Source organism: Bradyrhizobium sp. GW821-FHT13H05, from assembly GCF_058804065.1.
The window spans coordinates 516,000-573,670 of the sequence record NZ_JBXAPO010000002.1 but is presented as its reverse complement, the minus strand read 5'-3'; the positions used below and the strand labels follow the sequence as shown (position 1 = coordinate 573,670).

Genomic DNA, 57,671 nt, shown 5'->3' with positions numbered 1-57,671 from the left:
GGCATTCTCGGCAGCGCGTTGCAGATGACCCATTCGCTGTTCAAGGAGCACCGCGTCGAGGCGCCGGGTGCGTATTTTCTCCGCCTGAGCGTCGGAGCGATCACCGCGCTGGTGATCTTCATCGTCGCCAAGGCCGGCGTGCCCGTGATCGCAGATGCCTCGCAGCTCGGCGGCGATGCGCCGATCAACCCGTACTTCGTGTCCTTCCTCGCAATCATTTCGGGGCTGATGTCCGAGAACGCCATCGTCAGTGTCGAGCGGCAGGGTGAACGCTTCTTCGCGCAGGATGGAGGACCGACCGATCAACCGCGATGGGCCCGCTACGATCTGCACCAGGCCTTTCAGGCCGCCGGCCGCGAGCCGGACGCGGTCAGGCGGCTTCTGGATGCGGACAGCAGCCAGTTCGAGGATTGGCTATCGGGGAAGCAACAAATGTCCTCCAGCGCGCAGACCATGCTGGCTGGTGTGCTGGGCCTGCGGCTGCGCGATCTTTTCACCGACATCGCACCGGACGACGCGATCGCCACGGCGGCTCAACCCGGGAATCCGCCCGAAACCGCTGCACCGGACAAAGTGGCTGCGAGCGCCACGCCGACGTAAGGCCGAAGGCCGATGCAGCAGGCCTTTGAAATGGCAGGCCTTTGAAGACCATTTGCAAAACGCCCGCGCAGCGATTATACGCGTAACGCTCTCAAGGTGCTGGCCTTTTGAGTTTACCCAACGACCTGATGGGGCGTAGCCAAGCGGTAAGGCAGCGGATTTTGATTCCGCCATTCGGAGGTTCGATCCCTCCCGCCCCAGCCAGCGCGGCCTCTCACAATCCGTCATCGGCCTCATCCGACCGGGAGATATGGAACCGGGGGGCTACGCCGAAGTCATTGACGAATACTACTTAAGGTCGCACAATCGCGTTTTAATTTTTGTTTCAGGGTGCATCAGTGAGATTTCAAATGCGCCGAGTTTATATTATTTCCGATCTGCATTTGGGCGGCACGTATCCACTGCCGCCGGCCCCAGGGAAGCGCGGCTTTCGCTTGTGCACGCGCGCCGATCAGATCGTTCGCTTCGTCGAGGGCCTGGCGCAGGAGATTGCCGAGAAGGGGCCGAGCGAACTCGTCCTGAACGGCGATACGGTCGACTTTCTCGCCGAGCTCGATGGCGAGCAAGCCGACAGTTGGGCGCCCTTCACTGCCGATCCTGTCCAGGCCGTGAGCAAGTTCAAAGCCATCGTCGCGAGGGATCCGGGCGTGTTCGTGGCGCTCGGCCGGTTCCTGGATGCGGGAGGCCGGCTGACCATTCTGCTCGGCAACCACGATATCGAGCTGAGCCTTCCTCCCGTGCGCGCCGAACTGCGCAAGGCGCTGGGCGTCAAGTCGGGGCACGACTTCGAATTCGTCCATGACGGCGAAGCCTACGTGATTGGCGACGCGCTGATCGAACACGGCAATCGATACGATGCGTGGAATCAGGTCGACCTCGACGCCTTGCGCCGGGTCCGGTCCCTGATGTCTCGCCGGCAGGACGTGCCGAAGCAATACCAGTTCGTCCCGCCTCCCGGCAGCCAGATGGTCACGTCGGTCATCAACAAGGTCAAGCGCGACTACGCGTTCGTGGACCTGCTCAAGCCGGAAGACTCCGCGGTGGTGCCGATCCTGCTTGCTCTCGAGCCGGGCTATCGAAAGCGCTTTGGCGAGCTGGCGCGCTTTTGGTACTGGACGCGGAGTCATGGGCTCGAGGGTCCAATTCTTCCCAAGTTCGGCGGAGACATCAAAGCGGATGTCGTCGCGAGCAAGAAGCCGTTCGGCCAGGACATCCGCGCCAGTGCGGCTCCTGGCACGGGGTCGGCGCAGTCGATCCTTGCCGGACTGGATAACGACGCCGCGCTCAAGGCTGCGATAGGCGACTCGCTCGGCGGCGCGGGCGCGGACTTCCTCCGTCAGCTCGACGATGATCCCAGAGGCGCGCAACCGGGAATGGGAACGGATGTCAGCGCAAGTGAAAACCTCAACACGGCGCTGGGGCTGTTCAACCTCGCCTTTGGTTCGAGTGCCGCCGAGAAACGCATGCGGGCGCTGCTGACCGCCATCCGGGGGCTGCAGAAAGAAGACAGCTTCGATGAAACCAGGGAGACGGCGAAGGAATATCTGGACGGCGCGAGCGAGCTCGTGAAGGGCGGCTTTCGCTATGTGGTGTTCGGCCATACCCACCAGGCCAAGCGTGTCAGCCTGGGCGATGGTCGCTGGTATTTCAATTCGGGCACATGGGCGGACGTGCTGCGCTTCCCGAACGAGATTCTGACTCTGCCGGAGGCTGACGCGATCAGCCAACTGGATCGCTTCGTTCAGAAGTTGAAGGCCGGCGACTTCTCGGAATGGACGCTGTTCCGGCCCACTTATGTTCAGCTCGACATCGACGACAACGGCAACGTTGCGGAAGCGAAATTGTGCGCGGCGCCGATAACATAGACGATGAGGGCCGCGGCCTTTTTCAATGTGCCGGACGATCGTGACGATATGTATTTGTGACGATGTGTATTGCGGGAAGGCGGAATGGACGAAAACACGCGTGCGGTGATCGCCGAAGTTACCGCGACGAGCCCGACGGGGCTGGTCCGTGGAACGGCTTTTCTCGTAGCGCATGACCTTGTGGCGACGGCTCTGCACAACGTCGCCGATCGTAACCTGGAAGTTCCGGTGTTCTTCAAGGACATCAATCTGGAGTTCCGGCGAAACCCGAAGGTCCCCGGCCACAAGACCGTGGCTACGCCGGTCAAGTGGGATCGGATCGCCGACTGCATGCTGCTCCGTTGCGAGGTGCCGCCGCCCCCCGAGGCACATACGCCGCTGGCGCTGCGCGAGCTCCACCGCTCCGGCGGCGAGTGGGAGACCTATGGCTACGCAAACATGCAGCCGGCGGATGGGCTGACCGTCAGCGGCGACGTGACCAATCATGCCGGCGAACTGTTCGGCGGACCGGCGATCCAGCTCTACAGCAAACAGCTGGCTGGCGGGATCGGCGGCGACGCCCGAGGATTGTCCGGCGGCCCGGTGCTGATGCGGGACGTCGTCGTCGGCCTGATGCGTTTTGCGTTGGGCGACGAAGATCACACCATTGGCGGTGTGGTCTATGCCTGTCCGGTCAAGTTCTTCGCCGCTCTCGATCCGGTGCTGTCGGTTCAGCAGATGCCGACGGTGCAGACGATTCTCAATGACGATCAGATCAAGGAGCTCATTCCCATTTACGTGAAGGAATTCTCTGTTGCGGATAACGCGCTCGGAACGATCGTCAAATATTCACTGGGTCTCGAGCTCGACCAGGTGACCAATCCGGGTCAGCAGTTCGAGACCATCGTTACATATCTTTTGACATGGGCCAATCAGCAGGGATCCGGCCCGATGGAAGCGCTTCTGAACGCGACTTTGAGGGCTCGGCCGGCGAACAACGAACTTCGGGAACTCTGCAAGAGGCACGCTCCGGACGTGCTGAACCCCGCCGATATCGGCGGCATGATTTTCAAGGCCGCGCGAGCGCTCGACGTGCTGTCGGCGCTGGTCCGGACGAACGCTCCCGCCAGCGTCATCGCAAACAGCTATCGTGGCGACGTGCTGATCATCCTGCAGCAGGTCCACGTCGTCGCGCAATACAAGGCGCTTCATAACATCCTGCACAATTTGCAGTTCAAGCTGGAAGCGATCGAGCTGGCGCTCAGCTCGCCCGCGGCCGATCCGAAGGCCAATGCGGCGCTGGAGCGCTTCGCGGAAGAAATCCACGATTATGCCCAGGATGCCGAAGAGAAGATCCGCGGACTTGATACCGAGCAAGTGGAGATGGGCTGGATCAACGCGCTCAAGGCACGCAGCGACGAGATGCACGAAGTCGCGGATCCGTCCGCCAGCATGAACGATCGCGGCCAGGTCTATACGACGCTGCGATCGGCGGTTACGACGGCAGCTCCGCAGATCAACCGCTCCCTGGCGGAAGCGGCCGGAAAGCTGGGTCTCCTCGCGTTGATGAGCATGATCGATGAGGTGGTCAGCATGACGGATCCGACTCCGGCGGAGGCGCAGGACCTCGCGAGCGGTGCCGCGGCGGTCGGTACGGTTCGTGTCTGCGTTGCGGGCCTGATCAAGGAGCATTTCGCCTGGCAGGCCGTCAGCACCGAGGTCGAAGGCGCGATGAATTCAATCCGGCATCAGCCGCAGGGAAAAATCTTTCAGTGGCCGCTGTTCGAAAAGCGGCTGCGCGCGCTGTGCGGCATGTATCCGGAGGCGCTCTGGTCGAAGCGGTTGCTGGAGCGTCTCGACAAGTGGATCGCGGCAACGCCCAGCGCGCGGCCGGACCCGGCCGAACGAGAGCAGGGCAAGATCGCGCTGCTTGCCTTTTCAGGTTCTTGCGACGACCGGTTCTATCGACTCGACGAGTCGGTCAAGATGATGTCGGAGAAGATCGTGCAACTGGCTCCGGCGCTCAACCGCCTGCTTGGAGCATTGCAGCCATGACGGCCGCCAACCAGAACCACGAGCCGTATCCCTCGATGGACGCGCTGCGGCACGCCCATGAAAATCTGTTCGACAATCTGCCGATCAACGAGCGCACCGGTTCGCTGACCGAAGCGGGTTCGATGCAGATCGAGGAGTTCATTTCTCGTGCGATCGCGACAGGTGCCGTGCTCGATACATTGGTCGACCGAAGGGAAGCCCAGGGGTTGATCGACTACTGGGTCGCCAGCGCCTTCACCAAGCTGCAACCGGCCAGTTTTGCGCAAGAGTCCGAATCCAGGAGCGCGGATTCGTCGGTCGTCACCTCGCAGCGGGATCCGGCATACCAGGATCGCCCCGACAATCAGCTCGAACCGTTCGATCCAACCGTGATCGACGCCACGGCCAAACGGGGGGATGATTTCATCCGGGGGCTCTCGACGAAGCAGACGGACCTCGTCCGGCGCGTCTTGCTCGGCGTCCTCAACTTTCCGGAACACGATGAGGAGATCAGTTCGAAGCCGACGCGCCGCGAAGAGCTGACTAAATTCGGCAAGGCGGGCCGGGTCGACGGGCTGCTCGATGGCCTAAAGCAGGCCGGCATTCTCGTCGGACGGCCGACGAAGGAGGGCGAGGAGCTCTCGCTGTCCTATCTGGCCCTGTCGCGCCGGTGGGACTGGCTGGCCAAGGAAATCGACAAGCGCCAGAACCTCAGCGATCTGGCCTTGAGCTGGATCGGCAGCAACCGTTCAAAGGGCGCGTTGCTCGACTGGCGTCTCATCCGCCGGTTCCGCGAATACGGCAACCTCAAGCAGTGGGAAACCGATTTCATCAATGCAAGCAGCCGGTGGAACATTATCAAACTGAGTGTGGCGGTGACGGCTGCGATCGTCGTCGGCGTGGTTGCTCTGGCCAGTTCGTCCGCTTACGAGAAACTCTACGTCCCGATAAAATCTTCGTCGGTCGTTCACGAAATGGAAGACGACAAAGTCCCGGATGACAGGAAAGTCGACGACATACGATGGTTGGCGACCTATCATCAGAAACTGGAGGTGCAAGGTCTCAGGCTCGCCGGGCAGGCAAGCAAGGATCTGCACGGGATCGCAGCGGCCGGCGCTCAATTCAAGGGTTCGAAACTCAGAAATGTGGTCTTCGATGGAGCCACGCTCTCTTCGGCCCTGTTCAGCAACGCCGTCCTCGAGAATGTCAGCTTCAGGAACGCCTATCTTTATCAGGCGGTTTTTGACGGCGTCTATTTGTGCAAACAGGCGGACTTCTCCGGCGCCGACATCACGGGCGCGTCATTCAAGCGGATGAAGTTTTCGGACGACAATGTTCCAAACTTTGCCGATGCGCCTTGGTGGCAGGCCCGTGGATGGGGCTTTGATGAAATCGCGCTTCTCGAGCAAAAATATCCGCGGAAGAACATCAGGCAAAACGAGAGGCTCAAAGCCCTGTTGGCCAAGAATACTTTCAATAGAAACATGCTCGAGAAGATGGGCCTCACCGAGGAAGATAAAGCGGAGCAGCTGGCTGCGCTCAACAATACGAGAGCGTGGACTCTGGCGACCTACGGAGAGATCGGCGATGGAGATGCCGAAACCGCAGCCACGGCCGCAATGGACTATTATACGAAGACCAAAGACAAACCTTATCTGGAGTGGGCCGCCGCCGGTACCGCGGATACGCTCGCCTACATTCTCATGCAGAAGCCGGCGAAAGATGACGCGGAACAGAAGGGCAATTTCGAAAAGGCGGTCGTCCTGCTGAAATTCGCGGCTGACAAACTCGATAATGCCGAAGTGATTTTCCGATATGCGCTGGCTTTGCACGTCCTGGGGCAGGATGATGAGGCGTCGGCGCAACTGGAAAAGGCCATTCCAGAGAAACAATACGAGCCGACCCATGAGTTGCTTCTTCTCAACAACTACTTCACGGGCAACTTCAAAAAAGAAGTCATGAATTCGACGGCAAAGATCAAGCGCACAACGACCGATCTGCCGGCGCACTGCGCGACGCTCAACCGCGCTACGAGATGAGACTTCGATGATCGACCCGCGGATAGCTTGGCCGATGTCGGGCGCCGCGGGCCGCCGGCCGGCGACATCATGGCGATGCGACCAATTGACCCAAAAGCGATGTAAATGGCTCCTCTTGCAGGCAAATTGGCGCTCCCGGAGGGGAGCAGGGGACAGCCGGGTTTGCCCGCGCGGCGTATCTGGTGTACAATGCTACTTTAAGACGTAGTTCAGGAGGAATTTGAGATGACCCGGATTTTAGTCCTACGGATTGCACTGGTGGCGATGCTCGGATTCGGTATCGGAGCAGCCTTCGTGGCTATGCCTGCCGCCGCAAGTTGCAGTTCTTGCCGCTGATGATTGTTGCTGACCAAGTCCTCGCGTGCTGACGATGATCGAGCATGTGGCGGGACACGCGCCTGCGGGGGCGCGGATTGTTGCCGAGCGCTGTTCGGCCTGAATGCCGGAAGCCGGGGCGCCCTGAAGATTTAGCAATCCTGGCGCCGCCTTCGCCACACGCAATCCCGGCTGCTCCCGATCCCTCGTATTGATCCGGTCCCATCCCCACGACGTCCGGTCGCGGTTGTACGCGCGGCTGTTCGAGACCGGTCGACGATCGGCGACATGCTGTGCAGCGCTGGCGTGTGCATGGAGCCGCGCCTGGGTCCACACGAGGAGATTTTCGTTGAGGACCCGTGTGACCCATGGCAAAGCACTGATCAAATCGCATTCAACCGTGGCCGGGATGGTAGCAGCTTCAAAGAGAGCGCGTGGCGGCAGCGGTCGCGTCAAGCTCGAGGAGGTCGCCCGCAAGGCCAATGTCTCGACCGCGACGGTCTCGCGCGCGTTCAACGAGCCCGACAAGGTGTCCGAAGAGGTCAGGCAGCGGGTCAAGGACGCCGCGCGCGCCCTGAACTGGATTCCGAATGCGGCCGGCCGGGCGCTGGCCTCGCGCAGGACGCATATCGCCGGGGCCATCATCCCGACGCTCGACAACGAGATCTTTGCCCACCAGATCAGCGGCATGCAGAGCGTGTTCAGCGAACACGGCTTCACGCTGTTCCTGGGCTGCTCGAACTATGATCCGGGCGAAGGCCTGAGGCAGGCCGATGCCATGCTTGCGCGCGGCGTGGAAGCGCTGGCCGTGGTCGGTGAAAATCATCCGCCCGAGCTGTTCGACGCGCTCAATGCGCGGGGCATTCCCTATGTCGTGACGTACGCCTACAGCAAGCTGTCGCCGCACCCGTGCATCGGCTTCGACAACCGCGCCGCCTTTCATCGCATGACGGATCACCTGCTGTCCCTCGGTCACCGCCGGTTCGCGGCGATCTTTCAGCCCGACACCAACAACGACCGCGTGAAGGAACGGCTTCGCGGCGTCCGCGATGCGCTCGCGGCGGCCGGCCTGGAGATCGCAGCGCGGGATCTGATGATGGGTCCGTCGACGCTGGAGTTCGGCGCGGAGAGTTTTGCGACATTGATGACGCGCGCGGTCGGGAGCCGGCCGACCGCGATCGTCTGCGGCAACGACAATCTGGCGCTCGGCGCGCTGATGGCTGCACGGCAACGCGGCCTGGAGGCGCCCGGGGATTTTTCGATTACCGGCTTCGACGATCTTGCGATGTCATCGCGCTTCTCTCCCGGGCTCACGACGATGAAGGTCGACAATCAGCAGATCGGCATTTTGGCGGCCAACGAGCTGCTTGCCGTGATCGCGGGCCGCCAGGCGCAGGTGCAATCCCGGGAAATCCTGCCCGTTCTGAAGATCCGCCAGAGTGCGGGCGAGGCGCAAGGCCGTTGAAGCCCGAGCGGCGGCGGCAACAATCGTCACTTCGATAAACACGAAAAATGCCCGGACGAGGGACGCTTGACAGCTATTATGTAAGCGCTTACATGAGCCCGTTTTAAAAGCCATGAAAGCAACCGGCGGGCTCCTCGCCGGGATGGGACGGAGAGGAAACGACGATGCGGAATAGCCTTTTGCGGTGGGTCCGAAACTGCTCGATGGCGGTTTCTCTGCTCTTGCCGGTGATGGGAACGATGAGCCCCGCGGCGGCCGAGGAGAAGCTCGTGGTCTGGTGGAACAAGGGCTATTACAAGGCCGAGGAAGACGCGTTGCTCGCCGTCATCAAGAAGTTCGAGGCCAAGACCGGGGTCAAGGTCGAGCTGTCGCAATATGCGACGCAGGACATGATGCCGAAGCTGGTAGCGGCGCTCGATGCGAGCAGTCCGCCCGACGTCACCTATGCGGACACCTACCATTTCCAGGGCGCCGGCAAATGGGCGTCCGAAGGCAAGCTGGTGGATCTCGGCTCCATCCTCGAGCCGATCAAGGGCGAGTTCACGCCGGCTTCGCTCGAAACGGTCAGGCTGTACAACGACAAGACCAAGGCGAAGGCCTACTACGCCTTCCCGTTGAAGCAGGCGACGCTGCATCTGCACTATTGGAAGGACATGCTCGAGGAGGGAGGTCTCAAGGAGACCGACATCCCGAAGGACTGGAAAGGCTTCTGGTCGTTCTGGTGCGACAAGGCGCAGCCGGCCGTGCGCAAGGCATCCGGCAAGCGCATCTATGGCATCGGCCACCCCATGGGCGTCGACGCCACCGACAGCTTTATCTCGTTCCTGGTGTTCATGGACGCCTACAATGTCGTGCTCGTTGACGACAACGGCAAGCTCCTGGTCGACGATCCCAAGGTGAAGGCGGGCCTCGTCGCCGCCATGAAGGACTATATCGAGTTCGCCGCGAAGGGTTGCACGCCGCAATCGGCGACGAGCTGGAAGGATCCGGACAACAACGTTGCCTTCCACAACAAGACGACGATCATGACGCACAATTCGACGATTTCGGTGCCCGGCAAATGGCTTGATGACGCCAACAACGAGACGCTCACCGCCGAGCAGCGGGACGAAGCGAAGAAGAACTATTATGACCGCATCCGCACCATGGTCTGGCCCGACAAGCCGGATGGCACGCCGGTCCACACCCGCGCGTCCGTGGTGATCGGACTGATCTTCGAGCAGGCCAAGAACAAGGAGCGGGCCAAGGAGTTCGTCTCGTTCCTGTTGCGCGACGAAAACCTCCAGCCCTATGTCGAAGGCGCGCTCGGCCGCTGGTTCCCGGTCAAGGTCGCCGGCCAGAAGTCCGCCTTCTGGGACGGCGATGTGCATCGCCGCGCCGAGCGCGACCAGTTCTTCGCCGGCGTCGGCGGCTACGAGATGAGCAAGAACTACAAGTTCACCACGCTCTACAACGAGAACGTCTGGATCAAGGCCGTGAACGCCATCGTCACCAACAAGGTGCCGGTCGAAAAGGCCGTCGACGACATGATCGCCCGCATCAAGGAAGTGGCTGGCGACTGATCGCCAGGTTCGAACAGTTGCGCTCACGCGTTGCAAGGCGCGTGAGCGACGGGCTCCTGCCTGTCACCGATTTCAACGTCCTTGGAGCTGATTTGTGACTGCAACCATCAAAGGCATCATTCCGGTGATGTTGACGCCGTTCACCGAAGCGAACGCGATCGACTATGCGGGCCTCGAAAACCTGGTCGAATGGTACATTGCCAATGGTGCCGACGCGCTGTTCGCCGTGGCCCAGTCGAGCGAGATGCAGTTCCTGAGCCTCGAGGAGCGCATCGCGCTGGCACGTTTCGTCGTCCAGAAGGCGGCGGGACGGGTACCCGTCATCGCGTCGGGCCATGTCAGTGAATCGCACGAGGATCAGGTGACCGAGCTGACCTCCATCGCCGCGACCGGCGTGGACGGACTGGTCCTGGTGACGAACCGGTTCGATCCGAAGCGGCAGGGCGGCACCGTCTTCATGGACCATCTGCGCCATCTGCTCGATGCGCTGCCCGCCGATCTTCCGCTCGGCCTCTACGAATGTCCCGCACCGTTCCGCCGGCTCATGTCCGACGACGAGCTGGCGTTCTGTGCCGGGAGCGGACGTTTCGCGATCCTCAAGGACGTCTCCTGCGACCTCGAGACCGTGAAGCGCCGCGTGGCGTTGACGAAAAGCTCGTCGCTCGCCATCGTCAACGCCAATGCGGCGATTGCCTTTGACGCCATGAAGGCCGGATCCGCCGGCTTCACCGGCGTGTTCACGAACTTCCACCCTGATCTCTACAAATGGCTATTGACCGACAGCTCGCGGCATCCCGCACTGGCCGACGATCTCTCCGTCTACCTCGCGCTCGCCGCGATGGCCGAGCCGATGGGCTATCCCAAGCTGGCGAAGCTGTACCATCAGAGGCTTGGCACGTTCTCATGCATCGGCAGCCGCGCCGTCGACTTCGACATCCGCGAACGGTTCTGGGCGCTCGACGCATTGCTCGACAAGATCATGCAGGGGCAGGCGGCCTTCCGCGCCAGGATTGCGGCCACGCGCTGATGGGCCGGCCACGCGCAGCCGCGCGCGTGATCGTGATGGCAACAAGATCGAAACCGTGACCTGCACGGCGCGTGACAGCTTCGGTCTTTGATCGCGCCGATCCGATGTCGGGCACGATGCACTGATGACGATGTGCTGGGCTCGTTTCCGCGGTCAGACCGATCTGGTGGCCGCGGAAGAGCTGGCGCAATTCCGGTGGGAACAAGCGTGATGGCCAGGCGTCGGCGGGGCGCCGCGTCCTTGACAGCACCGCGATGATGCCGCAGCGTGCCGCGCATCACGCCGCGCCCCGCAATCCGGTCTATCACAGTACCGCCTCATCGAAACATGGCGAGAGCACCGTGGTGTCGGGTGGATCCGCGCTGCTGAACGCGTGCGTTCGCACGGCAAATCCCATATGCATGGCGACGGACCGCCGAATCGGGGCGGGCTCGGCTCGCGTGCCATCGATGATTGTTGACGATTTGAGACTGATAAACGTGCGGCATTCCACAAAAAAGCGGCTGGCCAAAAAGTCGGGAGACAAGCTCCCGCGGAGCAAGAACGCGCCCGTCAGGACGTCGCTTAAGAAGACGTCACTGAAGAATATTTCGCCAAAGCAGAGCTCGCGCAAAAACCCGCTGCGCAAGAGCTCGCCAAGGAAGAGCAAGGCGTCGCAGCGCACGACTGTCTCGTCGTCGTCGCCCCTTGGCATGATGGCGCTGCATCTGCTTGCGCAATACAAGCTGTCCGGCCGCAGCGGCCTGGTGTTCCTCGCCGAGAGCGAGAACAGGGCGGAGCGGCTCGGCAGCATCATTCATGGCCTTGAGCCATCCTGCGAGGTCCTGGTGTTTCCGCGCCTGAACACCTTGCCGTTCGATCAGCTGGAACCGTCTCACGAGATCGCAGGCCGCCGCGCGTCCGTCTTGCGGCGTCTGGCGAAATCCAAAAAGCCGATCTTCCTGATCTCGACCGCGGAAGCCGTGATGGAGCGCCTGCCTGTGCCGGCGAGCCTGCTCCGCCTCAACACCAGCCTGAAGGTCGGCGGCACCTTCTCGGAAGCCGAGCTTCGCGGGCGGCTGGAGTCCCTGGGGTATGATCTGGAGGACGAGCCGGATTATCCGGGCGGCGCCCTGTTCCACGGGCAGACCTTCGAGATATTCCCCGCAGGCGCGCTCGGCCCGTTCCGGATCGAGCATTCGGGGCGCACCATCAGCCGGATCGTGGCCTTCGACCCGCAAGAGCACAAGGTCATTTTCGAGACCAGGGAGCTTCTGGTCGACCCCATGTCGGAGCGGCTCGCCATCGCCAGCCGCGGCAAGCGTGCGACGCTGTTCGACTATTGCGGACGCGCCAAATGGATCGCGGATGCGGGCGTTCCGTTGCACGCCGACGCCTGGCTGAGCACGATCGAGGACGCCGGGGCGCGCGCGGACAGGGAGCGCGAATATCTGGCAACGCGCGACTGGAAGCAGGCGACCAGGGGCATGAAGGTGCTGCCGCCGACGGCGCCATTCCAGCCGACGCCCGAATTCTCGAAGCTGACATCGTCGCGCAAGGCTCTGCGTGCCTTCGTCGAGGAGACGTGGCGCGCCGGCTCACGCCTGATCTTCGTCGCCGCGCAGGAGGAGGATCTGCGCGCGATGGAGCGGATGAGCGGCGTGAAGGCGGAGCGCTGCGCGGACTGGAAGGAGGCGGCCGACGCCCGCGGCGAAGCAGCGCTGCTCGCCGACCTCGACGCCGGCTTCGTCATCCCCGGACGCAAGCCCGTCGTCGTCCTGACCGCGTCCGACGTGCTCGGCAGCAGGGCCCATCATGCGCAGCCGATGGCGCGCAGCTTGAGCGCGGCCTTCGATCATGCCGACGTGCCGGAGCAGGGCACGGTGGTCGTTCACCTCCAGCGCGGCCTCGCCGTGCTCGATGGCTTGCAGACCGTGAACACCGGCGGCGGCGCGATGCGCGAGATGGTCAGGCTGGTGTTCGCAGGCAACAACGCCGCGCTGGTGCCGCCGCCTGATCTTGCTGTGATGTGGCCCTATTCGACCGAGCTCGGCAAGCTGGCGCTCGACAAGGCGGATGGCAGCACATGGTGGGCGCGCCGCACCGGGGCGGAGCGGGAGATCCAGCTCGCCGGCAAGGTGCTTGCCAAGCACATCAGCCAGCGCCGGCGGAAGCGGGCTGCGAAGCTGGTGCCGCCGGGGTCGGCCTACGAGAAATTTGTCGCGCGCTTTCCCTATTTCACGACGGTCGACCAGGCCAAGGCGATCAATGACGTCCTCGACGATCTCGCATCCGGCCACCCGATGGACCGGGTGATCTGCGGCGATGTCGGGTTCGGCAAGACCGAGGTAGCGCTGCGCGCGGCCGCCGCCGTGGTGCTGTCCGGAAAGCAGGTCGCGATTGCGGTGCCGACGACGGTGCTGGCACGGCAGCATGTCGCAACCTTCCGCAAGCGTTTTGCCCCGTTCGACATCGAGGTCGGCAACATGTCGCGTGCGACGTCGGCTGCGGAGATGCGCCAGACCAAGGAGGCCTTGCGCAGCGGCCGGATGCAGATCGTGGTCGGTACGCAAGCGCTGGCCTCGAAGGACGTGAAGTTCGATGATCTCGGCCTCGTCATCGTCGACGAGGAACAGCATTTTGGTGCGGCCGAGAAAGCCAAGCTCTCCGGATTGGCCAAGAGCGTCCATACGCTGTGGATGAGCGCCACGCCGATCCCGCGCACGCTTGCCGCAGGTCTTGCCGGTTTCCGCGACCTCAGCATCATCGCCTCGCCGCCGGTGCACCGGCTGCCGGTCGCAACCAAGATCGCGCCCTTGTCGGATGCCGCGATCGCCTCGGCGCTGCTGCGGGAGCAGAGGCGTCACGGCCAGAGTTTTCTGATCTGTCCGCGTATCCAGGATCTGGAGCCGATGCTGGCGCGCGTGCAGGCAGTCGCACCTGATCTGCGCATCGTCTGTCTCCACGGCAAATTGCCGGCCGACGAGATCGACGACCGCATGATGAGCTTCGTCGAGGGCGAGGCCGACGTTCTGCTCGCGACCAACATCGTGGAGAGCGGTCTCGACATCCCGCGCGCGAACACGATCGTGGTCTGCTGGCCGGAGAGATTTGGCCTTGCCCAGCTGCACCAGCTGCGCGGACGGGTTGGCCGCAGCGGCATCCGCGCTTTCGCCTATCTGCTGACCGAGACGGGCTCCGAGCAGTCCGAGAAGCGGCTCGCGGTCCTCGAGGAGTTCAGCCGGCCGGGCGCGGGCTTTGCCATCAGCGAGCGCGACCTTGACTTACGAGGCGCGGGCGATCTGTTCTCGGAGCAGCAATCCGGCCATGTCCAGGTGTTCGGGCCGGTGCTCTACAGCCATCTTCTGAAGATGGCGTCCGAGAAGGTCGATGACGGACGGGTCGAGATGTGGGTGCCCGACCTCAATCTGCCGGTCGCGGACATGCTTCCCGAAACCTATGTGCAGTCCGAGCCCGTCCGGCTGGAGCTCTACGCCCGTGCCGCACGGTGCCGGAGCGAGGACGAGCTCGACGATCTCGAGGAGGAAACCTCCCGCCGGTTCGGGCAATTGCCACCGGGCGCCCGTGACTTCTTCTCTGCGGCGAGGCTCAGGCTCGATTGCAGGCGAAGGGGCATCGTCCGCCTCGACGTCGGGCAAGGCGCGGTGGCCGCGACATTCCTGCCGGGCCGTTTGCGGAAATCCCGCGGGCGATCATTGCAACGCGACGGCGACCGCGTCGTCTATCACAGCCAGATGCGCAAAGCCCCGTTCGACCGGGTCGAGGAATTGTTCGAGGTTCTGGACGAGGCGTGATGGCGGCGGCCGGAGAGCCGGCCGCGCCTTTCTAGTTCGCATTCAGCGCCGTCTTGGCGACCTCGGCCATCCAGGTCGATGCCACGGGCAGGATCGCGTCGTTGAAATCGTAGCGCGGACCGTGCAGCTCGGCGCCGTCGCGCAATTCGCCGTTGCCGATCCAGACGAAGGCACCCGGCCGCCGTGCGAGATAATGGGCAAAATCCTCGCCCGCCATGCTGGGCGCGAGATCGCGGCGCACCGCGGCCTGCACGTTCTCCGCAGCGATGCGCGCAAGGCCCGCTTCAGCCGGTGAGTTCACCACGACGCCGACACCCATGACGATCTCGGGCGTGACCTTGACACCAAAACTCGTCGCCACACCGGCGCAGATCTCGCCGATCCGCGCGAGCAGGATGTCCTTCACCGCCTCGCGATGGTACCGCAGGGTACCGCCGATCGTGACGCGTCCCGCGATCTGGTTGCGCGCCGTGCCGCCTTCGAGCGTGCACAGCGAGAGCACGGCAGTATCGAGCGGATCGACGCTGCGCGACACGATCGATTGCATGGCCACGATGAGGTGGCCTGCCGCCATCACCGGATCGCGCGTCAGGTGCGGCATGCCGGCGTGACCCGCATGGCCCTCGATGGTGATGATGACGCGTCCGCCGGAGGCCATGACGACGCCGTCATGGACCGCGATGGTGCCGGCCTGCAGGCCCGGCCAGTTGTGGAAGCCGAACACCCGGTCCATCGGAAAGCGCTCGAACAGCCCGGCGGCGACCATGGCGCGCGAGCCGCCAAAGCCTTCTTCGGCCGGCTGGAAGATGAAATCGACCGTGCCGCTCCAGCTGGTATCGGCGGCGAGCAGCGCCGCGGCCCCCAGCAGCGAGGCGGTATGCCCGTCATGGCCGCAGGCATGCATCACGCCGGGAGTGGTCGAAGCGTAGGGCAGGCCGGTGTCCTCGGTGATCGGCAGCGCGTCCATGTCGGCGCGCAGGCCGACGCGGCCCTGGGCAGCCCCTCGCGTCAGCGTCGCGACGACGCCGTGGCCGCCGATCTCAGGCACGAAGGGAATGCCAAGCTCGGTGAGCTTGTCCTGCACGAAGGCGGCGGTCGCCTTCTCCTGGAGGGACAGTTCGGGGTGGGCATGCAAATGCCGGCGCCACGCGGTCAGTTTCTGGTGCAGCTCGGGGGTCAAGGCAGGGGATCTCTCGCAAGGTGTCTGCCGGCACCTTAGCGGATTATCCGCGCCCTGCATCCCGCGCCTTGGAATGCCTCGCGTGCAGCAACGCGCGTTGCCTAGGGCGAAAGCTTCGCCAGCCCCTTCCAGTCAAAGCCGATGCCATGGCCCGGCCGCGACGGTGCCAGCGCCTTGCCGTCCTCGAGCAGCAGCGGGTGCTCGATATACTTGTCCAGCCCGAAACCGTGGGCTTCCAGATACGACCGGTTCGGACAGGCCGCGAGCAGATGCACGGTGACGTCGTGCGCGCCATGGCTGGTGACGGGCAGGTTGAAGGCCTCCGCCAGCCGCGCGATCTTCATGAAGGCGGTGACGCCGCCGCAATTGGTGACGTCAGGCTCGGGATAGGACACCGCGCCGGCGACGATGTAGTTCTTGAATTCCCACAGCGAGCGCAAATTCTCACCCGCCGCGATCGGCACGCCGCCGGCCTGCATGATGCGAGCGTGACCCGCAACGTCGTCGGGGATAACAGGCTCTTCCAGCCAGGTGAGGTCGTAGGGCACGAAAGCGCGTGCGGCGCGGATGGCTTCCTCGACCGTCCACTTCATGTTGGCGTCCGCCATCAGCGGAAAGCCGTCGCCGAGATGTTTGCGCATCGCCGCAACGCGCGCGACGTCGGATTTGAGATCGGGCCGGCCGACCTTCATCTTGATGGCGCGAAAGCCCTTTGCGAGATTGCCGTCGGTCTGCGCGAGCAGCGCCTCGACGGAGAGATCGAGGTCGATGCCGCCGGCGTAACACGGTACGTGCGCATCGAAGCCGCCGAGCAGGCGGAACAGCGGCAGCTTGGCGCGCCGCGCCTTGAGGTCCCACAGCGCGATGTCGAGCGCGGACAGCGCCAGCACCGCAGGTCCCCCGCGGCCGCCATAATGCAGGCCCCACCAGACGTGATGCCACACCGCTTCGGTGTCGTCGGCCTCGTGCCCCTCGACCAGCGGCGGGATCTCGCGCTTGAGGATGTCGGCGACGGCTCCGCCATTGCGCCCCACGGTGTAAGTGTAGCCGACGCCTTCGGCGCCATCGGCATCGCGCACCCGGCAGGTGATAAGTTCGAACGCCGCGATCTCGCCATGCGTGGAGTCCGACAGCGTGACGGGCAGGGAGATCCGGTAGAGTCCGGACTCGATTGTCGCGATGCGTGCCATGTCGCCTCCCTGTTTTCTTTTTGTTTCGTAGGGTGGATTAGCGCAGCGTAACCCACCACTTCTGTCGCCCTGAAGATGAAAGAGGTGGGTTACGCCGAGCAGATGCGCTTTGCGCATCTGCAGGGCTAACCCACCCTGCAGGCTTCGCTCACCGCATCGTCGCGAGCTGCACGGCCAGCGCGCAGGCGCGATCATATTCGTCGAGATTGATCCACTCGTCGATCGTGTGCGCCTCGTTCTGGCCGGCGCCGAACGTCACCGTGGGAACGCCGTGGCGGACCATCCAGTTGGCATCGAGCCCGCCATTGGCAGTGCGGACGTTCGGGGTGCCGCCGACCGCCGACACGGCCTCGACCGCGCGCTTGATGACGGGCTGGCTGTCCTTCATGCGGAACGGATAATAGTCGGTCTCGGCCTTGAACTTGACCTTGCCGGACTTGCCTTGCGCGTTCGTCACCTTCTTGGCCGCCTTCTCGAACGCGGCCTTGTAGGCTTTGGTGATCTCCTTGAAGAATTTTCCGTCATGGCTGCGGCATTCGCCGCGCACATGGACGTAGTCGGTGACGACATTGGTGGCATCGCCCGCGGGGCGGCCCTCGCCGCCGGTGACGGGGCCGACATTGCTGGTGCCCATCCGCGCGCTCGCGCCCTTGCCCTTCACCACCTTGCCGAACCAGCCGCCGGCCTTCACGTCCGCCAGCGCCAGCGCCATGATCATGGTCGAGGAGATGCCACGCTCGGGCGCGACGCCCGCATGCGAGGCGCGGCCAAAGATCTCGACGGTCCAGCGATCCGCGCCGACCGCACCGATGACGACGTTGGAGGCCGAGCCGCCGTCATAGTTGAACGCCATCACCGGCGAGCCGAGCTCGTCCAGCTTGACGTGGCGCGCGCCATAGAGCCCGCTCTCCTCGCGCACGCAAAACAGCAGCGTGATCGGCGGATGATCGAGCTTCTGCTTTTCGAGCTCGGCCGCCAGCGTCACCAGCACGCCGCAGCCGCAGCGATTGTCGCCGCCGAGCGCGGTCCTGGCCTCGTTGACGATCTTGCGGCCGGATTTCTTCGGCTTGGCGCCGGCGCAGAGCGGCACGGTGTCCATGTGGGTCATGAACATGATCCGCGGCTGGTTATGCAGCGCGCCGCGGCCGGGCAGGTCGACGATGAGGTTGCCGGTCTCGGTCGGCACCGGAATGCGCGTGTTGGCATCGTCGAGCCGGATCGCCTTCGCCGGCACGCCGACCTCTTTCAGCGTGGCGGTAAGCTCACGCCCGATCGCCGCCTCCTGTCCGGTGACGCCCTCGATGGCGAGGAAGCGCATGAGGCGATCGGTAGCGGCTTTGGTGTCGACAGGCATGAGGTCTTTCCTTTGGATGCTGACCGCCTAGCATCCTTTGGAGCAGCCTGTTTCGCAAGTCGGCTCAACGCATGAACGAGGGCGGTGCGTTGCTGCCCGTGCATGGTGCCAGAACCGTCCTCATTGCCGTCCAAGGCTGGCGGGAGCATCCAAATATCTGGTGAGTGGAGCCAAGTACCCATCAGTTTGTTGACGACATGATGGGTTTCGCGAACAGCTGAACCGACCTGCGATGATACGGTCTTCAAGCGAGCGGAACGCGTTTCAGTTGGCTGAGCTCATTTTGCACCGTGGCATAACACTCGCAAGCTATGGCCTTCAGCCTTGCGGCATCCGCGATCAGGATATGACCGCGGTTGAAGTGTATCGCGCCCCTTCTCTGAAGCTCCGCGGCCACGTACGAGACAGCATTTCGTCTCACGCCAAGCATTTGTCCGAGAAACTCTTGGGTAAAATCCAGCTCGTCGATTCCGCTGGCGTCTCTGGCGCGCAGCAGCCACCGCGCGAGCCGGGCCATGGCGGGATGGGACGCAATGCATCCGGCAGACTGCTGTGCCTGCACGAATATTGCCTGCTCATGTCTCATGAGGATTTCACGCAACGAGGTGCTTTGGTCCGCGGCCTCCTTCAACCGTCGTACCGGCAGCGCGGAGCAGGCGCCGGGTAATTGTACGACAGCGGTGGTCAGCGCCGTCGGGCCAACGAGCGCGGCTGACGCGCCAAACACGCTATCCTTGCCGATCATCGCGACCTCGGTGGCTTCTCCGCCGGTCAGTCGAACGATCAGCGAAATGATTCCGCTATGGGGAAAATAGGCGTCGACCAGCTCGTCTCCGGCGGCCACAAGCTCGGCTGATCGAACGAGCTGGATGGTTCTGAGATGGCCGCCGACCAGATCAAAATTGGCCTGGCTCAAACGGGCCAGCAATCGATTTGGCGAACGTTGCTGCAAATCCATCGCGACCTCCGGCCTTAAGGCGGGAGCGCAACTCGTCTCTCTGTTGTCGATGCCCTGTATTTTCGGTCAACAATGTACGCAACATGGGTGCCGGTCCTCGGGGTCGCAAGCCCCGATGTCGCACGGCTGCTTTCGATACAGCGTCCTATGCACCCTTACGTGCAGACAGACATGTTCCTGGCCCTAAGCAGGGCGGTTGGTTGTGCTGGCGGTTCCATGCACGGTCTAGTGCAGACGCAAAATTGCCTTTGTCTCAGTCTGGTCAAAGTGATTCGTGGTGCAAAGGCCTCAGTAATGCCCGCCGGATACTAACGACAGGGAAATATCGATGTCACGCATTCTCGTGGTGGACGACGACTGGCTGGTGTGTTCGGCGATCAAGGCCGTGCTTGAAACAGCAGGCCATAAGGTCGTGATCGCCGATGGCGCCGCGGCGGGACTGAAGGCGCTCGAGGACGTCAGCTTCAGTCTGATGATTGTCGATATTTTCATGCCGCACATGCGCGGTCTTGAATCCATAAGCCTATTTCACAAGAGCGCCCCGCGCCTCCCGCTCGTCGCGATATCCGGCTACAAATTTGCCGAGCCGCGAACGCAGGCGCCGGATTTCCTGAATATGGCCCTCAAGCTCGGCGCATCTCACTGCCTGAAGAAACCTTTCACCACCAGCGCGCTGCTGTACATTGTCGGCGAGTGCCTGAAGACGAATACCGTGCCTGAACTCTTGGCTCCGGCAATCTGAGATGCGCAAAGCCCGTCATGCGCGCCAGAACGGAGATGTCGGGAGCATCATTGCTCTGATCGCCGGAGCCGGCTGTTGCCCCGCTCGCATCGTCAGGAGCGAAAGGACACAAATGCAGTCCGAAGGAATTCATGCGCATTCTCGTTATTGACGACGAGTTGGCTGTTCGTGCCACCATTTCGATGGCTCTGCGCTTCAAGGGATTTGAGGCGGTTGCAGTTGAAAGTCTGGCTGCGGGTCTTCGCGAACTTAACAGTTCGAACTTCGATCTGACGATTGTCGACCTGTTCTTGCAGGGCGTCATGACCGGCGTCACTGCAATACGCGCGTTGCGCGAATGCGCGCCGATCATGTCAATCATCGCGATATCGGGAGTGACGGCGCTGGAGTGCGACATGCATCCCGAACTGAACGATGTAAAATTTCTGGCGAAACCGTTCCGTCCGGACGAATTGACGCATGCAATTGATGAAGTTGTTCGCGCCCGCCCGAGTGTTGCCTCGGAGCGTGGTCCATCGGAAGAAAGTCGCGATCAGCTTTTCGCCGCAGCAGTCGAGTCTTCGGATGATGCGATCATTACCAAGAGTCTTGATGGGATCATCACCGGATGGAATCATGCTGCACAGATCTTGTTCGGGTTTGCCCCGCTGGAAGCCATTGGCCAGAGCATCGACATCATCGTGCCGGAGGAGTTGCGCCCGGAAGTTCGAGCCATACTGGAAAAGATCAGGAACGGCGATAAAGTCAGTCATCACGATACGGTCCGGATAACAAAGGACGGGCGACGGATCGGCGTCTCTCTCAGCGTTTCGGCCGTGAAATCCCGTTCAGGCGCCATCATCGGAGCCGCCAAGGTCGCCCGCGACAACACGGCGAAATTGCGCGAACACAAGGCCCTGCTTGAGAGTGAGCAGTTGGCGCAAGCCATCATCGAATCATCACTCGATGCGTTCGTCCAGTTCGACCAGACCGGCACGATCCTGCGCTGGAGTCCGAACGCCGAGGCCATGTTGGGCTGGTCTCGGGGCGAAGCGGTCGGTCGCACTCTGCGCGATCTGATCATCCCGGAGCAACGGCGAGCTGCGAGCCTGCAAGGATTGACGACGTTTCTTCAGGATTTCGAAAAGGGGCTGCCTGGCTGGCGCTACGAGGCTCAATCGTTGCGGCGTGACGGTACCGAAATCCTGACGGAGTTTTCGTTGACCGCGCTTCGTCGTGATCAGGACTACATCATCAATGGGTTCTTGAGAGATATCACCGAAAGCCGCGCCGCGCAGGCGCAACTCACACAGGCCCAGAAGATGGATTCGGTCGGCCAGTTGACCGGCGGTATCGCCCACGACTTCAACAATATGCTGACGATCATCACCGGGACCATCGAAATATTGGCCACGGGGGTCGCAGATCGTCCCGAGCTTGCGGGGATCGCGCAACTGATTAGCGATGCCGCGGACCGCGGAGCGGAGCTGACCTCGCGGCTGCTGGCTTTTTCCCGTCAGCAGCCGCTGCAACCGCGTGCGGTGGACGTCAACGAGCTGGTGGCGGAAGTTGCGAGGCTTTTGCACCCGACTTTGGGCGAGGATATCGACATCAGCGTAACCTCGACGGTGGAGGCGTGCGCGGCGCTGGTCGATCCAAACCAACTCAGTGCTGCCATTGTGAATCTTGCCATCAATGGCCGCGATGCCATGCCGCACGGCGGCAAACTTGAGATCCAGACCAGCTGCATCGAATTTGACCCTGGCGATGTCAAGTCGGACGACGACGTACCACCGGGCAGTTACGTGCTGATCGCCGTGAGCGATACCGGCACCGGTATTCCGGCGGCGCTCCTGAGCAGGGTGTTCGAGCCGTTTTTCACGACGAAGGAAGCCGGAGCGGGAACGGGCTTGGGATTGAGCATGGTTTACGGCTTCGTGAAGCAATCCGGTGGCCAAATCCGGATCTATAGCGAGGAAGGCAGCGGCACCACATTCAAGATTTTTCTGCCGAGGGCAAACCGGACGGCGGATCGAACCTCGGAGCGGCTGCATGAGTCATTCGAGGGCGGCACCGAAACGATCCTCGTCGTGGAGGACAATGTCGCCGTCCGGACGTCGGTGATCTCCCAACTTCAACTGCTCGGTTACGACACCCTGGTCGCTGCCAATGCGACGGAGGCCCTGGCAATCGTGGACGGGGGCGCGGCCTTCGATCTCTTGTTCACGGACGTGATCATGCCCGGGCCAATGAACGGAACCCAATTGGCTCTGGAGGTCGCCGGGCGCCGGCCGATGGTCAAGGTGCTGTTCACATCGGGCTATCCGCAAAACGCGTTGAGCCATCAGGGCCGGATTGACCCGGGCGTGTTGCTGCTCTCCAAGCCCTATCGGCGGGCAGACCTGGCCCGAATGCTTCGTTTGGCGATGGAGAGCAAAACCGGATTGGGCGCCGTTGGATGAACTGGTCGGATCGGTCTTGCAACTGCCCCTTCAATGCGGGTCTCCGTACAGACACCGGTGTCGTTCGGAGTCCACGATGATCGATCGGTGTGAGAGAGCGCAGTGGCCGTGCCTGATGGAGGGTGCAGTGGATGATTACGTTCACCGGGAAAACATTGCACTGTTCCGGAAGAAGCTCGCGGAGCCGCACAACGATCAGGAGCGGGAGGTACTCTTGAAGCTGCTGGCCGAGGAGGAGGCGAAATTGTTGCGATCGCGACCCAAGCGATGAATCGCCGGGGCGTCGAATTCACGCTCGTGCAGATTGAGCCGCGCGTTTGGCAATGGCGGTTCCAGATCGGTGCGACGGTCTCGACCGGCAAAACCCAAACGAGTCTCATGGGCCTGGCTGCCCGCAGAGTTGAAGACCGGATTGATCGCGAGCTCAGAAAGCCCCACAACTCCACGCATTCATAGGCGGTGACGGCTGACGCGGTTTCATCGGCGGTACGGCTTCGGTCGCAGGAACCCATCGTCGCCAGGGAGCGTTGGTCTGTCATGATTCAGGCGCGACATACGCGTTGATGGATTTCGCTTCGCTCTACCCATCCTGTGAACTTGGTGTCGTATAAGTCAAAAAGATCAGCACGCCGACGATGAGCGCCGTCGCCATGAACAGCAGCACCGCCGGCAGGCCCGCAAAGGCCGCTACCGCGCCGGTGACGGATTGCATCAAGGCCGTGCCGAGAAAGAAGGCCAGATTCACCGCCGCGAGCGCCTTGCCCGCGACCTGCGCGTCGACGAGCTGCCTGGACATGCCGAACAGCAGCGGCTGCGCCGAGGTGAAGAGGCCGATCAGCACGAACAGTGCCAGATCATAGTTCGGCGGCATGACCGATACGCCGAACAGCCATGCGACGGCGAGGTGCGGCGCGCCCAGTGCCATCAGCGTGATCAGCAGCGCGGCGAAGGCGTGCGTGCTCGCCACCAGTGCGCGGCGGCGGCCGAGCCTGCGATCGATCATGCCGACCAGCAGGGGACCTGCGATCATCGCCAGCGTGAATGCGCCGAGCTGGTTGCCGGCCTCGACCCGTGTCAGTCCCTTGACCTGCATCAGCCACGGCCCGCCCCACAGGCCACGCAGCACCAGCGAGCTTGCCAGCGACACCAGCGCCAGCGCGATCAAGCCGCGCAAGGGACGCGACAGGCCGAGCCTGAGCACCTCGATCATCTGCGACACGGGGGAGGATTCGTCCTTGTGCTCGGCCGGCTGGTTCGGCACCAGCACGAACACCGCGAGCGCCACCACGATGCCGCCGACCGCGGAGATCCAGAACCCGGCGCGCCAGCCGTAAGTGTCGATCACGTAGGCAAGCGGGCTCGACGACAACAGCATGCCGATATTGCCGATCGAAAGGATCGCGCCCGACCACAGCCCAAACCGCGCCGCCGACAATTGCTTGGCCGCCAGCGTCATCGGACACATCAGCATGCCGGAGGTTGCGACGCCGAGCATGAACTGGCCGAACGCAAAACTCTCGGGTCCCGTTGCAAAGCCCGATGCCACCGCGCCGAACACGGTTCCCGCCAGCAGAGCGAGCGACACCGGTCGCACGCCAAACCGGTCCATCGCAGCGCCCACCGGAATCTGCGACGCCGCGAAGGCAAAATGATAGATCGAGGTCAGGCTCGCCAGCGCCTGCGGCTCGATGTGGAAGTCCGCCGCCATCAGGTCGAGGCTGATCGCGGGGATCGTGCGCAGCAAGGTCGAGAGCATGTGCCCGCAGGCCAATGCGACCAGCGCAAGGATCAGCGCGGGGGTGGCATCGCCCGCGTCGTCAGTGGTGGCGGTGGTCATGAGCGTCCCGTCCCGGCAAGCATTTTGGCCGGGTTACACGATTGGGGGAAGGATGCCAATGGCGGGAGGGCGGATCCGGTGCTCGATGGTCGCGTTGTCAGGAGCTTCGTTGCTCGCGCCCGCCGGTCGATGGCGAGCGCTGCTTAGTTCCTGCACTCCGAATTTTGGAAGCACAGATTCGATTGCTCGAGTTTGGAAAAGTCCTCCGTTGCGATGAATACGAGAAGCCCGAGCAGAACCATTGCTGCGATGTTCGAACGCATGCTGGCGTCGTTCTCGACCGCGTGGCGATCTCGTTCGAACTTCGAGAGGTCAAGCATCCGCAGGATGTTGTCGGAGCGCGCATCATCGACCGGATCTCCCTCGTCTCCTGATCGCGTTCGAAACGGTATGACATTTCCCCGGTGGTTCGGTTGATCGGCCTTCATCTCGCGCCTCGTCCCATCAAGCAGCGCTGTTGGATTTTGATGATAAGGCCCGACTTGTGATGAGCGTTCGTTAAATTCCTGATCGCCGGCGCAATTCAGCGTGAAGCCGCGGCGATCCTTAACGCCTGTCCATATCGTTTCCGTCTGTTTCTCCGCTTCGCGTTGATCGTTTTCGATCTGTCGGCTGCGTCTGCGCGATTGCGTTTCGCGACGCGCGAACATGACGAATTGTACAGAAAGTTGCACGCAATCGTTATTTTGACGCCGCGAACCTGTCCGCGATACTTCAACTCCAACCCGTGCGTTGACCTGCAAGCAGCAGAGTCACCTGAAGGCAGGCGCAAGCAACGAGATGGCGATGGACATGACGAGGCGACCGAGACTCAGCGTTGCGCTGTTTGGAATCCTTGCAACAGCCGCATTGGCCTGCGGCCTGTGGTATGAATTCCTCGGGAGCGTCAAGCCGGCCGCAGCGGCCGCGCAAAGCGCTTCCAATCAGGCTGCGGCGAAGATTCCCGTGACCTCGTTCGTGGTGAAGAAGGCCGACTTTCCCGTGCACACCTACGGTCTCGGAGCCGTCTCGCCGTTCAAGACGGTCACGGTCAGGAGCCGCGTCGACGGTCAGATCACCAAGGTGTTCTTCAAGCAGGGGCAGATGGTGAAGGAGGGCGATCCGCTTCTGGAGATCGATCAACGCCCGTTTACCGCGGCTCTGGAGCAGGCGGTGGCGAAGAAGGCGCAGGACGAGGCCAGCCTGAAGAACGCCCAGTTGAACCTGCAGCGTTTCCTGACGCTTGCGAAACAGCAATTCGAGACCCAGCAGAATCTCGATACCCAGCAGGCGCTGGTCGATCAACTCACCGCGCAGGTGAAGGGTGATCAGGCCGCCATCGACAATGCGCAGACCAATCTCGGCTACACCTCGATCAAGGCGCCGATCAGCGGACGAACGGGTTTCCGGCTGGTCGACCCCGGCAACATCGTGCACGCCGCGGATACCTCGGGGATCGTTACCATCGCCCAGCTGCAGCCGATCGCGGTGCAGTTCACCGAGCCGGAAGAGCAATTGCAGGCCATCGCCAGGGCCTTTGACGCCGGCGAGGTGCCCGTCGAGGCGCTGACCTCCGATGGAACCACGACGCTGTCGCAAGGCAGGCTCGCGATCATCGACAATTCGGTGAGCCAGGCCACCGGGACCATCAGCCTGAAGGCGCGCTTCGACAACAAGGACAATGCGCTGTGGCCGGGCCTGTCGGTCACCACGCGGATGCTGGTCGACACGCGCAAGCAGGTCATCGTCGTGCCGCAGGATGGCGTGCAGCACGGGCCGGCGGGATTGTTCGCCTATGTGATCGGCGACAATGGCAAGGTCAGCGCCCGGCCGATCAAGGTCAGCCAGAGCGGAGATGCAAATGCCGTGGTCTCCGAAGGCCTGAACGTCGGCGACAGGATCGTGGTGGCCGGGCAGTCGCGCCTGTTCGATGGCGCGCTGGTCGACGACAAGCCGCCGGGCACGCCGACGGCGGATGCGAGCGAAGGCGCTGCTCAAGGCAAAGCCGAACTCAAGACCGGATCGGCTGACTGACATGGCTGGCGGCATCTCGGCTCCCTTCATTCGTCTGCCCATCGCGACGTCGCTGCTGATGGTCGGCATCGTCTTCGTCGGGATCATCGCCTATCCGCAATTGCCGGTGGCGCCGCTGCCGGAGGTGGACTTCCCTACGATCCAGGTCTCTGCCAATCTTCCGGGTGCGGATCCTGAAACGATGGCGTCCTCGGTGGCGCAGCCGCTCGAATCGCAATTCGCGCTGATCCCCGGCGTCTCCGAGATGACGTCGCAGAGCCAGACCAGCTCGACCCAGATCGTTCTTCAGTTCGACCTGTCGCGCAACATCGACGGCGCCGGGTCCGACGTGCTCGCCGCCATCAACGCCGCGAGCGGGCAATTGCCCAAGAACATGCCGACCCCGCCGACCTACAGGAAGGTCAATCCGGCCGACTCGCCCATTCTCACGCTCGGCGCGACCTCGACGACGCTGCCGATGACGCAGGTGTCCGACGAGACCTACACCAAGCTCGCGCAGGCGATCAGCCATATCCGCGGCGTCGGCCAGGTCAGCGTCGGCGGGCAGCAGGCGCCGTCGATCCGCGTCCAGATCGATCCCGCCAAGCTCGTCGCCAAGGGCCTGTCGCTGGAGGACGTGCGGACCCCGCTCTCGGTGATCTCGGTCAACAATCCCAAGGGAACGCTCAACGGCGACACCCGCACCTACACCGTCTACGCCAACGACCAGTTCACCAAGGCCGAGGCCTGGAACGACATCGTCATCGCCTATCGGAACGGCAGTCCCGTCAAGGTCGGCGACATCGGCCATGCCGTCAGCGCGCCGCTGGACAATACCCAATACGGCTGGGTCGACGGCAAGCCCGGCGTGTTCCTGGTCATCTTCAAGCAGCCCGGCGCCAACGTCATCGACACCGTCGACAGCGTCATGAAGCAGCTGCCGCATCTGCAGGCGGGCATCTCGCCGGCAATCAAGGTCTCGGTGCTGTCGGACCGCACGCAGACGATCCGAGCGGCCGTGAAGGACGTGCAGTTCACGCTGCTGCTGACGATCGGCCTCGTCGTGATGGTGATCTTCGTCTTCCTGCGCAGCGTCTGGGCCACCATCATCCCGTCGATCACGGTGCCGCTCGCGCTGCTGGGCGCCTGCGCGCTGATGTGGATGGCCGGCTACAGTCTCGACAATCTGTCGCTGATGGCCCTCACCATCGCGGTCGGCTTCGTGGTCGACGACGCCATCGTGATGCTCGAGAACATCACCCGCTACATCGAGGAGGGCGAGACGCCGATGGCCGCCGCGGTCAAGGGCGCGAGCGAGATCGGGTTCACGATCATCTCGATCTCGGTTTCGCTGATCGCGGTGCTGATTCCGCTCTTGCTGATGAGCGGCATCATCGGCCGCCTGTTCCGGGAATTTTCGGTGACGCTGGCGATGACGATCGTCGTTTCGGCCTTCGTGTCGCTGACGTTGACGCCGATGATGGCCTCGCGCTTCCTCAAATCGCACGACGAGGAGCATCACGGCAGGCTCTATATGCTCAGCGAGCGGATGTTCCAGGGTCTCGTGGATGGCTACGCGCGCGGCCTCGACCTCGTGCTGCGCTTTCGCTTCGCCACCCTGATGGTGTTCTTTGCGACCATCGCACTGACGGTCTATCTGTTCGTGATCATCCCCAAAGGATTTTTTCCGCAGCAGGATACGGGACTGATCACCGGCATCGTCGAGACCTCGCAGGACGTGTCGATCGCCGACATGGCCAGGCACATGCAGGCGATCGGCGCGATCGTGCAGAAGGATCCTGCGATCGACCACATGGCGATGCGGATGGGCGGCAGCGGCAACACGCTCAATGACGGTACGATGTATATCACGCTGAAGCCGCGCGACGAGCGCACCGACTCGGCCGACCAGGTCATCCGCCGCCTGCAGGTCCAGACGGCAAAGGTTCAGGGCGCGCGTCTCTACCTCCAATCGGCGCAGGACGTCCGCGTCGGCGGCCGGGCGTCGCGGACGCAATTTCAGTTCACGCTGCAGTCGACCGACATGGACCAGCTCAACACCTGGGCCCCGAAGCTGCTCGCGAAGATGAAGCAGATGCCGGAACTGCGCGACGTCGCGTCCGACCAGCAGACGTCGGGCACCACGCTGACGCTGTCGATCGACCGCAACCAGGCCGCGCGTTTCGGGATCACGCCCGACGTGATCGACGCGACCTTGTATGACGCCTTCGGGCAGCGGGAGATCGCGACCTACTTCACCCAATTGTCCACCTACTATGTCGTCCTCGAGGTGCTGCCCTCGCTGCAGAAGAATCCGTCCACGCTGGAGCAGATCTACCTGCGTTCGCCGACGACGGGAGGCGAGGTGCCGCTGTCGGCGTTCATCAAGTGGACCACCGCGCCGGTGCGCCCGCTGGCCATCAATCACCAGGGCCAGTTCCCGGCGGTGACGATCTCCTTCAACCTCGCGCCCAACGTCGCGCTCGGCCAGGCGACGCAGGCGGTCGACGCGATGGAGCGGCAGATGAACGTGCCGGCCGCCATCACCTCCACGTTCGCGGGAACGGCGAAGGCGTTCCAGGAATCGCTCTCCTCCGTGCCCCTGCTGATCGTGGCGGCGCTGATCGTGGTCTATCTCATTCTCGGCGTGCTCTATGAGAGCTACATCCATCCCCTGACGATCCTGTCGACCTTGCCGTCGGCCGGTGTCGGCGCGCTGGCGACGCTTCTCATCTTCCACTTCGACTTCAGCCTGATCGGATTGATCGGCCTCGTCCTGCTGATCGGCATCGTCAAGAAAAACGGCATCATGCTGGTCGACTTTGCGATCGTGGCGGAGCGGGACCAGGGCCTGTCGCCAGTCGAGGCCATTCGCCGGGCCTGCCTGCTGCGCTTCCGTCCCATATTGATGACCACGATGGCGGCCGTGCTGGGCGGCGTGCCGCTGATGCTGGGCCACGGCACCGGCTCGGAGCTCCGTCAACCGCTCGGCTACGCCATGGTCGGCGGTCTCCTGGTCAGCCAGGTCCTGACGCTCTTCACCACGCCGGTCGTCTATCTTTATCTCGACCGCGTCTCGCAGTGGATCAGTCCGACGCGACACGTCGGACAAGATCATCAGGATGAGGACGTTGCCGGCGACGACGATCGGGACGTCGTCGAAAAGATCGCTCCGAAGAAGTCCAGGGTTCTTGCAGCGCAGTGACCGATTGACGTCGGCGCTGGCGGCGCATCGCTCCCCGCGACACAGGCCGTATTTCGAAAAAGCATGGAAATCTTTCCCGGCGGTGCCGCTGCTCGCCGTGAACAGGCGCGAACACCGGCGGCGCATCCGTAGTCCCGGATGTTTCCGATTGCATTTGCCGGCGCAAATTCTCAGACTATGGGTACGGAAAAGCCGCGGACGCGCCAGCGTCTGAAGACGGCTTCCGCTTCTGGGAGAAACATCATGATGGCTTATTCGTCTGCGTCGCGCAGCCTGTTGCTGGCGGGCGTTGTCTTCGGTGCGTTCACGTTTTCCGCCGCGGCGCAGCAGCCGGCCAGTCCGCCGGCCGCACCTGCCGCCCAACCGCTTCCTCCGGGGTCCCCCATGATCGGGCGGCCGGACAACGAGGCCGCCGCCAAGCTCGCGCCCGTCGCGCCGCCGCCGATTCCGGCGCAGGCCGATAAGCTGCCGCTGGCCAAGCTCAAGGTGCCCGCAGGGTTCAACATCGAGGTCTATGCATCCGGCATGGCGAACGCGCGCTCGCTCGCGCAGAGCGACAAGGGCACGGTGTTCGTCGGCAGCCGTCTCGTCGACAAGGTCTATGCCATCACCGACAAGGACGGCAAGAAGTCGGTCAAGGTGATCGCGTCCGGCCTGTACCGACCGAACGGCGTCGCCTTCAAGGACGGCACGCTCTACATCGCCGAGCTGTCGAAGATCTCCAGGATCGAGAAGATCGACGACGTCCTGGACAACCCGCCGAAGCCGACCGTCATCTATGACAAGCTGCCGAAGGACGAGGCGCACGGCTGGAAGTTCATCGCCATCGGCCCCGACAACAAGCTTTATGTTCCGGTCGGCCAGCCCGGCAACAACGTGCTGCACGATGCCGATCACGGCCAGATCCGACGCATGAATCTGGACGGCTCTGGCGCCGAGGTCTACGCGGTCGGCGTGCGCAACACGGTCGGCTTCGACTGGAGTCCTGAGACCAAGCAGCTCTACTTCACCGACAACGGCCGCGACTGGCTGTCCGAGACGGTGCCGGAAGACGAGCTCAACCGCGTCACCAAGGCCGGCGAGGATTTCGGCGCGCCGTTCTGCTACCAGGGCAACATCATCGACCAGGAGCTCGGCTGGGGCAAGGACTGCAAGAACTATACGGCCCCGGTCGGCCTGATGGGCCCGCACACCGCGGCGCTCGGCATGCGCTTCTACATCGGCAGCATGTTCCCGAAGCAATACAAGAACGCGATCTTCGTCGCGCGCCACGGCTCCTGGAACAAGTCGCAGAAGCAGGGCGGAGACGTCGTCCTCGTCAAGCTGAACAAGGACGGCACCGTGAAGTCGATGGAGCCGTTCCTGACCGGCTTCATCGAGGACAATAAATATGTCGGCCGCCCCGTCGACGTGATGCAGCTCAAGGACGGCTCGCTGCTGGTCTCCGACGACTGGAACGGCGCGGTCTACCGCATCACCTACGGCAAGCAGAAGGTCGCGGCGAAGTAGGTAACAATCGGTAGTAGCCGCCGTCATTGCGAGCGAAGCGAAGCAATCCAGGGTGCCTCCGCGGCAATAGTCTGGATTGCTTCGTCGCTTCGCTCCTCGCAATGACGGAGGATTTGGGAGCGGCCAATGAGAATAACAATCACCGCCGCTCTGGCGCTTGTTTCACTTACTTTCTCCGCCAGCGCCGAAACCCTCCAGGAGCGCGCCGCACCGTGCCTGGCCTGTCACGGCGAGCGCGGCACGTCGGAGACCGGGAACACGCCGTCGCTCGGCGGCCAGCAGGCGCCTTACGCGCTGATCCAGCTCTTCATGTTCCGCGAGAAGCTGCGCCTGTTCGAGCCGATGAACGAGATGGCAAAATCCCTGACGGACGACGATCTGCGCACCTTCTCCGATGTCATCGCCGCGCTGCCGAAGCCGTCACCGCCGGCCGACGCCGCCGATGCCTCGCGTATGGCGCGCGGCGAAGCGCTGGCACAGCAGAACCGCTGCAACACCTGCCACAACACCGATTACTCCGGAAAGGAGAACGTCCCGCGCATCGCGGGCCAGCGCGAGGATTATCTCGCCAAGACCCTTGCCGAATACAAGGACAATACTCGCCACGGCTATGACGCCACCATGGCCGACGTGATGCAGACGGTCGGGAAGGACCAGATCGGGGAGCTTGCGTATTATCTCGCGCATGTTCGCTGAGATCGGGGCGACGTACGGCAGCGGGCGGCTTGAAGTCACGATGATGCGCGCATCGAAGCCATGCTGCCGCGGCTGCTGTCTCCGCGTTGTCTATTGCTTCCCTGACGTTGCCGCGACAGATGCGGATTCCGGCGGGGTCTTGCTTTTGAGCTTCTGCACGATCGAGAGGAATGTGGGGGGCGCCCCGGTGGTCGCGTCGGCGACAAGCCCGTCGCCGGACCTGAAAGCGCGGTCCGCGATCTCGTAACCGAGCATGCGGTAGCTTTCGAACTGCGATTCCGAGAAGAACTGGTTCAGCGTCGTCTCGTGCGGGAAGGTCGTGTGGGCTATCGCATAGCTCAAGACGCTCATCGGTTCCGTGCCATGTAGGCCGGACTTGAAGTACAGGAGCAATCCGTCCTGCGACTGGCCGCCATCGGCCTCGCTATACAGAATATTGCCGATGGCCCAGTAGGGCTCTTCCTTTGCAGGGGTCGGGCGTTCCTTGAAACGGGCCTTCAAGCGGTCCAGGCCAGGCAGGTCGATCCGAACGCCGAGATCGATCCATATCTTGCGAAGTGCGTTGCCGAGGTCCTCGAAAGAGTAATCGGGGTCGCAACCGGCGTCGCTGACCACGATCACGCGGCAACGCCGGCGAACCATTTCGTAGAGGCCGAGATTTTCAAAGTGCCCACCGTCGGTCAGGTAGACCCAGCGCCGGGTTTCGCTCGTCAGGCCGAACATCTCCATGAAGAACGGTACCAGCGCATAAGGCGGCTTGACCTCCGCATAGTCGGGATTGTCGCCGCGCGGGTTGGCCAGCCACCAGCCAAGGCGCACGTTGAACAACGCCATCAGGAAGGCCACGCCCGGTGAGGAGTTGTAGCCCATGCTCGGGCTCACCGCCGCGCCCGAAATCGCCATGGCGGTCCCGAGCGTGAGGCCAAGCGGTGGTCCTCCGTAAGGCTCCGGCTGTTTGGCCCTTGCGTAGGTCGTCCGGAAAGCGCCATCCGAAAATGCCGCGCTGCCGCTGCCGCAATGGAGCGGCGAGAATGTGAAGGGCGCTGCCATCCGCTCTTGCCAGGCCAGGTTCTTGGACGACACGAGGTTGAGCGCCGCGCTGATGACGTGGAACGGTCTCCAATTGGCCCCTCGCGGTATAACGTTTGGTTCCCAGAGATCTTGCAAATACGGACTGTCGCGGCCGTCGAAGTCCGTAAAGGCGTTCTTCGTCTCGTCACGGTCTTCCTCACTACGCGACGCGCCGAGGAAAGCGCGCACCAGGCGGTTCCGGTAGATGCTGTGGAGTGAGTAGCGGTTGATGCTGAGGACACGCGAGGCTGCGAAGATCAGCAGCGCCAGCAACACGCCTGCCACGGCCACGTCTCTCCAGGGCATATGATCATCGGGGCCAGACAGAAACGCCATGTCCCAGCCGATGGACAGCAGCGCGACCACGGTTGCTGCGAAAATCGCAGCTGCGATTGCCGCGATCGTGTTGAGCCCGAGATATTGACGAAGGCCTGACACTTGTTGGGCGGCGGCCTTGGTCTTCGAGCTCGCCCCCAGGATCACCGAAAGCAGGCCTGAAATACCTCCGCCTGCCGCGAGCGAGGGGACGAGGGCGTGGCTCGCAATCAATTTTGCAGCCGCCGGTGCGCCAAGCACGAGCCCGAACCACAGCAGCCAGCCGATATACGCCAGTGTGAAGATTCCGCTCGACCGCGCCTGGAACTCGAGTCCCACGTCCACCTCGGACAGGAATTCGGCGAACGAGATATAGATCACGTCGGCGACGATCCGGGCCATCACGATCCAAGGAAGCCCGAGGACGCAGGCAAAGGCCGTTGTCGTGGCATTGGAGCCGGATCGGTTCAAATACCAAAGCAAAGCCAGTCCCGCGGCGCTCAGCAGTCCGAAGGCCGCACCGGCGAGGCTCCAGGCGCCGAGATCGATCCAGCGTTGCCAGGGCTTGACCGTGCGCGGCAAGCGGGCCGTCTTGCGGAAGACCCAGGCCCACCCGCGCGCGAACACGGAGGAGGCGAGATAAAACAAAGTTCCAAGCACGGCGCCGCGAATGACGACGTTGGCGTAGAATTGAGCTCCTTTGGCCTGTGCGTCGAGCTTGAAGCCAAGCTTGTCGGTCACGTAGGTGAGCATCTCCAGGCCATACGGGCTTTGCAGCACGAAAACCAGCAGTGCGGCTCCAACGAGGAAGGGCGCGAGATCGCAAATGAGAAACCAGGGCTGCGAGACGTTGATCCAGCCGCGGGCGGGGCGGTTCGCGAAGGAGAACGACAAGGAGACCAGGATGCATACGGTCGGTATGATCATCACACCCAGGAACCACGTCTTCTCGTTCGTGATGTTGAGCGCATCGAGGAGGGCAAAGTAGAAAGCCCTGGTGACCAGCACCGCGAGGATCATCGGGGGGACGAGGAGGATCCAGTTCAGGAACAGATTGCGCAGGACGCCGGCGACATCGCTCCACAGATCGGGCGAAAGCGACGAAAAGCTCGGAGAGAGAAAGTGCGAGTTGCGCCGGAGGTTGGAGATCGGCTCTGCTTCCTCGTGATCTCCGAGTTGACCGCGGCTCTCTCGCTGATTGAGCGCTGGAACCACCGTATCCGGCGTAGCGCTCTGGCTGGGCGCTCCCCCGACTGGTGGGATAATCAGTCTCTGGCGCTCCTTCTCGCGCTGGCGCTCCTGAAACAGCCAGGCTGACAGCCAACTGCCGATATAACCACCGCCCGACACCGTGGAAAGAAACTCGAACTGCTTCAGCGCCGGGCCGGGTTCCTCATCCCGGCGCTTCGACGTGACCTCTAGCGCAGCAGTCCTTTGCAGGATGCCGAGCGCAAACGCTGCGCTACGGATGCCTCCGCCTGACAAACACAGCGCCCATCGGTCGTCCGCGTTCAGGGCCTGATAGACGGTGAGGAGTTGCTCGGGGACCGCGTCGGTCGGCGGCGGGATTTTGGACGGCTGCTGCGGGGCTTGAGGCCGTGGCTCGGAGATGTGGTAGACCGCTTTCGGCGAGGCCGCGGGCGCCGGCTTTGTCTGCTCCGGCTGCTTCGGCGGCTCTGGTTGCTTGGGCGAACCGTTGCCGTCTCGCTCGAATTCCAGAGCTACGCCCGCGAGCGCGCGTCGTTCCTCCCAAAGGACCTGCGAAAGGTTTAGTGCCTCCATGATACCGCTCCGCCTGTTTCACCGAGACCGGCCCAAGCTAGCGGGATTGGCCAACGCGCGCGTGTGAAGCAGTTCACAGGCACGCGTAAATTGTCATGGCGGGTTCGATGCGACGCGAAGTCGATCGATTCCAGAGAGAGGCGGCAAGTTTCGACGGCTGATCACTTTACCTTGCTCAGCAGGTCTTGTGCCTCGTCGAGCAACGACCGTATCTGCTCCCGCTCGGCCGCGGCCGCTCGGGTGAACAGCCCGTGCTTACGTGCGTTCCAGTTTCCTCTCGGTGCGCCCGACCGCCGTGCCCCACCATGCATGCGACATCGCTCCTTCCCGCAGGTGGCCGGCGCGCGGCACGTGCCGCCGTCGCGGGTCGTGGCGCCGCAGCGTGGACTGGCCTGCATCGCGGAGGTATTGCGGATGTGAGCGCCGGTCACAGGCTCGCCTCTTGCCTCGCGCCGCTCGGGCCTGGCTCCGCAACAAGCATATTGGCATGCTGCGTGACGTTGCCGACGATTGCTCGTCCTCCGTCCTGCACGGAGAGGTTTTGCACCGTGATCGCGCGCTCGTCGCTATTGCGGTGGCGGCTCAGCGCCTCGACCTGGGCGGCGAAGGTGCGGGTGAGCCGGGTCAATGCGCGCGTGATGCCCTCCTGCTGGGGAAGGTTGTCGGTGCAGGCGAGGCGGCAAGCGCAGCGCATCGCCGCCACGTGAACCGAAGCCATCTGCGACAGCAGCATGGCCTCGATGGAATCCCTCGGCGCGATGCTCCTGATCATCGAGATCATGAAGGCGAGATTTTCTTCGTCGGGCTTCTGTCCGATCGCGCTCGCCTTGGCCAATTGTCGCAGCAAGCCGTGCAGCGCATCGCGGTCGACGGCGCCGAGCGCTTCGGCCAGCAACTGCTCGCCGGCTTGCGGGTCGGGATAGCTGATCGCAATGCGGCGCTTGTAGAGTTTGACTCGCGGGGGCGTGGCGGGGGCGCTGCGATCGTTTGTCGCAAGCTTTGATGTGACGTGGAGGCTCGGGGCTGTCGTCATGTGCTGTGTCCTTTGCTGGCGCAGGCGCGCGCGACCGTTCGCCGTTGCGCGCGGATGCGAATTTCGGAATGTCGATGAAGGGTTTGCACGCAGCAATGTCGGGGCGGCCCTGGTCAGGGCGGCGGTCACGCTTGCGATTGTTGCGATGATGCCATCATGCTCCTGTTTTGCCCGACGGGTCAAGCGGATTTCGAAAAATCCGTAAGCACTTGATTTTGCTCCAGCGCCCTACTGTGCATGGGGTTGTTTTCGCATTTCTTGTTGGGAAGCAGCGCACGCCTGCCGCGCGGCGGAATGCCGGGCGCGGCGAACGCGCAAACGCGATTGCGAAATCCGGCGTGGCCGCACATCATGCGGCCCGCATCCGCCGCATCAACAAACAGTCACAAGCGGCGCCGGTGAGGTCTGGGGAGAGAACGAATGCAACGAACGGCTCGCCTGCTGGCAGTCATCGCCGGATTGTGTGCCTGTGCGGCATCGACGCAGGCGCTCGCGCAAAAATACCCGACGCGGCCGGTCAAGGTCATGGTCGGGTTCAGCGCGGGCGGTCCGGTCGACGTCGTCGCGCGCATCATCGGCGATCGCTTGAGTAACAAGCTCGGGCAGCCCTTCGTGGTCGAGAATCGTGCCGGCGCCAACGGCATGATCGCCGCCGAAGGCGTCGCGCATGCGGACGCGGACGGCTACACCATGCTCGCCTGCAACTCCTCCACGATCACGCTGAACAAGACGCTGTTCAAGGACATCCGCTACGACCCGCAAGCCGACTTCGCGCCGCTGACGACCGTCGTCTCCGCGCCGCTCGTGCTCGTCGTCAATCCCGAGAACCCCAGGACCGCCGACATCAAGACCGTGGCCGATCTCGTCGCCGCCGCGAAGGCAAAACCGGGCGAGCTCGCCTACGGCTCCGGCGGCAACGGCAACCTCGCCCATCTCGCCATGGAGCTGCTCGGCCAGAAAGCCGGCATCAAGATGATCCACGTGCCGTATCGCGGCGGCGCGGCCTCCGAGGTCGGCATCCTCGCGCAGGAGGTGCTCGCGGTGTTTGATCCGCTCTCCGCCGTGCCGCTGGTGAAGGCCGGAAAGCTGCGCGCGCTCGCGGTGTCATCGGCCGAGCGGCTGCCGTCACTGCCTGACGTGCCGACGGTTGCGGAAGCCGGCTATCCCGGCTTCGACCTCTCATTCTGGGTCGGCTTCTTCATGCCGAAGGCGACACCAGCGCCGATCCTCGAGACGCTGCACCGGGAGATCGTCGCGGCGGCCAGGGATACGGCGGTCGAGGAGAAGCTCGGCTCGCAGGGCGTCGTCAGCGTGCTCAGCCCGGCCGAGTACGCCGCGAAGATCGCGAAGGAGACGAAGGAGCTTGCCGAGGTCGTGGCGGCCGCGAACATCAAGGCGGAGTAGGGCGCGCTAGAGCCACAAAATCTGCTTGCGATAGCCAAGATCGTTCAGCAGCGGCGCCGCCGGTCCCTGGTGGAACACGGCGCCGCGCTCCAGCGCGAAGACGCGGTCGGCGAGCGCCAGCACGAGGTCGAGATTGTGCTCGACGATCACGATCGACATGTGGCGGCGGAGCTGGTCGAACACTTTGAAAAGCTCCAGCGTCACGGCCGGCGCGAGGCCCTCGAACGGCTCGTCGAGCAATAGCAGGCGGACATTGCCCGACATGGCGCGGGCGACCGCGACCATCTGCTGCTCGCCGCCGGAGAGATAGTCGGCGGCGACGTTCATGCGCTCCTTCAGCCGCGGAAAATAGTGCAGGATCTGCTCCTCGTTCCACACCACACCGTCGCTGCCGTCGGTCTTGCGGGCGAGGCGCCCGAGCGCGAGGTTTTCGCGCACGGTCATGCCGGCGAACAGTCCGCGCCCTTGCGGCACATAGCCGACGCCGCGCCGCGCGATGTCGGGAGTGGGAAGGCGCGCGATGTCGGTGCCGCGATAGTCGATGCTGCCCGATGCCGCCGGCACGAGGCCGGCGATGGTCTTGAGCAGCGTCGACTTGCCGGCGCCGTTGCGGCCGAGCAGCGCGACGATTTCGCCCTCGCGCACGTCGAGCGCGGCGTCGTTGAGAATGTGGCTCTTGCCGTAGAACGTGTTGACGCCATCGAGACGCAGCACGGTCTCGCGCTCGCCGACGTCATCGATGCTGTGTCGATGTTCGACCGCGGGAATGCCCTTGCCGGTATAGATCTCCTGCACCCGCAGATCGGCGCGTACTGCCCCAGGGCAATCGGACATCAGCACCTCGCCCTGGTTCATCACGGTCACGACCTGGGAGAGGCCGAGCACGCGGTCGATGTCGTGCTCGACGATCAGCACGGGAATGTTGGCCGCGATGTTCTTGACGAGGTTGGACACGCGCTCACGTTCGGCCGCGGCAAGACCGGCAAGCGGCTCGTCGAGCAGCAGCACCTGCGGTTTTGAGCCAAGTGCGATGCCGAGATCGACCAGCCGCTGGCCGCCATAGGAGAGCTCGCCGCCCTCGATCTCCTCGATGCCCTCCAGTCCGAGGAACTTCGTCAGTGCGGCGGTCTCGGCATGAATCTCCGGGTACGCGTCGATGTCGTTCCAGATGTTGAATCGCATGTCCCGTCGCGCTTGCAGCGACAGCCGCAGGTTCTCGTAGATGGTGAGCCCGCGAAACAGATTGGTGATCTGGAACGAGCGGGCCAGCCCCCGGTGGCAGATGGCGTTCGCGGGCACGCCGGCGATGTCGCGGCCCCGGAGGCGGATCGTGCCCTGGTCAGGCGCGTAGAGACCGGAGACCAGGTTGAACAGCGTCGTCTTGCCGGCGCCGTTCGGCCCGATCAGCGCGTGGATCTCGCCGGCGGCGACCTTGATGCTGGCGTTCTCGACGGCGCGGATGCCGCCGAACTTTCGCGACACGCCGTTGACCTCCAGCACGGTGCCCTCAAGTGATTCCGGGCGCAGGAAGTCGGGCAGCGGCAGGCCGTCATAAATCTTGCGCCGGCTCATCGCGGCAGATTCTTCCGGTGCGGGACGGAAGCGGCGCATGACCAGAGCGCCGATGCCGACGAGGCCGCCCGGCGAATACATCACGAAGGCCACGAAGGTGAGGCCGAACCAGAACAGCCAGTCCGACGTCCAGATCGAGAACAGCTCGCGGAACAGGATAAAGAACAGCGCGCCGAGCGCGGGGCCGAGCAGGCTGCGCATGCCGCCGATCACGACCATGGCGAGCAGCTCGCCGGCGAACGGCACCGAGACGGCTTCCGCCGAGACCAGATAGTTCAGGAACGCGATCAGCGCACCGGCAAGGCCCGTGATCACGGCGGAGATCACGAACACCGCGAGCTTGTAGCGCTCGACCGGATAGCCCTGAAAGCTCGCGCGCAGCTGGTTCTCACGGATCGCAACCAGCACATGCCCGAACGGCGAGCGCACCAGGCGCATCAGCACATAGAGCACAGCGAGCCCGATGATTGCGACCACAACGTAATAGTTCAGCGCGCTGTCGAAGCTGATGGCTCCGATGCCGCCGCGCTTCAAGCCGCCAAGCCCGTCCTCGCCGCCGGTGACGCTCGTCCAGCGAAACGCGGTGGTGTAGACGAGCGCGGCCAGCGCCAGCGTCAGCAGCGAGAAATAGACGCCGCGCCGGCGCAGGATCAGCATGCCTGTTACGGCCGACGCGATCGCGACGACGACCATCGATCCCAGCAGCGGCAGCCAGATCTCACCGGGGAAGAAGCGGAGCTGGATCAGGCCGGCGGCATAGGCGCCGACGCCGAACCAGGCGCTGTGGCCGAACGAGACGAGGCCGGTATAGCCGATGCAGAGATTCAGCCCCATGGTTGCGATCGCAAGGCCGACGATCCAGGTACCGGTGTTGAGCGACAGGCCGAATGCCCTGAGCAGGAAGGGCAGGGCAACGACCGCGAGAGCCGCGATCAGCAATGGCTTCAGCCTGTCGATGGTGGAGGCGCTCCTCATTCGAACTTCTCGATGCGCTCGCCGAGCAGGCCGCGCGGGCGCACCAGCAGCACCAGGAACATCAGGATGTAGATCGAAGCCTCGCCTGCGGCAGGCTCGAAGTGAATGGCAATGCCGCGCACGACGCCGACGAGCAGGGCGGCAATGACGACGCCCCAGAAACTGCCGAGGCCGCCGATCACCACGACGACGAAGGCCACCGTCATGATGTCCGCGCCCATCGCCGGGTGCACCGTCGTGATCGGCGCGAAGAAGGCGCCGCCGAGCGCGGCCATGCCGACGCCGAGCATTACGATCGCAGTCATATAGGGCTGAAGCCGGATGCCGAGCGCTGCGACCATGTCCGGCCGCTGGATGCCGGCGCGCACCACGCGTCCGAACGCGGTCTTGTGCAGCAGCAGCCAGATGCCAAGCAGCACCGCGGCGACGACGGCCAGGATCAGCAGACGATAGCGCGAGAACAGGAAGTCGCCGACGATGACCGAGCCGCGGAAGCTTTGCGGGATTTCAGTCGAGACCGGCGCAGCGCCCCAGATCATGCGGATCGCCTGCTCTGCGACCATCGCAAGGCCGAAGGTGACGAGCAGGCTGAGGATGGGGTCGGCGCTGTAGAAGCGGCGCAGGATGAAACGTTCGAACAGGATGCCGAGCAGCGCAACCACGAACGGCGAGATCACCACGGCGGGGCCGAAGCCGAGGTGTTTCGTCAGCTCAACGCAGACATAGGCGCCGAGCGCATAGAAGGCGCCATGCGCGAGATTGACGATGCCGCCGACCGAGAAGATCAGCGACAGCCCGAGCGCGATGAGCAGATAATAGCCTCCGAGCACGAGGCCATTCACCACCTGTTCCAGCAAGAACTCGAACTGCATGTTGCGTCCGTCGTCTTTGAAGAAAAACGGCGCCGGCTGGGCCGGCGCCGTTGACGCCTAGCGGCTGTGCTGCGCGCTTCCCGCCTCAGGCCTTCATCTCGCAGGGATTCTGCTCTTTGGTCGGATAGATCGTCTCGAGCGGATCGTTCGCCGCCGGGACCGCCTCGCCGAGCACCAGCATGTCCCACTGGTCCTTCATCTGGTCCTTGGGCTTTACGGTGAAGGGATAGGCCTCCTGCACCAGCTGATGATCCCAGGCGCGGAAATAGGCCTTGCGTGCCTTGCCGATGTCGAACTGCGCCTGCTTCTCGAAAAAGGCGATCAGCTCGCCGCTGTCGGTCGACTTCGTGGTGTTGATCGCTTCCGCCAGCAGCTTCAGCGTGACGTAGTCGATCCAGGCGTGGTTCTCCGGCGGCTTGCCGTATTTCTTGCTGAAGGCCGCGACGAAGGCCTGTGACGCCGGATTGTCCAGCGTGTGATACCAGACCGTCGGCCAGGTGCCGCTGAGATTGCCCGCGCCCGCGGCCCAGGCATCGCCGGTGTTGAGGTTGAAGCCGACCAGCGGGTAGGGGAAGCCGAACTCGGCATATTGCTTGACGAGATTGGTGACCTGATTGCCGGCGAGGTTGCAGCAGACAACGTCGGGCTTGGCCTGCCGTACTTTCAGGAGATACGGGCTGAAGTCGGTGACATCAGTTGCGATCAGCTCGTCGCCGATCAAATTGGCGTCGTGGGCGCCGAAGAACACTTTTGCGGCTTTGAGCAGATCATGTCCGAAGATGTAGTCGGCGGTGAGCGTGAAGAACTTCTTGCCCTTCACCATGCCCTTCTGCGACAGCGCGGTACCGACCGCATTGACCATCACGGTATTGGGGATGTCGCAGTGGAAGGAGTATTTGTTGCAGCTCTTGCCGCGCAGCGCATCCGAGCGCGCGCCGGTCGAGAAGAACACCTTCTTGTTGCGCTCGGCGACCTGCATGATGGTGAGTGAGGAGGCCGAGGAGATCTCACCTAACAGCACCACCGCGCCGTCCTGCTCCAGCATGCGCTGCGCCTTGGTGGCGGCGGTCGCCGGGTTGATCGAGTCTTCCGAGAGCAGGTCGATTGGCTTGCCCAGGATGCCGCCGGACGCATTGATCTCGTCGGCCGCGAGCTTCACGCCCAACTGCGCGTAGCTGCCGATCACGCCGAGAAAGCCGGTGAGGGGCGTGAGATGCCCGATCCGGATCTTCTCGGCCTGCGCCCTCACGATTGCGGGAAACCCAAGTGCGGATGCGCCGACGAAGGCGGCGCCCGCCCGTAACAACGTCCGTCGCGGGTAGCGGATCATGTCTGTCTCCTCCCGGGTGCATCGCGTGCCTCCCTTCAAAACCGAGTATCCGGTATTGTGAGAGACGTTCTTCTAATGCTGGAGGATAATCCCGGACGGCATTGCCGGTGTCAACCGGCAAAATCGCCGCTCATGCGCGTCCTAGACTTTCTGCGCGAACGCCTTGTGCGCCCGGTCCTTGGCGCCGAACTCGACCGACAGCCGGTCGGCGGCGGCCTGCACGACCTGAGCGCCGGCGTGCAGCGCCTGGTTGGAGAGGCGCCAGATCGGGCCGGAAATGCCGAGCGCGCCGATCACCTGCCCGGTGAAATCGGTGACCGGCACGGCGACGCAGCGGACTTCCGGATTGAACTCGCCGTCATCGAAGGCGACGCCGGTGCGCTGAATCTCCGTGATCTCGCGCATCAGCGCCGCAGCATCGGTGATGGACTTTGGCGTCGACGGTTTCAGCTCGGCGCGATCGAGGAAGCGTTTGAGCTGCTCGGGGCGGAGCGAGGCCAGAATGATCTTGCCGAGCGCGGTGCAGTGAGCCGGGCGCACCACGCCGACGCGGTCGGTGAGCTGGAACGCGCCGGGGCCGCTGGTGCGGGCGATGACGATCACGGCATCGCCCATGCGTACGGCAAAATGGCTGCTTTCGCTGGTCTGGCGTGACAATTCCTCCAGCACGGGCGTTGCGACATTGACCATCTCGATCTCGTCGAGCGCGGATGCCGCGAGCGCGAACAGGGGGCGGCCGATGCGATAGCGCTTGTTGTCCTTCTCCTGGCGGAGGTAGCCGAGCGAGACCAAAGTCTTTGCCAGATGAAAGGTGGTCGAGTTGTGCAGGCCGACCAGCTTGCTCAGCTCCGCAAGCCCGATCCCTTCGCGATGGCGCGCGACCTCTTCGAGGATCGAGAAGGCGCGGCCAAGCGACTGCACGCCGCCGACACGCTGCTTGTCGTCGGCCTCGTCATCGCCATTTGCCTTGGGAGCAGGGACCAGCTTGGCGATCGCGGCCTTGCGCGGGCTTGCAGGCTTCTCGCCGGTCGTGGGCTTGGTACGCGATTTCAAGGACAAGGCCCCCTCTGGTGAATCGTCATGACTCCGTTCTTGCGAGACTAGCACGCAACAAGCGCGGCCGTCGGCGCGGAGCTCTGCGTTTCCTCAAGCAGGCAGCCTATCACAATATAAATTGACGTACAGCATTATGAGAAATAGGCTTGCCGAGGCCCTGTGATGACCGGCCGCGTTCCCCGCATCGGTACAGAAGAAATCGTCGGGCCGAGAGGGAGACGGGTTGATGTCGAAAAACATGCTCAATGGCGCACAGGTCATTGTCGATTATCTGATCCAGGAGAAGGTGCCGCAGGTGTTCGGGCTCTGCGGCCACGGCAACATCCAGTTCATCGACGCGCTGTACGAGCGGTCTTCCGAGATCAAGACGATTTCCGTGCATCACGAGAGCGTCGCCGGCTTCATGGCCGACGTCTATTACCGCGTCTCCGGAAGGCCGACCGCGACCTTCACCTCCTGCGGGCCGGGTTCGGCGAACCTGCCGATCTCGCTCGCCAACGCCTTCCTCGATTCCGTACCGTTCATGGCGATCACCGGCAACGTGCCGACCAGCCAGTTCAACCGCGGCGCGTTCCAGGAGATGTACCGGCACTACCAGGCCGACTTCCCCTCCACCGTGCGCACGATGTGCAAGAAGGTGTTCCAGCCGACGCGCGGCGAGATGGTGCCGCTGGCGGTGCGGCAGGCCTGGAAGACCATGGTCACGGGACGGCCGGGGCCCGTGGTGATTGACGTGCCGTTCGACGTCTTCATGGAGGCGGCTGCCGAAGAGGCGCCGAAGGCCAGCGAATGGAGCGCCAATATCTCAAGCCGCTGCGGGGCTGATCCTGAAGGGGTCGAGAAGGCGGTCGACATGCTGCTCTCGGCCGAGCGGCCGGTCATGCTGGTCGGGCAGGGCGTGCGCTATGGTGGCGCTGCCGACGAATTGCGCAAGCTTGCCGAACGGCTTCAGATTCCCGTCGCGGCCTCAGCGAGCGGTCTGGGGGCGCTCGATGTCAACCATCCGCTGGCGCTGGGCCTCGTCGCGCGCGCGGGCCACTATCAGGCCAATCATGCGACGCGTCAGGCCGACGTGCTGCTCGCGCTCGGCGTTCGCTTCGATGATCGCACCTCGAGCTCGTGGATTCCCGGCTATTCCTTCACGATCCCGCCGACCAGACTGATCCATGTCGACATCGACCCCGAGGAGATTGGCCGCAACTATCCCGTCGCGCTCGGATTGATGGCTGACGTTCGCACCTTCCTGCGCCAGATCCATGCCGAGCTGGATCGCCGCGACAATCTCTTCAAGAAGTCCGACGCCCGCAAGAAATGGCTGGCGCAGATCGACGGCTATCGCAAGGAGTGGGACAAGTTCGTCGCGCCCGGCTTTTCCGACGACACCACGCCGATCAATCCGCAGCGCGCGGCCGCCGAGATCGACAAGGCGCTGCCGGAGGATGCCATCCTCGTCTCCGACATCGGCGTGCATCACAATTGGCTGCTCGGCTTCTGCAAGCCGAAGCGGCCGGATTCGCTGATCGGCTCGATGGGCTTTGGCCCGATGGGCTTTGGCGTCGCTGGCGTGATGGGCGCGAAATTCGCAGCACCCGATCGTCCCTGCGTGTCCGTCTGCGGCGACGGCGCCTTCTTCATGCACGCCAACGTGCTGGGGACGGCGGTCGAGTACAATCTGCCCGTGGTCTGGGTGGTCTGGAACAACTATGCCTACGCCTCGATTCGCGGCCTTCAGCGCGGCTATCTCGGCGGCCGCGAGCTTGCGACCGATTTCAAGCACCCGGAGACGGGCGAGCGCTACAATCCTGATTTCGCGGCGATGGCGCGCGCCTGCGGCGTCGAAGGCGTGCGGGTCGATCGTGCCGGTGATCTTGGCGAGGCGATCCGCAAGGGCATCGCCGCCAACAAGCCCTATCTGATCGACGTCGACATCGCCGCCGACGTCAATCCGTCCGGTGCGGGCGTCTGGGAATTGCCGGGCCTTGGCCAGAGCAAGGCCGGCATCGGCACGCGCTTCCAGCCGGGCTGATCGCGCGGTCCGCAAATCACCAATCAAGAAATTACGGGAGATGGAAATGACGCTCGCAGGCAAGAAGGTCGTCGTGATCGGCGGCTCGTCAGGCATCGGCCTCGCCACGGCGGAACTTGCGAAGAGGGAGGGCGCGGACGTCATTATCGCCTCGCGCAGCGCCGCAAAGCTCGATCCGGTCGCGGAGCGGTTGAAGGTGACGGCGATCCCGACCGACGTCACCAGTGACCAGAGCGTCGCCGATCTGTTTCGCCGCACCGGGCCCGTCGATCACGTCGTGCTGACGGCCGCGCAGCTTCGCACCGGGCCGTTCAAGACGGTCGCGATGGAGGACGTTCGTGCGACGATGGAAGGCAAATTCTGGGGCGCCTGGCGTGTCGCGCGCGAGGCGGAGATCCGCCCGGGCGGCTCGCTGACGCTGGTCACCGGTTTTCTCAGCGTCCGGCCGCGGCCCAACTCGGCGATCATCAGTGCCGCCAATGGCGCGCTCGAGTCGCTCGCCCGTGCACTTGCGCTCGAGCTTGCACCGGTGCGCGTGAATGCAGTGTCGCCGGGGGTGATCGACACCCCGATCCGGGCCGCGATGCCGGAGGCGGCACGCAAGGAGATGCTGGCGAAGACGGCGGCTTCGCTGCCGGTCGGCCGCGTCGGCCTGGCCGAGGATATCGCCCGGCAGATCGGAAGCTTCATGACCAACGGCTTTGCCACGGGATCGATCGTCTATATCGACGGTGGCGCGCTGGTGAACTAGGGAGCAGGATCATGGCCGAAGAGAGCAATGGCGCCTTCATCCGCAACATCGCCGAGGTGCCCTGGCGCGAATTCCCCAATCATTTTGGCGGCGCGCTGTCAAAACCGCTGGTGATGCCGGAGACAGCGGGCTCGCGCCGCATCGACTATCGCATCTCGATGTACCAGCCGATGGCCTATGTCGCGCGGCATCATCACAAGGTGCAGGAGCAGGTCTATCACGTGCTCGACGGCGAGGGACTGATGGAGATCGCCGGCAAGAACCATGTCGTGCGCAAGCACGACGTGATCTTCCTGCCGCCCGGCGTCGAGCATGCGATCTCGAATTCGGGCCTGACCGATCTGGTGTTCCTCGTGGTGACCTCGCCGGTCACGGACAACGAGAAGCCGGAATGAGCTAGCCCGAGGAGCGCTCGCGCGCCGCCATGCGAATCGCGCGCGCCTTCGTTCCCTTTGCGGCACGGGTCGCGATCATGCTGCGCGCCTTGCCATGGGCCGAGGCGTTCTTGCGCAACAAGGATACGAACCGCTTGCGGGCACGGTTTGCCGAGAGCCGCGCCGCCAGCTGCTCGGCCTTGCGCATGATGGTGACGACTGACGGCGTCAGGTTTACCGGAACCCAGGCGACGTCCTTCGTTTTGGAGAGGCTGCCGATGCCTTCGCATGGCGCTTTGCGTGGCAGGTCGATCCGGATCGCGAGAGCTTCCGCGCGCTCGGTCCAGTCCTCCGCCTTGGTGCCGGTGATGATGCGGACATAGTCGCGCGTCTCGCGCGGCAGCTCGCTCTCGCGGGCGAGCCACTTCTGGATGCGGCCAGGGCCCGCGTTATAGGCGGCTGCGGCAAGGCCGAGATTGCCAAAGTCGTCGCGGAGCTTGCGCAGGAATTTTGCCGACGCGGGCAACGCCTTCATGGCATCGAAGGGATCATCGAGGCCAACCTCGGCCGCCGTCTCCGGCATGAATTGCGCGACGCCCTGCGCGCCGGCCGGGCTGACCTCATTGGAGCGGAAGCGGCTCTCCTGCCAGAGCAGGCGTGCGAAGAACGGCACGGGAATGCCGCTGGCCTCAGCCGCCTCCCTGAGCGCGTGGCAGAACTGTTCAGTTGGTGAAGCCGGGGCTTGCACGATGGTTTCGACTGCGCGCTCTGGCTCGATCGTCTCCACATAAGCTGCGCGTGCATTTGCGAGTTCGATGGCCTGCACGCTCGCCAGGAAGAGTTCGACGACAGGAACAAGCGAGGGGGCGCGATCGGCCTTCGACGTGGCGCGATTGAGGTTTGATGTCTGCCAGGACGGCGACGAGCCGACGTCGCACATCAGAATCAGGAACGCAGCGCAAGCCGCGACGAGAAATCGCATCTCGGTCAGAGTCCTCGAACTGTGGGGGAACGACCAGCGCGGGCGCCGGTGACCAGGACTTCATTAACCGTAATTGCGGCGAAGCTGCGATTCCGCAGCAGGGCAGGTGTTAGTACGGTGTTCCCGCGAGCCGAAAATGCAAGGTCAGCCCGCGGTTCTACGGGAACCGCGACAACATGCGACCCTGAGAGCAGTGTTGCGACGGATAGGCGGCGCTTACGCCTTGGGAAAATCCTTGCGCATCGCGATCTCGGCGGCATCGCCGGGCGACAGCACGGTCTGCTCGAAGGCCGGTTGCGGCCTCGTCATGATGTCGTAGAGCGAGATGCCCTTGATCGGCTTGTCCATGAGCTCGCGGACGCAGTCGGCGAGCGTGCCGTTGTAGACGAGATAGGGCGGACCCCGGTCCTTCTGTCTCTCGCCCTTCAGCGACGGCCACTTCTTCAGTTCGGCCGGCGCGTCATAGGCGATCGGCGATCCCTCTTTGAACATGCGCTTTGGACTCGGGCGGCGTGAGATGCCCGAAATCCTAGGCCTGCCCGGTAAACGCTTGTTAAAGAATTAGTTAAAATCAGCCGGCAACGAAGGCGAGCAAAGTGCCGTTGGCCTTGGCCGGCGGCACGACGATCGCCGTCCCGCTCCGCACCGCCGCCGAACCCAGCGCCTTCTCGGTCGCCGCGAGATCGCCGCTGACCAGCACCAGGGCGGCGCCGCCGCGCTCGGAGAGGCCGGCAAGCGGCACGCCGGGATAGCGTTTGCCGAGCTGATCCAGCGTCAGATAGATGAAATCGGCGCGATCGCCGCTGGAGGGCACAGCGACCGCACCGTCGGCTTCAGCCTTCGGTTCGCGGTCGATGAGGCGCCCAAGGTGTGCGGCTTCCTTTGCGGGCTCGGGCGTTGCGATCAGCGCCTGCTTGATCCGCTTGGCCGCATTGGCGTGCTTCATTAGCTCTGGAATCCACACGGTCTCGCGAGTCTTGTGCTGGCAGGCGAAGATGCGCACGCCGCCGGGGGCTTCCGCAGTCGGCCACATGAAGGTACGGAATTTGGCGGCCGAGACGGTGCCATCAGGGAGCGTCACGGGGCGTTCGAAATCAGTGGGGCCGATCGGCGTGAGGCCGCGCGTGCGGATCTCCTCCGCGCCTGCGGCGCTGTCGACCGCGGTGAAGGCGATGCGCTCGATGCCTTCGCCGTGCCTCTCGATGAAGGTGCGGGCCGGCGCGTTGTGCTCGGTCGCCACGAGCACGCCGAGCAGCTCCATATAGTCGGGGTCGAACATGATGGTGTAGTTGCCGGTGCCCATATGCGCGCTGTGGGTGCCGCGCGGAGAGATGGTGAAGCCGAGCTGGCGATAATTCTCGGCGGCCTTGTCGAGGTCCTTCACCATGACCACGGCGTGGTCGATACCGATAACGTTCTTGAGGGCCACTGTTCTCATCCCCGAATGCAAACTGGACTTAAGCTGACTTGGACCGCACTAGCGGCCGCTAATCCTGTCTACGCCGGATAGGCGGTCAAGTCATTTTCAAATCGGGGGAGAAGCCGGAATTTCATTCCGCTAAATGCGGCATCGGCGCGCGGTGGCGTCAGCGAGCCTGCTCGATATAGGCGGCGAGGATGGCGCGCTCCTCGCTGGTCATTTCGGTGATGTTGCCCGGCGGCATCGCATTGGACCAGGCGGCGACGCGGCCGATCAGGCGGATGTTGCGATGGATGTGCTCCGGCGCATCGAGCAAAATGCCCTTCGGTGCGGTCACGATGCCGGCCCAGACCGGTTCGGTCGCGTGGCACATGCTGCAGCGGGACATCACGATCTCCTCGACATTGGCGACCGTGACTGGCGCGGACAGCGCGCCCGTCTTCACCTCGCGCGGTCCGGCCGCGGAGAGGAAGAGGATCGCTATCACGCCCATGGCTGCGACGCCCCACACCCACCATGGGGATTTGCGCCCGGCATGACCCTCGTTGAAGAAGTGGCGGATCACCGGTCCGAGCGCCAGGATGATCGCGACGATGATCCAGTTGAATTTGGTCGCATAGAGCAGGGGATAGTGGTTGCTGATCATCAGCACGACCACGGGGAGCGTCAGATAGTTGTTGTGGACCGAGCGCTCCTTGCTGGTCTTGCCGAGCTTTGGGTCGGGCGCCTGCCCTGCGATCAGCGCAGCCACGATCTTTTTCTGGTTCGGGATGATCACCGCGAAGACGTTGGCGACCATGATGGTGCCGATCAGCGCGCCGATCTGGTTGAAGGCCCCGCGACCGCTCAGCACATGGGTGAAGGCGTAGGTCAGCGCGACCAGGAAGACATAGCCGCCGATGGCGAAGGGCAGCTCGCGCTGTGCAAGTCCGGTGCGGCAGGCGGCCTCATAGAGCAGCCACGCCAGCGCGAGGCTGCAGAAGCTGAACAGCCCGGCCTGGAACGGCGTCAGATCGAGGACCGACTTGTCGACCAGGAACAGATCGGCTTCGAGATAGTAGACCACCACCATCAGCGCGAAGCCTGACAGCCATGTGGTGTAGGCCTCCCATTTGAACCAGGTCAGCTCATCCGGCATCTGGGTGGGTGCGACCAGATATTTCATGATCCGGTAGAAGCCGCCGCCATGGACCTGCCAGGCTTCGCCCTGCACGCCGTCAGGCAGATCACCCTTCGGCTTCAGGCTGAGGTCGAGGGCGATGAAGTAGAAGGAACTGCCGATCCAGGCGATGGCGGCGACCACGTGCAGCCAGCGAAGCAGCAGGCTCGCCCATTCCGATATGATGGATTCCCACATGATCACCCCATCAATTGCGACATTGGTGCCGCAGCTTTGATGACCGCCACCGGCGGCCCAGCCCCTACAATGTGTCGCATCGATCGGCGACATTTTCCAGTATGATGGATCGCGCCTGATGCACATCGTGCGGGCATGAGCTGATGTGGGATGCGGCAGGCGTTTTTCCTGCCGCTGACGATTTGCGGGTTGATCGGCGTTGAGGTGCGAGACGTGCAGGCCGGGAGGACAACGACGTGAAAAGCAGGATATCGTCCGTGGCGATGGCCGCGGGATTGGTGGTTGCGGCCGGTGCGCAGGCCGAGCCGGTGCTACAGGGCAAGGACGCCTACGGCGATTGGCAGGCCGACAAGCCCGGCACGGTCAGGTTGATTCGGCCGCAGGATCTGGTCAGGCCCGGCGCCACGCGGTCGGTCGCGAGCTCCTCGCGGGTTGTGCCGCGTCCGCCGGAGGCCGCGCTCCAGGTGCCCCAAGGCTTCAAGATCGAGCTGTTCGCCGAGGGCCTGCGCGGGCCGCGCATCATCCGCGTGGCGCCGAATGGCGATGTCTTCGTCGCGGAGACGCGGGCCGGCACCATCCGCGTGCTGCGTACAGGCGAGGGCGGCAAGGTCGCGACCGTTGAGGTGTTTGCCAGCGGCCTGCGGCAACCGTTCGGCATCGCCTTCTTTCCGAACGGCGACAATCCGCAATGGGTCTATGTCGCCAACACCGACAGCGTGGTCCGCTTTCCCTATCAGGCCGGCGATCTCAAGGCGCGCGGCAAGGCGGAGACGATCGTGGCAAGCCTGCCGGCTGACGGCGGCCATTCCACCCGCGACATTATCTTTACGCCTGACAGCAAGCGGATGCTGGTCTCGGTCGGCTCGCTCAGCAATGTCGCCGAGGGCATGGGCGCGCCGCCGGGCGGGCTGGAGGCGTGGGCGAAGGCGCAGCCGCTTGGCGCCGCGTGGGCCAGCGAGACCGAGCGCGCCGCCGTGCTCGCCTTCAATCCTGATGGCAAGGAGCGGAAGATCTACGCCACCGGCATCCGCAACTGCGTTGGTCTTGCGCTTCAGCCGCAGACCGGCTTGCCCTGGTGCTCGACCAACGAGCGCGACGGCCTCGGCGACGATCTCGTGCCGGACTACGTGACGAGTGTGAAGGAAGGTGGGTTCTACGGCTGGCCGTGGTTCTATATCGGCGGTAACGAAGACCCGCGCCACGCCGGCGCGCGGTCCGATTTGAAGGACAAGGTGACGGCCCCCGACGTGCTGATCCAGCCGCACTCGGCTTCGCTCGGCATGACCTTCTATCAGGGCACGCAGTTTCCGACCGAGTACCAGGGCGACGCCTTCGCCGCCGAGCACGGCTCCTGGAACCGGTCGAAGCGTACCGGCTACAAGGTGATCCGTATCCGGACGAAGGACGGCAAGCCGACCGGCGAGTACGAGGATTTCGTCACGGGGTTCGTGGTGAGCGATACGGAGGTGTGGGGAAGGCCGGTGGGCGTAGCGGTGGCGAAGGATGGATCACTGCTGGTGTCGGAGGATGGCAATGGCACGATCTGGCGGGTGACAAGCGTGCCACATTGACAGATGTTGCCGTGGGCGAGCTGTCTTCGCCTCTCCCCGCGTGCGGGGAGAGGCCGACGCGCGCAGCGCGGCGGGTGAGGGGGGACTCTCCGCGAATCCATCTGCCACCGTCCCTGCGGAGGCTCCCCCTCATCCCAACCCTCTCCCCGCAAGCGGGGAGAGGGGGAAGAAAGACCTTACCCTCGTCTCACACTCGCTCCGCCATCCACCGGCAGCGTCACGCCTGTAATAAAGTTCGCCTCATCCGATGCGAGAAACAGTGCGGCATTCGCAACATCCCACCCCGTGCCCATCTTCTTGCGTAGCGGCACCTTGCTGTCGCGTTCGGCTTCGACTTCGGCACGGGTCTTGTGCCATTCGCGGGCCCGAGTATCGACGGCCATCGGGGTGTTCATCAGGCCGGGCAGGATGACGTTGGCACGGATGCCGTATTCGGCGTTCTGGTAGGCGAGCTGTTCGGTGAAGGCGATCATCGCCGACTTTGTCGCCTTGTAGGCGACGTAAGGATAGGTGGTAATCGCCGCCATCGAGGAGATGTTGATGATCGCGCCGCTGTTCTGCGCGCGCATGATCGGGATCACCTCCTTTGCCGCGAGGATGCAGCTCTTGAGGTTGATCGCGACGACGCGGTCGAACGCTTCCTCGGTGATTTGAAGCAGCTCGGCATCGCCGCCGGACAGGCTGACGCCGACATTGTTGTGCAGGACGTCAATGCGGCCCCAGCGCACCTGCGCTTCCGCCACCATCGCCTTGATGTCGGCGGATTTTGTGACGTCGGCCCTGAAGGCCACGGCGGTGCCTTGCTTCGCCGCGATCATCGCGGCGGTTTCCTGCGCCGATTCCAGATGGTGGTCAACGCACAGCACCTTGGCGCCCTCGCGCGCGAAGGTGAGTGCAGTTGCGCGACCATTGCCCATGCCTTCGCCGGGGCTTTGCCCTGCGCCGACGACGATTGCGACCTTGTCCTTCAAGCGCATGTCAGTTCACTCCCGGGATGGGGTACTGCTGGAGTACCTCTTTGTAAGTAGGCTCGTTGTCGATCTTCATGGTGGCGAGCACACGTACTACGCCGCAATAGAAGGCGATGGTGAGCACGAGGTCGACCATGTGCTCGTCGGAAAGATGTGTCTTGATCTCGGCAAAGGTCGAGTCCGACATCGCGAGCTCCCGCACCATTTCGCGGGCACCTTTCAGGATCACCTTGGCCAGCGGCTCCAGCTTCGACGACCTGCCCTCGGTCTCCGCCATCAGGCCGGCGATGTCCTCGTCGGTGACGCCGAACTCCTTGCCGATCTTCACGTGGTGAGTGAACTCGTATTCCGACTTTTCCATCCAGCCGACCTGGAGGATCGCGAGTTCCCGTAGCCGCGGGTCGAGCTTGCTCTTGAAGCGGATGTAGCCGCCGATGCCGTTGAAGGCGCGCGCCATCTCGGGCGAGTTGACGAGAAGCTTGTGCAGATTGGTGTTGCGCTTGAGCATGTCGCGATATTCGGGCGCGACCTGATCGGGCTCGAGATAGGGCAGGCGGGCCATCGTGTGTTTCCTCAGTGTTCTTGTGACTCACGTTCGGGCGCTTGCAGCGTCACGCCGCCGTCCACCACCAGCACCTGGCCGGTGATGTAGCGGGCAAAATTGCTGAGCAGGAATTTGACGGCGTGGCCGACGTCCCAGCCGGTCCCTTCGGTTTTGAGCAGCGAGGCCCTGGCGCGGTTGGCGCGCGCCTGCTCGCTCATGCCGCGGGCATAGACCATCGGCGTGTACATCGGTCCCGGACAGATGCAATTGACGCGGATGTTGTCGCGGCCGTGATCGACCGCCATGGCGCGCGTGAGCCCGATGATCGCGGCCTTCGATGTCGTGTAGGTCGTCAGCCCGCGCGGCCGCAGCGCCGAGATCGAGGAGATGTTGACGATCGCGCCGCCCTTGGCGCTTCGGATCATCGCAGGGATTGCGTATTTGGAGAGCAGGAACATGGTCTCGACATTGACCTGCATGACGCGGCGATATTGCTCCGGCGCCTCGTCGACCACGCTGCCGCGGCTGCCGATGCCGACATTGTTGTCGAGGAAGTCGAGCCGGCTCCAGCGATCGAGTGCCGCTTCAATCAGTGTCTTGCAGTCAGCTTCGCTGGTGATGTCGCCACCATGGGCCGCAGCTGTGCCGCCTTCGGCCGTGATCATCTCGACGGTGCGTTCGGCGAGCTTGAGGTCGCGATCGGCCACCAGCACGTTTGCACCGGCGCGCGCCAGCAGAATTGCTGCAGCGCGGCCGTTGCCGATGCCGTCGCCCGCGGCACCGCCGCCGCTGATCAGCGCCACCTTGCCGGCGAGGCCGGCATCGTCCTCAGGGCCCTGCATGTCGTTTCATCCCGATATTTTCGTGCAAACTAGCAATGGAGTACGGAGGTGAGAAGGCCGGCCGTCCCGCGTAGATGTCATTGACATCGCATGGAATTGCATGCCGCCGCGCGGCACGGGGCGCGATCGAGCGGGCGTATCACGGAACCGTCTTCACGCAACTGCGTTTGTTGCGGGGGCTTTTCCGCGCTAGGCTCCCGCCTGGGGTTTCCCAATCGCCTGTGGCTTGCCGATGAATCTGCTCGATCCACAAGGGCCGGTGGCTGCCGCCAACAGCACCATCCTGGTCGATTCCGTCTTCATCATGCTCGCGATCGTGGTGCCGACGATCATCGCGATCCTGGCCTTTGCGTTCTGGTTTCGCGCCTCCAATCCGAAGGCGCACTTCCAGCCCGACTTCGTCTATTCCGGCCGTGTCGAGATGGTGGTGTGGGCGATCCCGGCGCTCACCGTGATCCTGCTTGGCGGCGTTGCCTGGATCGGCTCGCACCGGCTCGATCCCGCAGCGCCGGTGCCGGGGACCGGCAGTCCGGTGCGGATACAGGCCGTCTCGCTCGACTGGAAATGGCTGTTCATCTATCCCGACCAGCGCATCGCCACCGTCAACACGCTGACGGTGCCGGCCGGGGCCGAGCTGAATTTCCAGCTGACTTCGTCGAGCGTGATGAATGTGTTCTTCATCCCGCAGCTCGGCAGCATGATCTACACCATGAACGGCATGGTGACACGGCTGAACCTGCGCGCGGACAACGAAGGCAAGCTCAAGGGCCTGTCGGCGCATTTCTCCGGCGACGGCTTTCCGGACATGATGTTCGACGTCAACGTGATCTCGCCGCTCGCATTTCCGGATTGGGTGGCGGCCACGGCGAAGACCGATGCCGTGCTGAACGAGGACAGCTACAAGAAGCTGATGCAGCAGGGCACCGAGAAGAACAGGCTGACCTTTCGCCTGGACGATCCCCGCCTGTTCGACCTGATCGCGACCCAGCACATTCCGCCGGGACCGGGGCCGGAGCTGCTATCCGATGCAGGCCGGCCGCACAGTGGAGGCCACGATGCTCGGTAAGCTCGACTGGTCGGCCATCCCGTTCGACCAGCCCATTCCGCTGATCGCAGGCGCAGTGGTGCTGGTCGCGATCCTCGGCGTGCTGATCTGGGTCGTGGTGAAGGGACATCTGCCTTATCTCTGGCATGAATGGATCACCAGCGTCGATCACAAGCGGATCGGCGTCATGTATATCCTGCTGGCTTCGGTGATGCTGCTGCGCGGCGGCAGCGACGCCATCATGATGCGGATCCAGCAGGCGGTCGCCTATCAGTCGCAAGGCTATCTGCCGCCGGAGCACTACAATCAGATCTTTTCCGCGCACGGCACCATCATGATCTTCTTCGTGGCGATGCCGTTCGTGATCGGGTTGATGAATTTGATCGTGCCGTTGCAGCTCGGTGTGCGCGACGTGGCGTTTCCGACGCTCAATTCGGTCGGGTTCTGGCTGACCGCGACCGGCGCGCTGCTGGTCAATCTCTCGCTCGTGGTCGGCGAATTCGCGCGCACCGGCTGGCTCGCCTTTCCACCGCTGTCGGAATTGTCCTACTCGCCGGGCGTCGGCGTCGACTATTACGCCTGGTCGCTCCAGATCTCCGGCGTCGGCACGTTGGTTGCCGGCATCAATCTCGTGACCACCGTACTGAAGCTGCGCACCAAGGGCATGAACTATCTGCGCATGCCGATGTTCTGCTGGACCACGCTGGCCTCGAATCTCCTCATCGTCGCGGCTTTCCCGATCCTCACCGCCACGCTCGCGATGCTGCTGCTCGACCGCTATCTCGGCTTCCATTTCTTCACCAATGAAGCCGGCGGCAACGTCATGATGTTCATGAACCTGATCTGGGCCTGGGGACATCCGGAGGTCTATATCCTCGTGCTGCCGGCCTTCGGGATCTTCTCTGAAGTGGTATCGACCTTCTCAGGCAAGGCGCTGTTTGGCTACCGCTCGATGGTGCTGGCCACCATGGCGATCTGCGTGATCTCGTTCATGGTCTGGCTGCATCATTTCTTCACGATGGGCGCGGGGCCCGACGTCAACGCCATCTTCGGCATCGCCAGCATGGTCATCGCAGTGCCGACGGGGGTGAAGATCTACAACTGGCTGTTCACGATGTATGGCGGCCGCATCCGCTTCGCGACCCCGATGCTGTGGGCGGTCGGCTTCATGGTCACCTTCATCATCGGCGGCCTCACGGGCGTGCTGGTCGCGGTGCCGCCTGCCGACTTCATGCTCCACAACAGCATGTTCCTGGTGGCGCACTTCCACAACGTCATCATCGGTGGCGTGCTGTTCGGCGCCTTCGCCGGCTTCGAATACTGGTTTCCAAAGGCGTTCGGCTTCCGGCTCGACGAGCGCTGGGGCAAGCTGGCGTTCTGGTTCACCTTCCTCGGCTTCTACGTCACCTTCCTCCCGCTTTACATCGCCGGCATGCTGGGCATGACCCGGCGCCTGCAGCATTACGACGTCGCGGCCTGGCGTCCATGGATGTTCATTGCGGCGTTCGGCATGCTGATCCTGTCGATCGGCGTGATCTGCCAGATCATGCAGCTCGTGGTCAGCATCCGCAACCGCGAGGCGTTGCGTGATCGTACCGGCGATCCCTGGGACGGCCGCTCGCTGGAATGGGCGACCTCGTCGCCGCCGCCGGTGTTCAACTTCGCCTTCCATCCCGATGTCCGCGGCGAGGATGCCTATTGGGACATGAAGGCCAGCGCCCAGCAGCAATCGCTGGAGCACGACGAGCCCGAGTATCACGACATCGAGATGCCCCGGAACTCGCCGACCGGTTTTATCTGCGCCTTCTTCGCCACCATCATGGGCTTTGCGCTGATCTGGCATATCTGGTGGATGGTGATCCTGGGCGGCATCGGCGCATTTGCGACCTTCGTCGTGTTCGCCTGGCGTGACCATGACGAATACGTCATTCCCGCCGATGAGGTCGCTCGCATCGACCGTATCAATATCGAGGAGCGGCGCAGCCTCGTCAGCATGGCGGGAGCGGTCTGATGTCGATGACCGCAACCGCTGGCCACGCCCATGCCGATCCCCATCACATCGGGCTCGTCGTCGAGCATCCCGGGCCCGCGTCGAAGCGGATCGTGACCGCTTACGGCTTCTGGGTGTTCCTGCTCTCCGATATCGTGATGTTTTCCTGTTTCTTTGCGGCCTATGCGGTGCTGGTCAGCCAGACCGCCGATGGCCCGAAGGGTTCGGAGATCTTCGAGCAGCGGAACGTCGCGATCGAGACGGTCTGCCTGCTGCTATCGAGCTTCACCTGCGGCATGGCCAGTATCGCGGCCGACGTGCGCAACCGCTTCTGGTTCTATCTCGGCATGGCGGTAACCTGCGGGCTCGGCCTGATCTTCCTCGTCATCGAGTTCCGCGAATTCGCTGATCTCGTCGCGCGCGGCTACGGCCCGTCGCGCAGCGCGTTCCTGACCGCGTTCTTCTCGCTGGTCGGATGCCACGGTCTGCACGTCTCCGCCGGCGTGCTCTGGCTTCTCACCATGATGGCCCAGGTCTTTGCCAAAGGCTTCCGCGCCGACGTTTTGCGCCGGATGATGTGCTTTGCGCTGTTCTGGCACGCGCT

General features: G+C 63.5%; 44 protein-coding genes and 1 tRNA gene (2 of these 45 cut by a window edge). 24 read left to right on the top strand and 21 right to left on the bottom strand.

What is annotated here, in order from left to right; translation table 11 throughout:
* From AC1RR3_RS07015 to AC1RR3_RS06980, 8 genes are all read left to right on the top strand, one after another.
* A protein-coding gene (locus tag AC1RR3_RS07015; RefSeq protein ID WP_492820737.1) for a hypothetical protein crosses the window boundary here: on the top strand, positions 1 to 600 show its end. 798 nt of this gene lie to the left of the window's left edge; only the last 600 of its 1,398 coding nucleotides appear in the window; its start codon lies beyond the left edge, outside the window; its stop codon occupies positions 598 to 600.
* A 129-nt stretch (positions 601 to 729) separates the two neighbouring features.
* Positions 730 to 804, top strand: a tRNA-Gln gene (locus AC1RR3_RS07010).
* A gap of 146 nt (positions 805 to 950) precedes the next feature.
* The gene (locus AC1RR3_RS07005; protein ID WP_492820735.1) at positions 951 to 2,465 is read left to right on the top strand and encodes a metallophosphoesterase; all 1,515 of its coding nucleotides are present in this window, start codon (positions 951 to 953) and stop codon (positions 2,463 to 2,465) included.
* Positions 2,466 to 2,549: 84 nt separating this feature from the next.
* Positions 2,550 to 4,499, top strand: a complete 1,950-nt coding sequence (locus AC1RR3_RS07000) for an effector-associated domain EAD1-containing protein (RefSeq protein ID WP_492820733.1) — start codon at positions 2,550 to 2,552, stop codon at positions 4,497 to 4,499.
* Positions 4,496 to 6,517, top strand: coding sequence for a pentapeptide repeat-containing protein (locus AC1RR3_RS06995; RefSeq protein ID WP_492820731.1), 2,022 nt, complete (start codon positions 4,496 to 4,498; stop codon positions 6,515 to 6,517). Before AC1RR3_RS07000 ends, AC1RR3_RS06995 begins: the two co-directional genes overlap by 4 nt.
* A 724-nt stretch (positions 6,518 to 7,241) precedes the next feature.
* Positions 7,242 to 8,297 (top strand): LacI family DNA-binding transcriptional regulator, encoded by a 1,056-nt coding sequence (locus AC1RR3_RS06990; protein ID WP_492820729.1) that lies wholly within the window; start codon positions 7,242 to 7,244, stop codon positions 8,295 to 8,297.
* A 203-nt stretch (positions 8,298 to 8,500) separates the two neighbouring features.
* Entirely contained in the window at positions 8,501 to 9,859 is a 1,359-nt protein-coding gene (locus tag AC1RR3_RS06985) for an ABC transporter substrate-binding protein (RefSeq protein WP_492820727.1), read from the top strand.
* 94 nt (positions 9,860 to 9,953) lie between these two features.
* On the top strand, positions 9,954 to 10,886 hold the full coding sequence (locus tag AC1RR3_RS06980; protein WP_492820725.1) for a dihydrodipicolinate synthase family protein: 933 nt from the start codon (positions 9,954 to 9,956) through the stop codon (positions 10,884 to 10,886).
* 304 nt (positions 10,887 to 11,190) lie between these two features.
* Here the strand turns inward: AC1RR3_RS06980 and AC1RR3_RS06975 are convergent, their stop codons facing one another.
* Positions 11,191 to 11,580: a hypothetical protein gene (locus AC1RR3_RS06975; protein WP_492820723.1), complete on the bottom strand. Its 390-nt coding sequence runs from the start codon at positions 11,578 to 11,580 to the stop codon at positions 11,191 to 11,193.
* Between AC1RR3_RS06975 and AC1RR3_RS06970 the strand changes: the two genes are divergently transcribed.
* Complete coding sequence (locus AC1RR3_RS06970) at positions 11,579 to 14,680, top strand: DEAD/DEAH box helicase (protein ID WP_492820721.1); 3,102 nt, start codon at positions 11,579 to 11,581, stop codon at positions 14,678 to 14,680. The two genes, AC1RR3_RS06975 and AC1RR3_RS06970, sit on opposite strands and share 2 nt — an antisense overlap.
* Positions 14,681 to 14,711: 31 nt before the next feature.
* On the opposite strand, the gene AC1RR3_RS06965 is transcribed toward AC1RR3_RS06970, so the two are convergent.
* The 4 genes from AC1RR3_RS06965 to AC1RR3_RS06950 form a co-directional block, all read right to left on the bottom strand.
* On the bottom strand, positions 14,712 to 15,860 hold the full coding sequence (locus tag AC1RR3_RS06965) for an amidohydrolase (RefSeq protein WP_492820720.1): 1,149 nt from the start codon (positions 15,858 to 15,860) through the stop codon (positions 14,712 to 14,714).
* A 101-nt stretch (positions 15,861 to 15,961) separates the two neighbouring features.
* Positions 15,962 to 17,050: a mandelate racemase/muconate lactonizing enzyme family protein gene (locus tag AC1RR3_RS06960; RefSeq protein WP_492820718.1), complete on the bottom strand. Its 1,089-nt coding sequence runs from the start codon at positions 17,048 to 17,050 to the stop codon at positions 15,962 to 15,964.
* 148 nt (positions 17,051 to 17,198) lie between these two features.
* Positions 17,199 to 18,404, bottom strand: coding sequence for a M20/M25/M40 family metallo-hydrolase (locus AC1RR3_RS06955; RefSeq protein WP_492820716.1), 1,206 nt, complete (start codon positions 18,402 to 18,404; stop codon positions 17,199 to 17,201).
* Positions 18,405 to 18,648: 244 nt separating this feature from the next.
* Positions 18,649 to 19,362, bottom strand: a complete 714-nt coding sequence (locus AC1RR3_RS06950) for a Crp/Fnr family transcriptional regulator (protein ID WP_492820714.1) — start codon at positions 19,360 to 19,362, stop codon at positions 18,649 to 18,651.
* A 328-nt stretch (positions 19,363 to 19,690) separates the two neighbouring features.
* On the opposite strand from AC1RR3_RS06950, the gene AC1RR3_RS06945 reads away from it, so the two are divergent.
* The 3 genes from AC1RR3_RS06945 to AC1RR3_RS06935 all read left to right on the top strand — a co-directional run bounded on the left by AC1RR3_RS06945 (position 19,691) and on the right by AC1RR3_RS06935 (position 22,816).
* Entirely contained in the window at positions 19,691 to 20,104 is a 414-nt protein-coding gene (locus AC1RR3_RS06945; RefSeq protein WP_492820712.1) for a response regulator, read from the top strand.
* A 131-nt stretch (positions 20,105 to 20,235) separates the two neighbouring features.
* Entirely contained in the window at positions 20,236 to 22,545 is a 2,310-nt protein-coding gene (locus AC1RR3_RS06940) for a PAS domain S-box protein (protein ID WP_492820710.1), read from the top strand.
* Positions 22,546 to 22,672: 127 nt separating this feature from the next.
* A complete protein-coding gene (locus AC1RR3_RS06935; protein ID WP_492820708.1) occupies positions 22,673 to 22,816 on the top strand; it encodes a hypothetical protein in 144 nt (47 codons plus the stop codon).
* A gap of 309 nt (positions 22,817 to 23,125) precedes the next feature.
* Here AC1RR3_RS06935 and AC1RR3_RS06930 read toward each other — a convergent pair whose 3' ends face one another.
* Both AC1RR3_RS06930 and AC1RR3_RS06925 read right to left on the bottom strand, forming a co-directional pair.
* Positions 23,126 to 24,382 (bottom strand): MFS transporter, encoded by a 1,257-nt coding sequence (locus AC1RR3_RS06930; protein ID WP_492820706.1) that lies wholly within the window; start codon positions 24,380 to 24,382, stop codon positions 23,126 to 23,128.
* Positions 24,383 to 24,525: 143 nt separating this feature from the next.
* The gene (locus AC1RR3_RS06925; RefSeq protein ID WP_492820704.1) at positions 24,526 to 25,125 is read right to left on the bottom strand and encodes a hypothetical protein; all 600 of its coding nucleotides are present in this window, start codon (positions 25,123 to 25,125) and stop codon (positions 24,526 to 24,528) included.
* 49 nt (positions 25,126 to 25,174) lie between these two features.
* Here AC1RR3_RS06925 and AC1RR3_RS06920 point away from each other — a divergent pair, with 49 nt between their 5' ends.
* From AC1RR3_RS06920 to AC1RR3_RS06905, 4 genes are all read left to right on the top strand, one after another.
* Entirely contained in the window at positions 25,175 to 26,395 is a 1,221-nt protein-coding gene (locus AC1RR3_RS06920) for an efflux RND transporter periplasmic adaptor subunit (RefSeq protein WP_492820702.1), read from the top strand.
* A gap of 1 nt (position 26,396) precedes the next feature.
* Positions 26,397 to 29,579: an efflux RND transporter permease subunit gene (locus tag AC1RR3_RS06915; protein ID WP_492820700.1), complete on the top strand. Its 3,183-nt coding sequence runs from the start codon at positions 26,397 to 26,399 to the stop codon at positions 29,577 to 29,579.
* A gap of 243 nt (positions 29,580 to 29,822) precedes the next feature.
* Positions 29,823 to 31,088: a PQQ-dependent sugar dehydrogenase gene (locus AC1RR3_RS06910; protein WP_492820698.1), complete on the top strand. Its 1,266-nt coding sequence runs from the start codon at positions 29,823 to 29,825 to the stop codon at positions 31,086 to 31,088.
* A gap of 126 nt (positions 31,089 to 31,214) precedes the next feature.
* Positions 31,215 to 31,784, top strand: coding sequence for a c-type cytochrome (locus AC1RR3_RS06905; RefSeq protein WP_492820696.1), 570 nt, complete (start codon positions 31,215 to 31,217; stop codon positions 31,782 to 31,784).
* A gap of 90 nt (positions 31,785 to 31,874) precedes the next feature.
* Here AC1RR3_RS06905 and AC1RR3_RS06900 read toward each other — a convergent pair whose 3' ends face one another.
* The 3 genes from AC1RR3_RS06900 to AC1RR3_RS06890 form a co-directional block, all read right to left on the bottom strand.
* A complete protein-coding gene (locus tag AC1RR3_RS06900) occupies positions 31,875 to 34,952 on the bottom strand; it encodes a hypothetical protein (RefSeq protein ID WP_492820694.1) in 3,078 nt (1,025 codons plus the stop codon).
* A gap of 161 nt (positions 34,953 to 35,113) precedes the next feature.
* Positions 35,114 to 35,350 (bottom strand): HGGxSTG domain-containing protein, encoded by a 237-nt coding sequence (locus tag AC1RR3_RS06895; RefSeq protein ID WP_492821423.1) that lies wholly within the window; start codon positions 35,348 to 35,350, stop codon positions 35,114 to 35,116.
* A 29-nt stretch (positions 35,351 to 35,379) separates the two neighbouring features.
* Positions 35,380 to 35,985, bottom strand: coding sequence for a hypothetical protein (locus tag AC1RR3_RS06890; RefSeq protein WP_492820692.1), 606 nt, complete (start codon positions 35,983 to 35,985; stop codon positions 35,380 to 35,382).
* A 420-nt stretch (positions 35,986 to 36,405) separates the two neighbouring features.
* On the opposite strand from AC1RR3_RS06890, the gene AC1RR3_RS06885 reads away from it, so the two are divergent.
* Positions 36,406 to 37,389, top strand: coding sequence for a Bug family tripartite tricarboxylate transporter substrate binding protein (locus AC1RR3_RS06885; RefSeq protein ID WP_492820690.1), 984 nt, complete (start codon positions 36,406 to 36,408; stop codon positions 37,387 to 37,389).
* Positions 37,390 to 37,395: 6 nt separating this feature from the next.
* On the opposite strand, the gene AC1RR3_RS06880 is transcribed toward AC1RR3_RS06885, so the two are convergent.
* The 4 genes from AC1RR3_RS06880 to AC1RR3_RS06865 form a co-directional block, all read right to left on the bottom strand.
* The gene (locus AC1RR3_RS06880; protein ID WP_492820688.1) at positions 37,396 to 39,936 is read right to left on the bottom strand and encodes a branched-chain amino acid ABC transporter ATP-binding protein/permease; all 2,541 of its coding nucleotides are present in this window, start codon (positions 39,934 to 39,936) and stop codon (positions 37,396 to 37,398) included.
* Positions 39,933 to 40,808 carry a branched-chain amino acid ABC transporter permease gene (locus tag AC1RR3_RS06875; protein ID WP_492820686.1) on the bottom strand — a complete coding sequence of 292 codons (876 nt, stop codon included), beginning with the start codon at positions 40,806 to 40,808 and terminating at the stop codon, positions 39,933 to 39,935. The genes AC1RR3_RS06880 and AC1RR3_RS06875 overlap by 4 nt, the downstream gene beginning before the upstream one ends.
* 85 nt (positions 40,809 to 40,893) lie before the next feature.
* On the bottom strand, positions 40,894 to 42,138 hold the full coding sequence (locus tag AC1RR3_RS06870; protein WP_492820684.1) for an ABC transporter substrate-binding protein: 1,245 nt from the start codon (positions 42,136 to 42,138) through the stop codon (positions 40,894 to 40,896).
* Between the two features lie 141 nt (positions 42,139 to 42,279).
* Positions 42,280 to 43,191, bottom strand: coding sequence for an IclR family transcriptional regulator (locus AC1RR3_RS06865; protein WP_492820682.1), 912 nt, complete (start codon positions 43,189 to 43,191; stop codon positions 42,280 to 42,282).
* 229 nt (positions 43,192 to 43,420) lie between these two features.
* Here AC1RR3_RS06865 and AC1RR3_RS06860 point away from each other — a divergent pair, with 229 nt between their 5' ends.
* From AC1RR3_RS06860 to AC1RR3_RS06850, 3 genes are read left to right on the top strand one after another with little or no spacing between them, the layout of a single operon-like run.
* Complete coding sequence (locus AC1RR3_RS06860; RefSeq protein ID WP_492820680.1) at positions 43,421 to 45,220, top strand: thiamine pyrophosphate-binding protein; 1,800 nt, start codon at positions 43,421 to 43,423, stop codon at positions 45,218 to 45,220.
* 46 nt (positions 45,221 to 45,266) lie between these two features.
* On the top strand, positions 45,267 to 45,971 hold the full coding sequence (locus AC1RR3_RS06855; protein ID WP_492820678.1) for an SDR family oxidoreductase: 705 nt from the start codon (positions 45,267 to 45,269) through the stop codon (positions 45,969 to 45,971).
* 11 nt (positions 45,972 to 45,982) lie between these two features.
* Positions 45,983 to 46,366 carry a cupin domain-containing protein gene (locus AC1RR3_RS06850; protein WP_492820676.1) on the top strand — a complete coding sequence of 128 codons (384 nt, stop codon included), beginning with the start codon at positions 45,983 to 45,985 and terminating at the stop codon, positions 46,364 to 46,366.
* A 1-nt stretch (position 46,367) separates the two neighbouring features.
* Here AC1RR3_RS06850 and AC1RR3_RS06845 read toward each other — a convergent pair whose 3' ends face one another.
* The 4 genes from AC1RR3_RS06845 to AC1RR3_RS06830 all read right to left on the bottom strand — a co-directional run bounded on the left by AC1RR3_RS06845 (position 46,368) and on the right by AC1RR3_RS06830 (position 50,104).
* Positions 46,368 to 47,327, bottom strand: coding sequence for a lytic transglycosylase domain-containing protein (locus AC1RR3_RS06845; protein WP_492820674.1), 960 nt, complete (start codon positions 47,325 to 47,327; stop codon positions 46,368 to 46,370).
* Between the two features lie 216 nt (positions 47,328 to 47,543).
* Positions 47,544 to 47,819, bottom strand: a complete 276-nt coding sequence (locus tag AC1RR3_RS06840; RefSeq protein WP_143843915.1) for a hypothetical protein — start codon at positions 47,817 to 47,819, stop codon at positions 47,544 to 47,546.
* Between the two features lie 79 nt (positions 47,820 to 47,898).
* On the bottom strand, positions 47,899 to 48,756 hold the full coding sequence (locus AC1RR3_RS06835; protein ID WP_492820672.1) for a VOC family protein: 858 nt from the start codon (positions 48,754 to 48,756) through the stop codon (positions 47,899 to 47,901).
* 157 nt (positions 48,757 to 48,913) lie between these two features.
* Positions 48,914 to 50,104: a urate hydroxylase PuuD gene (locus AC1RR3_RS06830; protein WP_492820670.1), complete on the bottom strand. Its 1,191-nt coding sequence runs from the start codon at positions 50,102 to 50,104 to the stop codon at positions 48,914 to 48,916.
* A 236-nt stretch (positions 50,105 to 50,340) separates the two neighbouring features.
* Between AC1RR3_RS06830 and AC1RR3_RS06825 the strand changes: the two genes are divergently transcribed.
* Positions 50,341 to 51,675, top strand: coding sequence for a PQQ-dependent sugar dehydrogenase (locus tag AC1RR3_RS06825; protein WP_492820668.1), 1,335 nt, complete (start codon positions 50,341 to 50,343; stop codon positions 51,673 to 51,675).
* Between the two features lie 176 nt (positions 51,676 to 51,851).
* Here the strand turns inward: AC1RR3_RS06825 and AC1RR3_RS06820 are convergent, their stop codons facing one another.
* From AC1RR3_RS06820 to AC1RR3_RS06810, 3 genes are read right to left on the bottom strand one after another with little or no spacing between them, the layout of a single operon-like run.
* Positions 51,852 to 52,652, bottom strand: a complete 801-nt coding sequence (locus tag AC1RR3_RS06820) for an SDR family NAD(P)-dependent oxidoreductase (protein ID WP_492820666.1) — start codon at positions 52,650 to 52,652, stop codon at positions 51,852 to 51,854.
* A 1-nt stretch (position 52,653) separates the two neighbouring features.
* Positions 52,654 to 53,208 (bottom strand): carboxymuconolactone decarboxylase family protein, encoded by a 555-nt coding sequence (locus AC1RR3_RS06815; RefSeq protein ID WP_492820664.1) that lies wholly within the window; start codon positions 53,206 to 53,208, stop codon positions 52,654 to 52,656.
* Between the two features lie 11 nt (positions 53,209 to 53,219).
* Entirely contained in the window at positions 53,220 to 54,032 is an 813-nt protein-coding gene (locus AC1RR3_RS06810; RefSeq protein ID WP_492820662.1) for an SDR family NAD(P)-dependent oxidoreductase, read from the bottom strand.
* Positions 54,033 to 54,264: 232 nt separating this feature from the next.
* On the opposite strand from AC1RR3_RS06810, the gene AC1RR3_RS06805 reads away from it, so the two are divergent.
* The 3 genes in view from AC1RR3_RS06805 to AC1RR3_RS06795 are tightly spaced (each overlapping or abutting the next) and all read left to right on the top strand, a layout consistent with a single transcriptional unit that may run on beyond the window.
* Positions 54,265 to 55,098: a cytochrome ubiquinol oxidase subunit II family protein gene (locus AC1RR3_RS06805; RefSeq protein WP_492820660.1), complete on the top strand. Its 834-nt coding sequence runs from the start codon at positions 54,265 to 54,267 to the stop codon at positions 55,096 to 55,098.
* Positions 55,088 to 57,088, top strand: a complete 2,001-nt coding sequence (cyoB, locus tag AC1RR3_RS06800; protein WP_492820658.1) for a cytochrome o ubiquinol oxidase subunit I — start codon at positions 55,088 to 55,090, stop codon at positions 57,086 to 57,088. The genes AC1RR3_RS06805 and cyoB overlap by 11 nt, the downstream gene beginning before the upstream one ends.
* Positions 57,088 to 57,671, top strand: the 5' portion of a protein-coding gene (locus tag AC1RR3_RS06795; RefSeq protein WP_492820656.1) for a cytochrome (ubi)quinol oxidase subunit III. The gene runs 58 nt beyond the window's last position; 584 of the gene's 642 nt are visible here — the first part of the coding sequence; it begins with the start codon at positions 57,088 to 57,090; the stop codon falls past the right edge of the window. The genes cyoB and AC1RR3_RS06795 overlap by 1 nt, the downstream gene beginning before the upstream one ends.

Excerpts from the sequence above, each read along its gene's own strand:
- AC1RR3_RS06960 (WP_492820718.1), bottom strand. The coding sequence starts at position 17,050 with ATGGCACGCATCGCGACAATCGAGTCCGGACTCTACCGGATCTCCCTG.
- AC1RR3_RS06820 (WP_492820666.1), bottom strand. The coding sequence starts at position 52,652 with ATGCGCTTGAAGGACAAGGTCGCAATCGTCGTCGGCGCAGGGCAAAGC.
- AC1RR3_RS07005 (WP_492820735.1), top strand. The coding sequence starts at position 951 with ATGCGCCGAGTTTATATTATTTCCGATCTGCATTTGGGCGGCACGTAT.
- AC1RR3_RS06940 (WP_492820710.1), top strand. The coding sequence starts at position 20,236 with ATGCGCATTCTCGTTATTGACGACGAGTTGGCTGTTCGTGCCACCATT.
- AC1RR3_RS06930 (WP_492820706.1), bottom strand. The coding sequence starts at position 24,382 with ATGACCACCGCCACCACTGACGACGCGGGCGATGCCACCCCCGCGCTG.
- AC1RR3_RS06880 (WP_492820688.1), bottom strand. The coding sequence starts at position 39,936 with ATGAGGAGCGCCTCCACCATCGACAGGCTGAAGCCATTGCTGATCGCG.
- AC1RR3_RS06810 (WP_492820662.1), bottom strand. The coding sequence starts at position 54,032 with ATGCAGGGCCCTGAGGACGATGCCGGCCTCGCCGGCAAGGTGGCGCTG.
- AC1RR3_RS06970 (WP_492820721.1), top strand. The coding sequence starts at position 11,579 with ATGATGGCGCTGCATCTGCTTGCGCAATACAAGCTGTCCGGCCGCAGC.
- AC1RR3_RS06895 (WP_492821423.1), bottom strand. The coding sequence starts at position 35,350 with ATGCAGGCCAGTCCACGCTGCGGCGCCACGACCCGCGACGGCGGCACG.
- AC1RR3_RS06845 (WP_492820674.1), bottom strand. The coding sequence starts at position 47,327 with ATGCGATTTCTCGTCGCGGCTTGCGCTGCGTTCCTGATTCTGATGTGC.
- AC1RR3_RS06830 (WP_492820670.1), bottom strand. The coding sequence starts at position 50,104 with ATGTGGGAATCCATCATATCGGAATGGGCGAGCCTGCTGCTTCGCTGG.
- AC1RR3_RS07000 (WP_492820733.1), top strand. The coding sequence starts at position 2,550 with ATGGACGAAAACACGCGTGCGGTGATCGCCGAAGTTACCGCGACGAGC.
- AC1RR3_RS06945 (WP_492820712.1), top strand. The coding sequence starts at position 19,691 with ATGTCACGCATTCTCGTGGTGGACGACGACTGGCTGGTGTGTTCGGCG.
- AC1RR3_RS06950 (WP_492820714.1), bottom strand. The coding sequence starts at position 19,362 with ATGGATTTGCAGCAACGTTCGCCAAATCGATTGCTGGCCCGTTTGAGC.
- AC1RR3_RS06875 (WP_492820686.1), bottom strand. The coding sequence starts at position 40,808 with ATGCAGTTCGAGTTCTTGCTGGAACAGGTGGTGAATGGCCTCGTGCTC.
- AC1RR3_RS06920 (WP_492820702.1), top strand. The coding sequence starts at position 25,175 with ATGACGAGGCGACCGAGACTCAGCGTTGCGCTGTTTGGAATCCTTGCA.
- AC1RR3_RS06885 (WP_492820690.1), top strand. The coding sequence starts at position 36,406 with ATGCAACGAACGGCTCGCCTGCTGGCAGTCATCGCCGGATTGTGTGCC.
- AC1RR3_RS06855 (WP_492820678.1), top strand. The coding sequence starts at position 45,267 with ATGACGCTCGCAGGCAAGAAGGTCGTCGTGATCGGCGGCTCGTCAGGC.
- AC1RR3_RS06890 (WP_492820692.1), bottom strand. The coding sequence starts at position 35,985 with ATGACGACAGCCCCGAGCCTCCACGTCACATCAAAGCTTGCGACAAAC.
- AC1RR3_RS06990 (WP_492820729.1), top strand. The coding sequence starts at position 7,242 with ATGGTAGCAGCTTCAAAGAGAGCGCGTGGCGGCAGCGGTCGCGTCAAG.
- AC1RR3_RS06900 (WP_492820694.1), bottom strand. The coding sequence starts at position 34,952 with ATGGAGGCACTAAACCTTTCGCAGGTCCTTTGGGAGGAACGACGCGCG.
- AC1RR3_RS06985 (WP_492820727.1), top strand. The coding sequence starts at position 8,501 with ATGGCGGTTTCTCTGCTCTTGCCGGTGATGGGAACGATGAGCCCCGCG.
- AC1RR3_RS06860 (WP_492820680.1), top strand. The coding sequence starts at position 43,421 with ATGTCGAAAAACATGCTCAATGGCGCACAGGTCATTGTCGATTATCTG.
- AC1RR3_RS06915 (WP_492820700.1), top strand. The coding sequence starts at position 26,397 with ATGGCTGGCGGCATCTCGGCTCCCTTCATTCGTCTGCCCATCGCGACG.
- AC1RR3_RS06815 (WP_492820664.1), bottom strand. The coding sequence starts at position 53,208 with ATGGCCCGCCTGCCCTATCTCGAGCCCGATCAGGTCGCGCCCGAATAT.
- AC1RR3_RS06955 (WP_492820716.1), bottom strand. The coding sequence starts at position 18,404 with ATGCCTGTCGACACCAAAGCCGCTACCGATCGCCTCATGCGCTTCCTC.
- AC1RR3_RS06975 (WP_492820723.1), bottom strand. The coding sequence starts at position 11,580 with ATGCCAAGGGGCGACGACGACGAGACAGTCGTGCGCTGCGACGCCTTG.
- AC1RR3_RS06840 (WP_143843915.1), bottom strand. The coding sequence starts at position 47,819 with ATGTTCAAAGAGGGATCGCCGATCGCCTATGACGCGCCGGCCGAACTG.
- AC1RR3_RS06870 (WP_492820684.1), bottom strand. The coding sequence starts at position 42,138 with ATGATCCGCTACCCGCGACGGACGTTGTTACGGGCGGGCGCCGCCTTC.
- AC1RR3_RS06805 (WP_492820660.1), top strand. The coding sequence starts at position 54,265 with ATGAATCTGCTCGATCCACAAGGGCCGGTGGCTGCCGCCAACAGCACC.
- AC1RR3_RS06850 (WP_492820676.1), top strand. The coding sequence starts at position 45,983 with ATGGCCGAAGAGAGCAATGGCGCCTTCATCCGCAACATCGCCGAGGTG.
- AC1RR3_RS06905 (WP_492820696.1), top strand. The coding sequence starts at position 31,215 with ATGAGAATAACAATCACCGCCGCTCTGGCGCTTGTTTCACTTACTTTC.
- cyoB (WP_492820658.1), top strand. The coding sequence starts at position 55,088 with ATGCTCGGTAAGCTCGACTGGTCGGCCATCCCGTTCGACCAGCCCATT.
- AC1RR3_RS06995 (WP_492820731.1), top strand. The coding sequence starts at position 4,496 with ATGACGGCCGCCAACCAGAACCACGAGCCGTATCCCTCGATGGACGCG.
- AC1RR3_RS06910 (WP_492820698.1), top strand. The coding sequence starts at position 29,823 with ATGATGGCTTATTCGTCTGCGTCGCGCAGCCTGTTGCTGGCGGGCGTT.